Origin of the sequence: Paraglaciecola sp. L1A13 (assembly GCF_009796745.1) — a bacterium.
Taxonomy (GTDB): Bacteria; Pseudomonadota; Gammaproteobacteria; order Enterobacterales; family Alteromonadaceae; genus Paraglaciecola.
The window spans coordinates 403701-461371 of sequence record NZ_CP047024.1 but is presented as its reverse complement, the minus strand read 5'-3'; the positions used below and the strand labels follow the sequence as shown (position 1 = coordinate 461371).

General features: G+C 43.2%; 42 protein-coding genes (2 of these 42 cut by a window edge). 17 read left to right on the top strand and 25 right to left on the bottom strand.

Features of this window, described 5'->3' with window-relative positions; all coding sequences use genetic code 11:
* On the top strand, positions 1-106 hold the 3' portion of the coding sequence (locus GQR89_RS21670) for a hypothetical protein (protein ID WP_158768482.1). 59 nt of this gene lie to the left of the window's left edge; the window shows 106 of its 165 coding nt (coding positions 60-165); the start codon falls outside the window, past its left edge; the stop codon is at positions 104-106.
* A gap of 168 nt (positions 107-274) precedes the next feature.
* Here GQR89_RS21670 and GQR89_RS01855 read toward each other — a convergent pair whose 3' ends face one another.
* A complete protein-coding gene (locus GQR89_RS01855) occupies positions 275-1033 on the bottom strand; it encodes an MBL fold metallo-hydrolase (protein WP_158768481.1) in 759 nt (252 codons plus the stop codon).
* Positions 1034-1353: 320 nt separating this feature from the next.
* On the opposite strand from GQR89_RS01855, the gene yjjX reads away from it, so the two are divergent.
* Complete coding sequence (gene yjjX / locus GQR89_RS01850; protein ID WP_158768480.1) at positions 1354-1923, top strand: inosine/xanthosine triphosphatase; 570 nt, start codon at positions 1354-1356, stop codon at positions 1921-1923.
* Between the two features lie 15 nt (positions 1924-1938).
* On the opposite strand, the gene pdsS is transcribed toward yjjX, so the two are convergent.
* Complete coding sequence (pdsS, locus tag GQR89_RS01845) at positions 1939-4155, bottom strand: proteobacterial dedicated sortase system histidine kinase (protein ID WP_158768479.1); 2217 nt, start codon at positions 4153-4155, stop codon at positions 1939-1941.
* A 6-nt stretch (positions 4156-4161) separates the two neighbouring features.
* The gene (pdsR, locus tag GQR89_RS01840; RefSeq protein ID WP_158768478.1) at positions 4162-4863 is read right to left on the bottom strand and encodes a proteobacterial dedicated sortase system response regulator; all 702 of its coding nucleotides are present in this window, start codon (positions 4861-4863) and stop codon (positions 4162-4164) included.
* Between the two features lie 187 nt (positions 4864-5050).
* On the opposite strand from pdsR, the gene pdsO reads away from it, so the two are divergent.
* From pdsO to GQR89_RS01825, 3 genes are read left to right on the top strand one after another with little or no spacing between them, the layout of a single operon-like run.
* Positions 5051-5818 carry a sortase-associated OmpA-like protein PdsO gene (gene pdsO / locus GQR89_RS01835; protein ID WP_158768477.1) on the top strand — a complete coding sequence of 256 codons (768 nt, stop codon included), beginning with the start codon at positions 5051-5053 and terminating at the stop codon, positions 5816-5818.
* A gap of 27 nt (positions 5819-5845) precedes the next feature.
* A complete protein-coding gene (locus tag GQR89_RS01830) occupies positions 5846-8119 on the top strand; it encodes a marine proteobacterial sortase target protein (protein WP_158768476.1) in 2274 nt (757 codons plus the stop codon).
* Entirely contained in the window at positions 8092-8778 is a 687-nt protein-coding gene (locus GQR89_RS01825; RefSeq protein ID WP_255455664.1) for a class GN sortase, read from the top strand. The genes GQR89_RS01830 and GQR89_RS01825 overlap by 28 nt, the downstream gene beginning before the upstream one ends.
* A 969-nt stretch (positions 8779-9747) precedes the next feature.
* On the opposite strand, the gene GQR89_RS01820 is transcribed toward GQR89_RS01825, so the two are convergent.
* The 7 genes from GQR89_RS01820 to GQR89_RS01790 form a co-directional block, all read right to left on the bottom strand.
* Complete coding sequence (locus tag GQR89_RS01820; RefSeq protein ID WP_199271362.1) at positions 9748-10803, bottom strand: two-component system response regulator; 1056 nt, start codon at positions 10801-10803, stop codon at positions 9748-9750.
* 40 nt (positions 10804-10843) lie between these two features.
* Complete coding sequence (locus tag GQR89_RS01815) at positions 10844-11212, bottom strand: response regulator (RefSeq protein ID WP_158768473.1); 369 nt, start codon at positions 11210-11212, stop codon at positions 10844-10846.
* Positions 11213-11632 carry a PleD family two-component system response regulator gene (locus tag GQR89_RS01810; RefSeq protein ID WP_158768472.1) on the bottom strand — a complete coding sequence of 140 codons (420 nt, stop codon included), beginning with the start codon at positions 11630-11632 and terminating at the stop codon, positions 11213-11215.
* Positions 11633-11803: 171 nt separating this feature from the next.
* Positions 11804-13342 carry a hybrid sensor histidine kinase/response regulator gene (locus tag GQR89_RS01805; protein ID WP_158768471.1) on the bottom strand — a complete coding sequence of 513 codons (1539 nt, stop codon included), beginning with the start codon at positions 13340-13342 and terminating at the stop codon, positions 11804-11806.
* 573 nt (positions 13343-13915) lie between these two features.
* The gene (locus tag GQR89_RS01800) at positions 13916-14368 is read right to left on the bottom strand and encodes a response regulator (protein WP_158768470.1); all 453 of its coding nucleotides are present in this window, start codon (positions 14366-14368) and stop codon (positions 13916-13918) included.
* Positions 14369-14574: 206 nt separating this feature from the next.
* Entirely contained in the window at positions 14575-16920 is a 2346-nt protein-coding gene (locus GQR89_RS01795) for an ATP-binding protein (protein WP_158768469.1), read from the bottom strand.
* A complete protein-coding gene (locus GQR89_RS01790; protein WP_158768468.1) occupies positions 16917-17522 on the bottom strand; it encodes a biliverdin-producing heme oxygenase in 606 nt (201 codons plus the stop codon). Before GQR89_RS01790 ends, GQR89_RS01795 begins: the two co-directional genes overlap by 4 nt.
* A gap of 566 nt (positions 17523-18088) precedes the next feature.
* Between GQR89_RS01790 and GQR89_RS01785 the strand changes: the two genes are divergently transcribed.
* Together GQR89_RS01785 and trxC are read left to right on the top strand one after the other, a co-directional pair.
* Complete coding sequence (locus GQR89_RS01785; protein ID WP_158768467.1) at positions 18089-18943, top strand: ion transporter; 855 nt, start codon at positions 18089-18091, stop codon at positions 18941-18943.
* Between the two features lie 4 nt (positions 18944-18947).
* Complete coding sequence (trxC, locus tag GQR89_RS01780) at positions 18948-19376, top strand: thioredoxin TrxC (protein WP_158768466.1); 429 nt, start codon at positions 18948-18950, stop codon at positions 19374-19376.
* Positions 19377-19529: 153 nt separating this feature from the next.
* Here trxC and prsT read toward each other — a convergent pair whose 3' ends face one another.
* Positions 19530-22271: an XrtA/PEP-CTERM system TPR-repeat protein PrsT gene (gene prsT, locus GQR89_RS01775; protein WP_158772102.1), complete on the bottom strand. Its 2742-nt coding sequence runs from the start codon at positions 22269-22271 to the stop codon at positions 19530-19532.
* A 552-nt stretch (positions 22272-22823) separates the two neighbouring features.
* Between prsT and GQR89_RS01770 the strand changes: the two genes are divergently transcribed.
* Together GQR89_RS01770 and cysG are read left to right on the top strand one after the other, a co-directional pair.
* Complete coding sequence (locus tag GQR89_RS01770; RefSeq protein ID WP_158768465.1) at positions 22824-24569, top strand: DEAD/DEAH box helicase; 1746 nt, start codon at positions 22824-22826, stop codon at positions 24567-24569.
* Positions 24570-24854: 285 nt separating this feature from the next.
* On the top strand, positions 24855-26243 hold the full coding sequence (gene cysG / locus GQR89_RS01765) for a siroheme synthase CysG (protein WP_158768464.1): 1389 nt from the start codon (positions 24855-24857) through the stop codon (positions 26241-26243).
* Positions 26244-26261: 18 nt separating this feature from the next.
* On the opposite strand, the gene GQR89_RS01760 is transcribed toward cysG, so the two are convergent.
* The 4 genes from GQR89_RS01760 to GQR89_RS01745 all read right to left on the bottom strand — a co-directional run bounded on the left by GQR89_RS01760 (position 26262) and on the right by GQR89_RS01745 (position 31033).
* Positions 26262-26939 carry a hypothetical protein gene (locus GQR89_RS01760; RefSeq protein ID WP_158768463.1) on the bottom strand — a complete coding sequence of 226 codons (678 nt, stop codon included), beginning with the start codon at positions 26937-26939 and terminating at the stop codon, positions 26262-26264.
* A gap of 106 nt (positions 26940-27045) precedes the next feature.
* Entirely contained in the window at positions 27046-27792 is a 747-nt protein-coding gene (locus GQR89_RS01755; RefSeq protein WP_158768462.1) for a ferredoxin--NADP reductase, read from the bottom strand.
* A gap of 208 nt (positions 27793-28000) precedes the next feature.
* Positions 28001-30352, bottom strand: a complete 2352-nt coding sequence (locus GQR89_RS01750) for a TonB-dependent receptor (RefSeq protein WP_158768461.1) — start codon at positions 30350-30352, stop codon at positions 28001-28003.
* A gap of 264 nt (positions 30353-30616) precedes the next feature.
* A complete protein-coding gene (locus tag GQR89_RS01745; protein ID WP_158768460.1) occupies positions 30617-31033 on the bottom strand; it encodes a hypothetical protein in 417 nt (138 codons plus the stop codon).
* A gap of 309 nt (positions 31034-31342) precedes the next feature.
* Between GQR89_RS01745 and GQR89_RS01740 the strand changes: the two genes are divergently transcribed.
* Positions 31343-31978 (top strand): HAD family hydrolase, encoded by a 636-nt coding sequence (locus GQR89_RS01740; protein WP_158768459.1) that lies wholly within the window; start codon positions 31343-31345, stop codon positions 31976-31978.
* A gap of 1 nt (position 31979) precedes the next feature.
* Here the strand turns inward: GQR89_RS01740 and GQR89_RS01735 are convergent, their stop codons facing one another.
* Together GQR89_RS01735 and GQR89_RS01730 are read right to left on the bottom strand one after the other, a co-directional pair.
* Positions 31980-33113 (bottom strand): aminotransferase class V-fold PLP-dependent enzyme, encoded by a 1134-nt coding sequence (locus tag GQR89_RS01735; RefSeq protein WP_158768458.1) that lies wholly within the window; start codon positions 33111-33113, stop codon positions 31980-31982.
* On the bottom strand, positions 33103-33930 hold the full coding sequence (locus tag GQR89_RS01730) for a tryptophan 2,3-dioxygenase family protein (RefSeq protein WP_158768457.1): 828 nt from the start codon (positions 33928-33930) through the stop codon (positions 33103-33105). Before GQR89_RS01730 ends, GQR89_RS01735 begins: the two co-directional genes overlap by 11 nt.
* 136 nt (positions 33931-34066) lie before the next feature.
* Here GQR89_RS01730 and GQR89_RS01725 point away from each other — a divergent pair, with 136 nt between their 5' ends.
* Entirely contained in the window at positions 34067-34534 is a 468-nt protein-coding gene (locus GQR89_RS01725) for an Lrp/AsnC family transcriptional regulator (protein ID WP_158768456.1), read from the top strand.
* 27 nt (positions 34535-34561) lie between these two features.
* Here the strand turns inward: GQR89_RS01725 and GQR89_RS01720 are convergent, their stop codons facing one another.
* From GQR89_RS01720 to GQR89_RS01700, 5 genes are all read right to left on the bottom strand, one after another.
* On the bottom strand, positions 34562-35434 hold the full coding sequence (locus GQR89_RS01720) for a RimK family alpha-L-glutamate ligase (protein ID WP_158768455.1): 873 nt from the start codon (positions 35432-35434) through the stop codon (positions 34562-34564).
* A 119-nt stretch (positions 35435-35553) separates the two neighbouring features.
* Complete coding sequence (gene yggU / locus GQR89_RS01715; RefSeq protein ID WP_158772101.1) at positions 35554-35841, bottom strand: DUF167 family protein YggU; 288 nt, start codon at positions 35839-35841, stop codon at positions 35554-35556.
* A 38-nt stretch (positions 35842-35879) separates the two neighbouring features.
* Positions 35880-36098 (bottom strand): hypothetical protein, encoded by a 219-nt coding sequence (locus tag GQR89_RS01710; protein WP_158768454.1) that lies wholly within the window; start codon positions 36096-36098, stop codon positions 35880-35882.
* A 113-nt stretch (positions 36099-36211) separates the two neighbouring features.
* A complete protein-coding gene (locus GQR89_RS01705; RefSeq protein ID WP_233269051.1) occupies positions 36212-36751 on the bottom strand; it encodes a DsrE family protein in 540 nt (179 codons plus the stop codon).
* Positions 36752-36809: 58 nt separating this feature from the next.
* Positions 36810-38384 carry a M28 family metallopeptidase gene (locus GQR89_RS01700; RefSeq protein ID WP_233269142.1) on the bottom strand — a complete coding sequence of 525 codons (1575 nt, stop codon included), beginning with the start codon at positions 38382-38384 and terminating at the stop codon, positions 36810-36812.
* A 350-nt stretch (positions 38385-38734) separates the two neighbouring features.
* Here GQR89_RS01700 and GQR89_RS01695 point away from each other — a divergent pair, with 350 nt between their 5' ends.
* From GQR89_RS01695 to GQR89_RS01675, 5 genes are all read left to right on the top strand, one after another.
* Positions 38735-39898: an efflux RND transporter periplasmic adaptor subunit gene (locus GQR89_RS01695; RefSeq protein WP_233269050.1), complete on the top strand. Its 1164-nt coding sequence runs from the start codon at positions 38735-38737 to the stop codon at positions 39896-39898.
* 8 nt (positions 39899-39906) lie between these two features.
* The gene (locus GQR89_RS01690; RefSeq protein ID WP_158768452.1) at positions 39907-43116 is read left to right on the top strand and encodes an efflux RND transporter permease subunit; all 3210 of its coding nucleotides are present in this window, start codon (positions 39907-39909) and stop codon (positions 43114-43116) included.
* A gap of 319 nt (positions 43117-43435) precedes the next feature.
* Positions 43436-46816 carry a winged helix-turn-helix domain-containing protein gene (locus GQR89_RS01685; RefSeq protein ID WP_158768451.1) on the top strand — a complete coding sequence of 1127 codons (3381 nt, stop codon included), beginning with the start codon at positions 43436-43438 and terminating at the stop codon, positions 46814-46816.
* Positions 46817-46850: 34 nt separating this feature from the next.
* Positions 46851-47246: a DP-EP family protein gene (locus GQR89_RS01680; RefSeq protein WP_158768450.1), complete on the top strand. Its 396-nt coding sequence runs from the start codon at positions 46851-46853 to the stop codon at positions 47244-47246.
* A 292-nt stretch (positions 47247-47538) separates the two neighbouring features.
* A complete protein-coding gene (locus tag GQR89_RS01675) occupies positions 47539-48618 on the top strand; it encodes a PLP-dependent cysteine synthase family protein (RefSeq protein ID WP_158768449.1) in 1080 nt (359 codons plus the stop codon).
* Positions 48619-48816: 198 nt separating this feature from the next.
* Here GQR89_RS01675 and GQR89_RS01670 read toward each other — a convergent pair whose 3' ends face one another.
* On the bottom strand, positions 48817-50988 hold the full coding sequence (locus tag GQR89_RS01670) for a hypothetical protein (protein WP_158768448.1): 2172 nt from the start codon (positions 50986-50988) through the stop codon (positions 48817-48819).
* 565 nt (positions 50989-51553) lie between these two features.
* Between GQR89_RS01670 and GQR89_RS01665 the strand changes: the two genes are divergently transcribed.
* The gene (locus GQR89_RS01665; protein ID WP_158768447.1) at positions 51554-51751 is read left to right on the top strand and encodes a hypothetical protein; all 198 of its coding nucleotides are present in this window, start codon (positions 51554-51556) and stop codon (positions 51749-51751) included.
* A gap of 178 nt (positions 51752-51929) precedes the next feature.
* Here GQR89_RS01665 and GQR89_RS01660 read toward each other — a convergent pair whose 3' ends face one another.
* Together GQR89_RS01660 and GQR89_RS01655 are read right to left on the bottom strand one after the other, a co-directional pair.
* On the bottom strand, positions 51930-54899 hold the full coding sequence (locus GQR89_RS01660) for an amidohydrolase family protein (protein ID WP_158768446.1): 2970 nt from the start codon (positions 54897-54899) through the stop codon (positions 51930-51932).
* Positions 54900-54961: 62 nt separating this feature from the next.
* Positions 54962-57671: the 3' portion of a TonB-dependent receptor gene (locus GQR89_RS01655; RefSeq protein WP_158768445.1), read on the bottom strand. 674 nt of this gene lie beyond the right edge of the window; only the last 2710 of its 3384 coding nucleotides appear in the window; its start codon lies off the right edge, out of view — the gene reads right to left on this strand; the stop codon is at positions 54962-54964.

Genomic DNA, 57671 nt, shown 5'->3' with positions numbered 1-57671 from the left:
CGAGCTCGAATTTTTACTCGAAGCTGATTGGCAGGACAAAAATGCTCAGGCTAGGTTAGAACAAGAAAGTAAAAACCTGCGCTTAGGGCAGCTTGAAACACAGTAAACAAGGGATTTTGTGCAAGTCGGTGATTTTTCATTTTAAGACCAAATACTCGATACCCGCTTTTTATTAGGCAATACCGGTATTACCAGCGGCTATTTGCGAGTCTAACGTTAAGCCCGAAACCTAAATGCGTTTTGGGCTTTTTATAACGTGACTTGAATCAAATGACTATCTCGCCTTCTTAATTTTCAACGCACGTTTAACCTTGCCTTTAACGAAACGCCAAGGTGTTTGCGGCCCCTTAGGCACACATAAGCGTAAATGCGCATAGTCTTCATCGTTAAGCTGTACTTCGCCGCCATGGGCAAGTAATAACGAATGGGGCTGAATATCGATTAGCCGCTCAACTGAATGACCATACAGTTCTGGGAAAAAAACCGGAAAGGGTGGGATAAAGCGTTTTTTTACTTTGACCACTAAATCCGCCACATACATTCGCCGACTCGGCATATGCATAATAGATAAGTCTCGGTCAGTATGCCCTGGCGTTTCAAAAACACACCACTCATCAAACCCAGGGATAACTTGCTTGTCGGTTAATTTTATATCGGGTTTTAGCGTTTTAGCGTACCACAAACTTTTACGTTTACGCCCCAGCCGCCCTGCGACCCAACGTGCCAGCGTAATATCCGTTAAGTACATTAACCAACCACTGACGCCTTTGTACCAAGAATGCTCTGCATCTGCAGATACAATTTCACATCCAGTTAAGCGTCGCAATTCATGCGCAGCGCCTGCATGATCAGGATGCATATGGGTCACCATCACGGTTTTTAAATCAGTAAAAGGACGATTCAGCTCATCGATAATAAATGCTTTTAGGGTATCTACATCCGCACGAGTACATCCATCAAGTAGCATCAGGCCATTTGGATACTCAACCAAATAAATAGACTGAATATAGCCTGGTAAGTGATGTAACTTCATAAATACAACCGCTCTTATTAACTAATTTTTATCCCACTGCACCATACGTTGCCAAAGCACTACAGCATACTTTTTGTTTTAAATAGTTAACCCAAAAAAATCAATATAAGGATGTAACTTTCATACCTGCAGGGGTATTTAGCTTGATAATGTTTTCTTACTCTTTGTATCGCTCGCACTTTATCCACCATAAATTAATAAGAGGTTGCTATGCAAAAATCGTTTTAGCACAATGTTGCTCGCAATTGTTTGCCTATAGCGCGCAACAATATCGTATCGTTAATAAAACCCCATCAACCTGAAATTCCAAGGAACGTACTGTGACCAAATCTGAAACACCCACCTCATTATATGTCGTCGTGGGCTCTCAAAACCCTGTAAAGGTTAACGCAGCGAAAAATGCTATTGCTATGCTCTACCCAGAACGCAATGTGATTTGTCAGGGTATGCACGCCCCGTCTAACGTGGCAGAACAACCCATGACAAGTGAAGAAACCCGTATTGGGGCAGTTAACCGAGTCAAATTTTGTCAGGAAAATGCCGAAGCGGATTTTTACATAGCTATGGAAGGCGGTGTGGATAAGTTCGAATATGGGCCAGCTACATTTGCTTATATCGTTATAGCAAACCATGAACGCCAATCAATTGGGCGCGGCGCGATTATGCCCATTCCTGAATCTGTTTATCAGGCATTAGCTGATGGGCAAGAATTAGGGCCATTAATGGACAAACTCTTTAACACGCAAAATATCAAACAAAAAGGTGGAGCAATTGGCTTACTGACCAATGGCAATGCGACCCGAGAAGGTAATTATACTCACGCGATAGTGCTGGCTATGGCACCTTTTTTACATCCAGAGTTATATCCTGTTAAGTTTCAGAGCAACTAAGCTAATTGATATCCCCTAGAAGGTAAGGGATACGCGCACACCAAGATGTTCGCCGTCTGCAGTTAATCGATTTTCAATTTGAATATCTGCACCATGAAACTGGGCAATAACTTTAGCCATATATAATCCTAGGCCAAGATGGGGTTGAGTAGAGCCATGCTCACTTCGCACTGAAACCATTGAATCGAAGAGCTTGTCTTGCATATCTTGTGGTAGAGCTGGACCGTCGTTATCGATCGTGAGTAAATGATGATTGCCACTTTGCCCGAAGGTAACCTTTATGACTGTATGGGTTGGGCTAAATTCCAGCGCATTAGCGATTATTTTATCCAGCATTTGTCCAAATAGGTCTGCCGACCCGGAAAGCATGGTGCCTTCATGTTGATTATTAAAGGTAAATTCATGGCTGGAATACGTCATACGATAACCCGCCACATACCCTTCTAGCAGTGCAGTTATATCAAACTCCTCCCGCTCACTGCTTTGAATTGCCTGTTCGAGGCGTGTTGCCTCACTCATATTGTTTAAGATCGTACTTAAGCGTTTTATACCCAGTTGTGCACGGTCAATATATTGTGCATCTTCTGGGCTTTGCTCACTAAGCTGTAAATTTTCTAGAGAGGATTTAACGATCGCCACTGGCGTGCGTAATTCATGAGACAAGCGAGCCGACATGTTCTGTAAATAGGCGTTATATTGTCCCAACTTTCCCAATACTATGTTAAACGTGGTGGCCAAGTCGCCGATTTCATCGCGCGCATTGGCATTGGGGATCGTTGCCACTATCTTGCCGTTACTATCGATTGCCGCTTCTGTTTGGTTTCTTAGCTTACGAATACGAAATGACATACGTGACGCAAACAAAAATAAGGCTAATGTGCCTAGCCCCATCACTGCTAAAATCACATGAAAAAGTTTTTCTAGCGCGCGGTTTCTCAGCGTGCGTATACCATTTGTTGTTTGCTCAACAACCACCGCACCCATTACATTTTCATCTATATAGATAGGATGAGCAGCAGATAGTATCACCGCTTTATTGTCTGGACTTAAACGCCACAACGAAGCAGGTGTACCCGCCAACGCATCATTAATATCTTGGCCCTGAAGCGCATAAGCATCTTGCAAGTCGTCGATAAATTCCGCTGGCGGCTTAGTTAAAATTTGGTAGTAAATAGGCAGTAGCCAATCACGTTCTATTTTTTGCCACCAGTCAGTATCATTTGGGCTTTCAGCCGTGTAAGCCGTGGCGCTCAACCCCACAGATTTATGAATACTTCCCGAGCGTGCTAACACCCGTTTATGTTTATCAATCACCCACACCCGCGCGTTGGAATACTTAAGGCCTTTGATAATTTTTTCAATTTCTGGTGATGGCACCAATACAGTGCCAAGGGCATCAACTTTGTTCGGATTAGCAGTGCCAATGCGATAACGCATGCTGCGCGTAACGGGATCATCCACGTCGGTAATGGCAAAGGCAATTTTACTGCTCATCATCCCGAGCGGGAAACGTAGTTCAATATTATAGCCTTGCTCGGTGTTCAGCCAGCGTCCTTGAATTTGAGTTTCTAGCGCCACTGGTCGCATAGAGTCCAACGGCTCTGATAGTAAATAGGCATTCACCCAACCGGCTTCCTGTGGCGCAACCACATAGCGTTTAAAGCTGTCGTCTGGCGCTGTCATCGCTATTTGTAGGTAATCATTACGATCAACCCGTAAACTGTCTTTATTACGCAGCAGCACCGCCTCGTCGGTTACTTCAAACATGGCGTACAAATACATACCGAACTGCCCGACCATATGCCTAAAGTGAAAACTGTCAGGCTGATATTCAACGTCGAAATTCAATAAATGAGCTTGCCCATACTCGATACTCAAGTGTTGATAGTCGAGCCAGTCATCCAAATTACCGTCCAGACGAATGGGATCGTGAATTTTATGAGCGTATAGATCAGTACCAGGTTTCACATCGGTTAAGTAAGCACTTTGTGTATCGAACAAAGAAGGACGTTCGTGAAGCGCGGTTGCCACTGCTCTCGCAGTGCCGACCATAGTTTGCTCTTGCCCTATGCGCAGGTAACTTTCTAGTTCCCACACGAATTGATACCCCAGCCAGGGAATAGCAAATAGAAAAAGTGATAGAGCCAGCAACTTTACGCGGATCCCGAAACGCAGACGAAATGGTCGTCTAGTTGAAGGTTTATTTACTGGCTGACTGAATGAGCTTGGCATAGAGGGTTATTTTTCAATTCCATTTTTCCAGCGATAACCCATACCATAAACTGTTTCGATACGATCAAATTCGCTGTCCACTTGCTGAAATTTCTTACGAATACGCTTGATATGAGAGGTAATAGTGCTGTCATCAACCACCATTTTAGATTCATCCATCAATTGTTGGCGACTCTTTACATGTCCAGCATATTTAGCGATGGCATGCAGCATCCAAAACTCGGTCACTGTTAGTTCTATATCCTGCTCTTTCCAACTAACCGTCATGCGTTTGCTGTCAATACTCAACGCACCTGTTTGAATAACGTCTTCGGATAATTGAGGCTGATTCAACAAAGCCACTCGGCGAAACAAGGCTGCGATACGCGCCAGCAAATGCGGTAGGCTGATATCTTTGGTTAAGTAATCGTCCGCCCCCATTCGTAGACCACAAATAATGTCGTAGTCGTTATCTCGCGCGGTAAAAAAGATGATTGGCAATGTTTTAGATAAACTGCGCAACTGCTGACATACCATAAAACCGCCGTCTATTTCCCCCTGCAAACCAATATCTATGATCGCCAAATCAGGTAAGCGCTGAGCAAAGCCTTGCTCTGCTTGTTGCCTATTGGGGTAACAAATGACTTCGTAACCTTGTTTTTTCAGCGCTCCAGCGTAATTCTCTCGAATAGCGAGGTCATCTTCTACTAGCGCAATACGTTGAGACATAACTACTCTCGTTGAAATTTGTGCGCTCACTATATCCTAAAATACCGGCTGTTTTGACGTACAACAGCAAATTCCATTTTTTCGCCACAATTGCCCCACAGATTGCCATTTTTCACCCACTAATTAGCCTCAAAGTCCCTGTGTAATAGCGCTAATACATAACTGTTCACACAATCTGGAGTATGCCATGAAATATGCAGCCATCGCGTTAACCCTATCGCTTATTATCAACCACGCAATTACGCCATTAGCTTTGGCTGACACAAATGCAGCGCGCACGTTGAAAAAGCAAAACACTCAGAATGACGCTCTGGGTTTTGGCTCAGGGGCATTATTTGGCACGGCCATCGCTGGCCCCGTAGGCGGTGTGGTAGGCGCTATATTCGGTTTATTTATTTCCAATGATGTTAATAACGATAAAGCGCTTGTTCGTGCAGAATCTGCTCTGGCAAACAAAGATCAACAATTACTCGCACTGCAGTCGGCTAATAACCTTATGCACCAGCAAAACATGACCCAATTAGCCAGCTTAAAAGCAATACGTGCTGATGGCGCGGGGATAGTTGAAAGTAACGTGAGTACGACACCTATTGAAACCAGCATACAATTTCGCACTGGATCTTATCTAGTAGAACCCCATTACCAGCGCCAATTAAATTTGTTCGCCCAAGTACTGCGCCAGTCACCCGAATTACAGGCTACGTTAACGGGTTACGCTGATAAACGTGGCAATTCAAATTTCAATCAAGCGCTTTCACAACAACGCGCTATCAGCGTAAAAAAGTATCTTACTAAGCAAAACGTAAACCCTACACAACTGCGCACCGAATCGTTTGGTGAGACCCAAGGACTGGATACCAAACATGATCAAGAAGAATTATTTTTCGCTCGTAAAGTGACGGTTTCAATCAGTAACACCCCGTCAGTATCAATTATGGCCCGGGCAACTCACTAACATAGCCAAATCAAACGGAGAACAGGAATGTCCCTTTTACTCAAACTTAGCGGCTTATTGCTGGTGATTTGCACAATAGGTGTATTGCACAGTGCCGCGTCACAGTACTTGATTCAACCAGAGCTCAATGGAGACATTATGCATAAAGAACAGCAAAGCCCAGTCAAATACCGCCAAGTAGTCGCGGATAAACAAATACCGCAAAACGTATATGTTGATAGCATCAATGATGTAGCACAAGGCAGCCTATTTTATACCCGCCAGCAGCCACCAATTGAACAGAATAATACGCAAAGCGAAACCGGCGTTCTTGAACACAAGCGCAGTTATCAATTGAGTCCCCTATTAAGTACAGATGTAAAAATTCGTGTGACTGGCATGATTGCTCGCACTCAGGTCACGCAGCGTTTTCATAACCCAAGTCAGGATTGGGTTAATGGTATCTATGCCTTTCCGCTACCAGAAAATGCTGCGGTAGATCATCTCAGCATTACCATAGGTGAGCGCGTAATCAACGGGATAATCATGCCTAAAGAACAAGCTAAAGCGCATTTTGAAAAAGCCCAAAGCCAAGGCAGAAAAGCGAGCTTAATAGAGCAACGCCGACCCAACCTTTTCACAAATTCGATAGCCAATATTGGCCCACTTGAATCCCTGAGTATCACCATTGAATATCAGCAAGTCGTGAGCTTAGATGAGCAAACGTTTAGTTTGCGTTTCCCTATGACGATAACTCCTCGCTATTCGCCCACTACCCGCCATCCCCACACAAAAGGCATCGTGGCAAGTGTGAACGAACAAGGCTGGGCTTCGAGTACTGCCGTCTTAAGCCAACAAATAAAACCTGTTGCTGAAACCACTAATCCCATTAGTATAAGCGTGGATCTAGACAGCGGTTTTTTACTCAATGCTAATGATATTGTCAGTGAGCACCACAAGGTAACCATATCGCCAAAAAATAAAGCCTCGAGCCACGATAAAATGCAGGACTTCCACATCAGTTTTGCTCAGCAGCAACCGGCTAATCAGGATTTCAGTTTGACGTGGCGTCCCGCTGCAAGTGATTTACCCAGCGCCGCACATTTCAGTGAAATTCAAGGTGGGTATCGTTACGGCCTCGTAATGTTGACACCTCCGTTGCAAGACACGCCTAACAAACAACCCATGCCAAGAAACGTTATTCTTTTGCTCGACACATCAGGCTCCATGGCGGGCGAGTCAATCGTACAAGCTAAACAAGCGGTCGCTTTTGCCCTCACCCAGCTACATGCCGACGATAAGGTGAATATTATTGAGTTTAACGACCAACCAAGACCCCTTTGGGATCGCGCAATGCCAGCCAATGCCGCTAATATTCAGCGCGCTAAAAACTGGGTATCTGGTTTAATTGCCGATGGCGGAACGGAAATGGCTCCTGCTTTAACGCTCGCTTTGCACAACAAAACTGCAACGAATAACGAGGGCACTTCACCTGTCAACTCGACGCTGCGCCAAGTCGTTTTTATCACCGATGGCAGTGTCAGCAACGAAGATGCGTTGATGAACCTTATCGAAAACGAGCTAGACAACAGCCGCTTATTTACCATTGGTATAGGCTCAGCGCCCAATAGCTACTTTATGACCCAAGCAGCACAAGCTGGTCGCGGCACGTTCACTTACATTGGCGATGTAAATCAAGTTCAGCAAAAAATGCGTGAACTATTTAATAAGCTAACGACACCTGTGATGCAAGACATTCATATCGACTTTGTCAGAGAAACAGAGTTCTATCCGAATGTTATTCCCGATTTATATGCTGCCCAGCCAGTCGTTATTCACTATCGGGTACCCGTGCTTCACAGCAAAAATGGCACGGCCGTGCAACAATCCGACAATGCTATCAAAGTAACGGGACGGCAATCGGCACTGCCATGGTCAGTACGTATGCCACTTAGCCCCACACCTCAACGTACAGGGTTAGGCGTGGCGTGGGCAAGACAGAAAATAACCCAACTAAGCAATACTTTACGTCGAGAACAGAATCAAGAGATGCGTCAAATATGGCAAAAAAGCATCACAGATCTTGCGCTGGAACACCATATCGTTAGCCAGTTCACTAGCTTAATTGCAATTGATGAGCAAATATCCAGACCCAAAAATGAAAACAGCAAAAACAAACCTATTCAGCATAACTTACCAGCAGGCTCCACGATGATGGCAGGAAACCTGCCGCAAACGGCCAGTAATATGCCATTGCACATAACCCTAGGACTATTGCTTATAGGGGTCGCGTTGTGCGCCCGTTCAAAACAGGTAGTATAAAAAGACGACAGCCAGCCCGCAGGTTTCGCATAAAAAGTGCGCATCTTCAGGCTGTTGCGCTTATCTGCTTAATCAGTGGCGGATTGTTTTTTTCTCATGGCATATATATGTGGGCCAAAGCACAATTAGCTCAAGTATTAATTGCCCAGGCTTGGCAAAATGCTTTGCAGGTCACCGCGCTTGCAGCGAGTAAACCTCGAATAACGTCAAACGCTGTTAAGCAAAGTCAAAACATTAAACCATGGCCTTGGGCAGACACCTACCCTGTGGCTAAATTACAATTCGCCCAGCAATCATTATATGTATTGGCTGGGGCGTCAGGACGTACAATGGCATTTGGTCCAGGGCATATGAGCCCAACGCCATTGCCGTTCGAAGGCGGTAATAGTGTTATAACGGGCCACAGAGACACCCACTTTTCGTCACTGCAATACCTTAATAATGGGGATTTAATAGAGGTAGAAACGCTTACGGGCAAAGGGCAATATAGGGTGACAGAAACATTTATTGTGGATCAGAGTCAAACCCAAATCATCGAATCACAAAACCAAGACCAACTCACCCTGATCACCTGTTATCCATTTAATTCAATATTACCGCAGCCAACCTTACGTTTTGTGGTTAGCGCACAGCGCGTGTTCAATGTGTCCAGTAGCTAATTGATAATCTAAACAATAACGGTCGTTTGCCAGATGTTTTTCCAGGTTTTTCGTTACATTGATTGGTGGCGTGGTAAGCCCATAAGACTCTGTATTTATTAGTTGTAAATTACTAGTGTAGTTTATGCTTTAAAATACAATGGAAATGTAAACGTTATAATATCCCAAAACAAAAATTATGTTTGTGTAGTGGTCATGTAATATTGTGCGACGCACTGCAAGGTCGAATAATTACTCTAATGGGGTGTATTTATACGCATTACTCGGCTCAAACTTTTTTGGAGAATAGGAATATTAGAACCAGCAACCTCACATTATCGGCAAATTGTTGAAATCGTGTACCTTTATGAGGGCATTGACGATGATATGGTTTGCTAAAGTCCCCGACTGACCACTTTAGCTCTGCTTGGTCTAGCTTATTTGGCCTCCCATTCAACAGACGTAAAAACATTGATTGATACTTTCTTTCACACAGATGAGTATACTCGCACCGCTCGATGATTTTTATTTATAGACATTTAATAAATTGTTATTGATCATTAAGTTACTTAGACCCAATGATAAAACTAACTTTCAGTTTGATCACAACATATTAAACGACCATTGCCCAGTATTTTGAGGTATAAGCGGTTGTAAGTCGATAATCAGACTAAGTTGCCAACCTTGCTTATTCAGGATAAATGAATTCACTCTCTTAGCCGTTCAAATATTTTGAATTGGGAGACGTGTCAATACACCCACTACTGTGACTTCGCTATCCGCAGTGTTGCCGAGAATTAACAGTCTAATTATGCCAATAAACCACCTAACAGCCCCGATATCGCAGATTCAATACTTTAAATCTGTAGCGTCGCTAAGCAAATCAACAAAAAATCTATATATTTCGAGAAATAAACAACAAATATGGAGCGAAAACACCTTCGTTATCCACATTCTTTGCTATCAAATTTATCTTCTTCAGATTAAAGGTTAGTCATCTTTATACTTTTCATATATGCCTTCAAAATATTCGGGGTGGGCAGCAAAAGCAGCGAGTACTTTAGGATCGAAATGTTCTGGCATTGTTCTCCCATCCCCGTTAATAATGATATCTACTGCTTTTTTGTGGCTGAAAGCGGGTTTGTAGGGACGCTTCGAGCGTAATGCATCATATACATCGCATATGGCCATGATGCGTGCAGATAAAGGGATAGCATCTCCTGATATACCTTTAGGGTAGCCGGTACCATCCCAGCGCTCATGATGATTCATCGCTATCTCGGCTCCCTTTTTGATAAGAGGAGAATCTCCCTTTTTAAGGATTGTTGCACCAATAACACTATGAGTCTGCATTATTTTCCATTCTTTGGGTGTAAAGGGTGATTTCTTAAACAAAATATCATCGGGTATACCTATTTTACCAACATCGTGCATGGTACTTGCAAAGTAAAGCTCTCTTATATCTCGTTTGCTAAGTCCAAGTAGTTTGGCTAGCATACGAGAATACTGAGCGATACGACGTACGTGAGCGCCAGTATCTTCATCTTTGTATTCAGCGGCGCGAATCAAGGTTATTAATGTGTCTTTGTAGGCAATTTCAAGCTCAGCAGTACGCTCGACCACCTTAGCTTCTAGAGTGTCATTGTACGTAGAGAGCAGATCGCTGTAGTCTTTAAGGCGCAGCATGTTTCGGACACGCAACGTAAGTTCGGCTCGATCCACAGGCTTGCTCAGAAAGTCCTCAGCTCCTGAATTTAGAGCTGCCAGCTTAGCCGTATTACTATCCAAAGCCGTGATCATAATGACTGGGATAGACTTAGTCTGTGGATTGTATTTAAGTTTACCCACAACCTTATTACCATTCATTCCTGGCATCATGACATCAAGTAATATTAAATCTGGTGGTTCAACTTCCACACGTTTCAACGCTTCTTCACCGCTGCTCACTGTGATTACGTTGTAACCTTCGTACTCGAGCATTACGGTTAACAGCTCTCGGTTTGGAGCTTCATCGTCAACAATAAGAATTTTAGCGGGGTTGTCCATATTCATATCCTGTCAGTAAAGTGCGGTCATAATGGCTAATTCAGCGTTTTATTAAATATTTTTCAACTACGCTCCATAATTTTTTATAGCGCAATGGTTTTGATATATAGCCATCACAACCTGCGGCTCGACAACGATCCTCGTCACCAGTCATGGCTAGCGCCGTAACAGCAATGATGGGGATTAATTGTGTAGCAGGGTCTTTTTTTAGCAACGAAGTCGCTTCTAAACCCGACATACCAGGCAGCTGAATATCCATCAGAATCAAGTCAGGAGTTTCAGATCGGGTCTTGTGCAGGCAACTATGCGCATCTTCCGCCTGAATGACCTTATGATTAGCCGCTTCCAACAATAACGTTGCAAGCTCCATATTATTTGGATTGTCTTCTACGATAAGTATGGTAGCCATTTATTTTTTCTGACGTCTATCTATTAATGGGCTTCTTTTACGCCTATCTTTCGGACCACTTCTTTGGCGCTTAATTTTCAACGCGCGCTGTACTTCGCGTCTGCAGGTCTGGCTATTGAATTCGGATTTTTCAATGATTTTGTAAATGTTACCATTGAGCATTTCCCTATCTTCACGACTGACCACCTTAGCGGTTACAATGATGATAGGAATCGAATCAGTTTCAGGATATTTCTGGAGTGCATTGACGACATCAAAGCCGCTAAGATCAGGCATCATTAAATCAAGCATGATTATCGCTGGCTTATGCTCCCGAGCAAGCTCAATGGCCTCTGCGCCGCCGTGAGCAGAAAGTGGTATTATTCCCATATGTTCCAGTTGGGTGGCAACGAGCTCCAAAGCAAGAGGGTCGTCGTCCACGACCAGTACCTTTAATCCTTTTAGAGCAACTAAGTTATTTTCTATAAAAGGATGTATGTCATCTTGTAGTTTGTTTTAGGGTGACTGGTTTTTCTAGCACGAGAGAAGCCCCTAGCGCCCAACCTTTGTTGGGACTTACGTCGAAAGCAATTATCACCATTGGCACATTTTTCAATGCAGGTATCTGTTTACACCGACTAAGAAACTCCCATCCGTCCATTCCAGGCACTGAATGTCTAAGGTGATTAAAGCAGGGGTTACTCGTTCCAACACCCGAAGTGCTTCCTCTGCACTTTGAACATGATGTACTGCAAAACCTTCCTCCTTCAGTGAGATATTTATTAATTCGGCAGATTTTTTGTCCGCCTCCACCAAAATAGCGAGAGGGATGGTTGTGTGCTCCTCGCCGATGTCATCATAGTTTTTCTCTGTGATTGTTGGCGGAAGCTCAGAGATGCTAATTTCATTCCCAAAACTCGCGTCACGCCAAGGTAGCCAGAACGTAAAACAGGATCCCAGCCCCGCTGCGCTGGCTACTGCTGCCGCACCACCGTGCAAGTGAACGAGATTTTGCACCATCATCAATCCTAGACCCGTGCCCTCATATTTTCGAGATAGACTGCTATCAATTTGGCTAAAAGGTTGAAAAAGCTTGTCGAGATCATCGCAGGATATACCGATACCGGTGTCATGCACGGCGATTTCCAAAAACTCCTCGAAATCACCCATTACATTTTCAGCTGCACCGATTTCACGGATTTTCCAAAGTTCATTTACTGCGACCAAATGAGCCTTTGAGCGGGGTACTCGACGAGCATTTAAAGTTACCTCTCCACCATCAGGTATAAACTTAACCGCATTTGATAAAAGGTTATAGATGATCTGCTTGAGTTTACGTCCATCACACTGCATCAAACCTAGCTCTGTTGGCATATTCTCTTTAAGAATTATTCCCTGCAACATGGCTTTCTCTTTTACCATAATGAGACTACCGCGTAGCAAACTGGCAGGTTCCAATATTTCTAGATCGAGGTTCATCTTACCTGCTTCTAACTTAGAAAGATCGAGTACATCGTTCACCAACGAAAGGAGATGTTGGCCACTCTCAAAAATATTGCCGATGTACTTTTTTTGCTGCTCTGTAATTTCGCCGATTAGACCATCCTGCAATACTTCAGAGAAACCTATAATGGCATTGAGGGGGGTGCGCAATTCATGTGACATACTTGCCAGAAATTCGGACTTTACTCGGTCAGCACGTTCTAACTCTCTAGCTAGTGCTTCAAGTTCTATTCGAGTGGTTTCTAAGCCGGCTTCAATTTCTTTACGTTGAGTAATGTCTTCGATAGCGAGTAGGATGACTCGCTTTTTACCTTTCGATTGCTCTATCTGTCGTGCATTTAACAGCATAGTACGACGACCTATGGTGGCGAAATCATGCTCAACCTCATAATCATCAAAACTGGTCTTCTCAGGTAAAATCGTTTCAAGCAACTCTCTCAGTTTGGGAATATCCCATTGTTTATTGCCCAAATGATAAATAAGCTGCCCAATGGTCTCTTTTGGCTTAACTTTAAAAATTTCATAAAAAGAGCGACTAGCGGTGACCACCCTTAAGTCCTGGTCGAGCGTAATTAAAGGCTCTCTTACCGTGTTGATGATACTTGCAGCATACTCTGCCAACTCTATTTTAGTACGCTTGGCATCCACTACGAATCTCCTGACAACACTGCAAAAAAAGTAAAATAAATTACCCTAAAAGTAGTTATAGTAGCAGGTAATTTATTACACGTTTCATCTAATTACAGCATCTTAGCCTTCGTTTCTGATTTGCAAGCTATAGTGGGTAGGAATAAATAGATATTGCTTGTGCTTCGCAAGCTATAGAGGGTGGGGATAAATAGATATTGCTTCTGCTTCACAATGAAAGTGCACTCGTCGATAAATAACGATTTTACTGCTGCAAAGGTAGTTATGCGCGAGGACTAATTATTTGATAATATTGAGGCTATTTGCCAGCTAACCTGCAATGTATAACCACGGGTTATCCTTGTTGTTTAGACCGATTTCTAAATCGCTGAGCATGGAATCATTGCGGCAGTTTAAGAAACCTCGTTGAAAAACTGCCCTAGCATTTTAAAAGTTACGGACAACAACAGTGTTGAGCTCTCTTCTTATAATGTTCAATCACTGGTAAATCTAAAATTGGTACATTAATATTCTTGAGCATAGAGATCTTTCCTAAACTCTGTAGCCACTTTCTACTCAGCTTCTCAAACCCGCCTAATCGTACTGAATTTTCGCTTGCAGCAACCAGAAACTGATTAAGTCTTTCATTAACGAGACTAAATCAATGTAGTTGTTAGGCTTGGTTAAATAAGCATTACACCCAATCATATGGCACTCTTTAATATCGACTTCAGAGTCCGAAGTAGTGAACATGATAACTGGAATGTGTTTCAACGTGGGATTTTGCTTAATCTCAGCCAAAGCCTCTCGGCCTGATTTTCGAGGCATATTTAAATCTAACAATATGATACTAGGAAGAATTTCGGCATTTTCTAAAAAGTGAATCAGTTCCTCACCATCATCTACAAAACGGAGCTTATCTAAAACAATTTCATTATCTGAAAACGCATCTTGAATTAACTCTTGGTCATCTGCGTCATCATCAGCAACCAAAATGTAACTAACCGCTCTGATCTTTTTGGAAATATAACTGGCATCTTTGTTCACAATAAACACAACCTTTTTGAGTTTAGGGTTTCAGTGACTCAACCGTCGAAGAACACCTAAAAATACCAATATTAATATATGCAAATGCACCGTATTTTTAATAAAAAATTACGGCACACCCAGTGCTTGCTAGAAGGAACTAAGTCAAAAACTAACCGCGGATATTACCACATAGCATATCGCTAAGATAAGAACAAAATGTAATGTTATTGTACTACTGATATTTTAACCGGCAACGTGACGAAAAACGAAGCGCCAGTGTCAGTGTCAGTTTTTGATTCGGCCCAAATTTTACCACTGTGACGATTAACAATTTTTTTGCAAATGGCGAGCCCAAGACCCGTCCCTGTATATTCAGATTTAGCATGCAGGCGCTCGAATAAATCAAATATTTTATGTTCGTGTTCTTTGTTGAATCCAACACCATTGTCATTAAATTCGACTGTCACAAACTCACTGTCTCGGCTTATTAGTCGAATAGTTAAAGATGGCTGCACATCAACTTTTGCGAACTTTATCGCATTGTGAATAATATTTTGCGCAACCCTATGAAGCTGATTTTTATCGCCAAACACCGTACCGATTTTATCTTTGAATATCTTTGCCTGTTTTTCAGAAACCAATACCTCTAAATCGTTAATGACAACGTCGAGTATATCGTCGAAATTTACCTCCTCAAATTCGTCATTCGAACGATGGATCCTTGAAAAACTTAATACGGCTTTTATAAGAGACTGCATACGTTCTGCTGAACTCATCATCTTTGAAAGATAAGCATGGCCCTTTTCACTTAAGGTCATTTCTGTTTGTTGAATACGCCCACCAAAGGACTGAATTTTGCGCAGCGGTTCCTGTAAGTCGTGAGACGCTACGAAGGCAAATCGCTCTAACTCTTGGTTTGATTCTTCAGACTTGGTTAATGCTTCTACCAGTTCATTTTGAATTTTTTGCTTATCTGCAATTTCTGTTTTCAGTTCTTCGGTACGCACATCGACCTTATGCTCTAGAGCCTCATTGAGCAATTCAAGCCGTTCAGATTTAGACAGGACGTAATTAACGATTGTGTCTCGAAACTTTAGCGCACTAGATAGCTCAATCGCTTCCCAGGCGAGAGATTGATTTTTAACGTTTTCACGCCATAATCTGAATGAGCTACGCGGCATTAAGCGGTGACTACCGTCATCTAAAAATTCGATGACCTTCTCTGGTTTACCGCCCCAATCTTTAGTCTGTTCTACTTCTTGACGAAACCAAATTAAAAACAAATTACTTACAGACGAGACTGATAAAATAAAGACACCACTGGATATATCGCTGATATCCAAAAAGTCGCTATTTTCTTTACCTAAATTTTTGCTGTAATAAATATTATCCTCAGCGAGTTTGTTGGATACGGCCCAATCAAATAACGCCTCAATTCTTAGTGGCGCAGGAGTCTTACCGAAGCACTCTATATTCTCTTCCAATCGCCAAGCCACACCAGATGCATTCATCATCTGCATAAGATTATCTGATTCTTCGCGTAGGCCGTCAGTGAAAAAAATGCGCTCTGCCATCTTGGCGGTGATCGAAGCGTTGAGTGACTTCACAGCCGAATCTCGGTGTTCAGCCTCGGCCTGGACTTTTAATGAAATTAAGTAGGACAGCATAAGCCCCATATACAGGGCTACTTCTCGGGTTTCAAATGGCACTATGTGAGTGGAGTAATGATGGCATGCAATCAATCCCCAAAGCTTGCCAGATACCACTATACTAATCGACATTGAGGCTCGAACCCCCATATTGCGCAAATACTGACAGTGAATAGGTGACACGCTACGTAAAACAACTTTACTCAGGTCAATCGGACGGTCGTTGGGATAAATCATAGATTGCTGAGCATCGACATTCGCCAGTAAACGAATAGGATTTTTTACGTACAACTCTCGTGCCTGCTTAGGAATATCAGACTCAGGGAAATGCTGTTTCAAAAAGGAATTAAGTTGGCTTTTTTTTGCTTCGGCAATAACTTCGCCATTGTAGTCAGCGTCGAATTTGTAAAGCATTACCCGATCAAATCCCGTTACTTTACGGATTTCGTTCACTGAATAAGCAAACACGCTGTTTAGATCTTGAGTATTTACCAAATCGTTTAACGACAAATTAATAAGATTTTTCACTGGATTGAATGAGCTAGCACCGACCGTTAGCTTTTGTTCTAACTCAACCAGTAAAAAGGCATCATTTAAGCTCAAAATTGCATTGAAGACATGCTCACCATGCTCGAGGCTTTTTGCTGTGACTTGTTGTGGATTAACGTCGTGAAAGCCTTTGCTAAAGTCTAACCCTGTTACCAGCCCAGCAAAATCGTTATCAAGCAGTTTAGTTAAGGATAAGCCAATTAGCTCATCGATAGGGCGAGCCATAAGGTCAGCAAGGTTTTGGCTGCAATACCGTAAGAACAAGGTTTCTGCTTCGAAAACCATCAAATAACCGTGAGGTTGAATAGAGCCAGGAATATGAATTGGTTCCTTGTGGCAATTGTCTAATGTCACATCAAACGGTTCGTTCATGTATTCAGCCCCTCTAAGCAATCATGGATAGACTGAAACGCAAGTTCAGCTCCTGCTTTTATCTCGTCATAGTCGTCAGGATTATGCTCGTAGTATTTTTGTAATACTGCCAAGAACTCGTGCCAATTGGTCATTCTTTTCATTCCGTAACTCGCAAAGAATTCTACACCGTGCTGGGCGTCTAACCACGAATGGCGCGTTAACCGAGCTTGGATGTGTTCACCGCCTAATGTGGCACCTTCAATGACGTAAAGTAATCCCATAGCCTGCGCTGATGACGATAAATTCAAAGTCACCTTGCTTAGGTGCTTGCCTTCGACCTGTTTGATAAGGGGCTTCAAATGGGCAATATCGTTTTCCAGCCAACGCAACTTGCTTCTATTAACATAGACCTTCTGGGATACAGGATAATTGTTGACGGCTTGTTCCATCTCCTTATAAGCATTGTGCATGCACAATAAAACTTGATAGTAAGTCTGTGCATTCAAGTCACGATGAAACAAAATTCTCGATAATTTCCCTTCAACTTCCCTGTGTAAGCCAGCAGTGCTCGTCTTAAGAAAAAGCCCGATCGACATTGGCTTAATATTGCTATTGGTCATACTAGAATTTACTTTATTACCTGTTCACTGAATTAAAAATATGGGGCAGAGTTACTGTCTTTTTGTTGTGTTGTGTTGTGTTGTGTCGTTTCTTTCATTTCTTATCGAGCTGCCCCTTTTCGGGCGCTTAATATGACGAACACTAATAATTTAAATTTATAACTTGCTCATCACCCTCGACTATTTTTTGCTTAGTTAGACCTTTCATCTTACTTAACATTTTGACATCAAAATTTCCCTTAAACAACCAGAGGTAGGCTGTAAATCTTGGCAGTACTGTTGCGATTGACGCAGTATACAAGCGTTGGAGTGAACACCATTGAAAAACCTTATCTGAGTCTTTAATTTGCAAATTAGGCCATTTGTAAGCCGCAATATTTTATTATGTACTCGAGCTATAAAAAGGCGTGTAATAAACGCTTGAACATGAGTCTAGCCAACAATGTTTGCTGTGGTCCCAGAGCGTCATTCTGACTGTTATTACACATCTGTATACCAATCCTGGATTGACAGCATCGTAGAATCCAATATTCTATCGGCGATTTTTTAGCAAACTTCGTGAGTCCATGAACGCTTTATCCTTGCAGGCCCAATTTATTCGTATTCGCTCGAACAAACTGTTCGAGATTTTTGTGATTTCGGTGATCGTGTTTTCCGCTCTATTGGTTGGTGCGAAAACCTATGAAATGTCACCTACGATGCATAATATCACTCAGTTTCTCGACTGGTTCATCAGTGCGTTTTTTCTCACTGAAATCACCATTCGTTTTTTAGCCGAAGAACGTAAACGAAACTTCTTTAAAAACTTCTGGAATATATTCGACACATTGATTGTGATCGTCAGCCTGATCCCAGCAGAAGATGCAGATTTAGCGGTTATTGCCCGTCTAGTCAGAGTGTTCCGGGTATTACGGATGATTTCTATTATTCCGGAACTGCGTATATTGTTAGTATCGTTGGTCAAAGCGTTGCCTCAGCTTGGCTACGTAATGTTATTGATGTTTATAATTTTTTATATTTACGCAGCGGTCGGCAGTACTCTATTCGGAACGATTAACCCAACGCTTTGGGGTGATATCACAATATCGTTATTAACCCTGTTTAGAGTTATGACCTTCGAAGACTGGACGGACGTCATGTACGAAACCATGGAAGTTTATCCACTTAGCTGGATTTTCTACCTGACGTTTATATTCTTTACTGCATTTGCGTTTTTAAACATGGTGATAGGTATCGTGGTTAACGTTATGGAGCAAGAGAACGAACTGGCTCGTAAAGAAAAAGCAGCACTTGAAGCGGCTGAGCATGAACAAGAACATGAGGAAGAACCAACCCTTAGCGATATACTGATCCACATTAAAGGGTTGCAGCGACAAGTCGAACAATTATCATCACATACCACTAAGCAAAGTAGAGATTAAAATTATGCATATCGTATGTCCTCAATGCTATGCCATTAACAATATACCTGATAGTAAAGATCACACTGATGCGAAGTGCGGTAAGTGTCAGCATAAGCTACATACGTATCAGCCTTGTCAATTAACACAAGGGCAATTTTATCGCTACATTGAGCGCAATCATCTACCTGTTTTAGTGGATTTTTGGGCCAGCTGGTGTGGTCCGTGTAAAGTAATGGCGCCGGTTTTTGCCAAATTAGCAGGCCAAACTGAAGGCATTTTATTCGCTCAGCTAAACACCGAGCAAGCACAGCAGATCAGCACCGACGCAGGTATTCGCAGCATTCCCACTTTGATCCTATTCCATCAAGGCAAAGAAATAGACCGTGTATCTGGCGCGTTATCCGAGCCGCAATTGAAACAATGGATTATGCAAGCCATGCAGAAATGCTAAACATCTGAGCTGTAAAGCAAGAATACACAACAAAAAGCCCTTAAATAGTCTTATTTAAGGGCTTTTTTATAGTGCCAAAAACGCTACGCTTTTAAGTATCTTCTATCAAAAAACACTGACAATCGCAGTTGTCGCCTTGTTATGCTCGTTAGCTTACTCAGCATATTTCGTTTTTAACTGCGCCAGACGTTTAATACCTGCTTCGGTTTTCATTTCACGTTGGCTAAGTTTGCGCTTTCCTAGCATCGTTTTATCCGCGAGGAATAATGCCTCAACATAGTTGAGATAGATTTCTTCATCGCGCATATCATCATTTACTACCGCCTCGTATTGTTTAACGGCTTTGTCGTAGTCTTTTCTCGCAACCAATACCTGAGCGAATGTGTCTACGGCAGCAGCATTATCTGGGCGCTGCTTAACGGCATTTTCAGCATACTCCTGGGCTTTATCCAACTGACCGTTTTGTAGAAACAAATATGCCAAATTATTGAGCGCTACGAAGTTATTCGGGTTTTGTTGCAGTAAGGTTTGATAGCTGGCGACAGCTTGACTGTCTCCACTGCTTATTTGACGTTCTGCCAACATCATCAATGCAGCGCCATCGTTAGGTGCGCTTTTTAAGTGTTGTTGTATAGCCGTTAACGCTTCATCCTTTTTATTAAGACGCTCTAACGTAAACACCCATAACACTAAGTTACGCCCATTAGGTAAACCTATATAAGCGGCATGAGCATTAGGCTCAGCTTGGTCAAATTGCCCATCTACAATTTGTAAGCGTGCCAAAAAGCCTTTTACAATAGGCATAGACTTGAGTTCTTCAGGAATAGCATCGTAGGCTTTTCGAGCGGCATCCATGTCTTTGTTCATCAACAAAAAATGGGTTTGCAGTAACTGCATTTGTGTATCGTTACGTACAGCTAAGAAACCGTTGGTCAGTTCAACGCCCTCGGCGTACTTTGCGGTATTGTCTAGCAATAACAACTTACCCACCACAGCTTGTTTATCGTTAGGCGCTTTGCTTAACCACAGGTCGTAATGCGCTTGCGCGCCAGCCACATCGCCTGAGCGAATAAGCGCCTGACCTTTACCTTGCCAATAAGCCGGCGGTAGTGACGCTTCTTGGTCAAATTGGGTGAATTGCTCTAATGCTAGGTCGTATTTCCCTTCTAGTAATAGGATCCGTGCGTACAACATACTCACTTCTTGGTTATCAGGAGCCTTGTCTCGTGCGCTCTTAATGCGCGCAATACCCTTATCAGCGTCACCTTGCTGTTTGTTCACTAAGTAAGCAGTCGCTAAAGCAGGGGTATAATTAGGATAACGTTTAATTAATTCGGCCAACGCATTTTGCGCACCGGTGTAATCTTTTTCAGCGATATATATATTGGCTAACCCTAGCGCAGCGCCTTGATGTTCAGGCGTAATGCGCAATACGTGCTGAAATTCTACCTTGGCTTTCTCAAACTCTTGTTGTTTGGAGTAGATTTCACCCGCGAGTAAATAAGCACTCAGGTCGTTGGCATCTTCGTCTTTCCATTGCTGGGCTAACTCTAACGCTTTGTCGAATTGTTTGGTCGTCACGTACGCAGTAGCAAGTGTCTTCTTAGCGCTTTCCAGTTCTGGTGATTTCTCTAATGCCTCTTCTAAATCCACAATACCGTCAAGATTATTGAGCGACAGTTTGAGTAAACCCAAACGGGTTAAATCTTCTGCAGTAGTACTAATACTCGATGACTTATCCACTAACTGTTGGGCTTCTTTGACATTTCCTTGGCGTAACAGCTCATAGCTCGCTTTTGAAAATAACTGGGCATCTTGCTCACTAACATCTTCAATGCGTCCAAGTACATCACTAGCTTCCGTCGTCAAACCAAGTTGTAACTGGCTTGCCGCCAGTAAACGCAACCCTGGGTGATTATCGGGCAAACTACTCGCCACTAATGAAAGGTGACGTTGGGCAGATTCAAAATCTTTTTGTTGATAGGCAGCGTAACCGGCAATTAAACGTAGAGCAGGGTCATTGATACCGTTTTGTATCCCCAGTTCTGCATACTTCTGCGCCTCTGGATAATCTTTTTCAGCTATACGAGCGGCCGCTTTAAGTTGATTCAGTAAACCGTTTTTTGCGTTTACCGTTAATAATTTATCGACATATGGCTCTGCTTTAGCCGTTTCACCTAAATCAACCCATAGTTTTGCCAACACGAATGTGGTTTGTATGTCGTCTGGATATAACGATACATAGTGATCAAATTCCTGAGCAGCTGCTTTCGGATCGCCCACACTTAAATGTAACTGTGCGGCCAATTTAAGTACTTCTGGATGATCGGGGCTGTCATCTTTAACTTCGCTAATACTTTGCAAAGCAAGCGGATAGTCTTTGTCTAGTATTTCACCATAAACCCTGCTGAGGGCTTTAAAGACTGAATCAGTTTCAAGCTGTTGTTGGTCAGCGATAATAGCGCGAGCGTCATCAGGTTTATTTAAACGCACCAAGGAAACAATTTTGAAATATCCAATTTCCGCTTTGTCGTCAACACTCAAGTTAACGTTTTGGTCTTCCATTTCACTTATTGCTGCATAAGCACCGGTACGCTGATACGCACGAGTAAGTAATGGCAAAACTTTAGCGCCGTCATAACCGTATTCTAACGCCCTATTCAATTCTTTTTCAGCGCTCTCAAATTGTTTTTCGGCGATATACAATTTGCCTAACTCAAAGCGCGCTTCAGGTGATTTAGGTGCCATTTGCACCGCTGTTTTCAACGAGATAATAGCTGACGCATTATCATTATTAGCGATAAATTCTTGCGCTGCTTGAATATGTTCTTCACTGGTTTGCTGACCACAACTGATCAACATCCCTAGTGATAGTGCGATAATCGTTTTTCTCATATTTTTCATCTTCCCTATCCTATGTTCTGCGCTTAGCCGTCATCAACTGAGTTTAGCCCTCTAATTTAGGCAACTGTTGGCAAAATATACTAAAACGTACCGACTATTTTAGCCGAAAAAAATGGCGCTGTTGCAATCCATCTTACTCGAACAATCGAGTCAGATAAAAGGCTAATTGCTATCGATTTTTGCTTGTTTTTGTCGCCCTAAATTGAGCAAGTCTTTTCATTAAATTTCAAGCCGGTGATTTTTTTGTCCTACAAATGCATTGTCATGTAAATAGCTAAAAGCAAACTCGCATGGGTTTGCGTAAATTTTCATGGCAACTTGTTGCATTTTTAAAGGTTATTTTTCATTACATTAACGCATTGATAACAACTTAACGAGAGATCTCAAATTAATACAGATAAGTTCAAATAAAACACGGCCTAACGTGGTGTATAGAGGTGATTTCTCATATAATACTTTTTTTGTGTATCCACGCTGGTTTCGTTTTAGAATTTGACTGTGAAATCTAAGTTAATCCTGCGTGTTTCTAACTAGGGATAATTAATGACTGACACTGTCGAATTGACTTTTAAAGACCTCAACCTACCTGCCGAACTTCTTCAAGCTTTAGAAAAAGTAGGTTACGAAAAACCCACACCAATCCAAGCTGAATGTATTCCGCTTATTATGCAAGGTCACGACCTTCTAGGTACAGCGCAAACAGGTACAGGTAAAACAGCAGCATTTGCTTTGCCAATGCTAGCTAATATTGACCCAAACAACAGCAACACCCAATTATTGGTTTTAGCGCCAACTCGCGAACTAGCGATTCAGGTAGCTGAAGCTTTCCAAGTGTACGCTAGCTTCTCGCGTAAAATTAACGTATTGCCTATCTATGGTGGCTCTTCATACGACAACCAAATTCGTCAACTAAGACGTGGTGCTCAAGTCGTAGTAGGTACGCCTGGTCGTGTTATTGACCATATCAAAAAAGGTACGCTTAAATTAGATAACTTGAAGTTCTTAGTACTTGATGAAGCCGATGAAATGTTACGTATGGGCTTTATCGATGACGTTGAATGGATTTTAAGCCACGCTCCTGACAAGCGCCAAACCGCTTTGTTCTCAGCGACTATGCCTGATCCAATCCGCAAAATAACTAAACGTTATTTGAACGATCCGAAGCAAGTTAAAATCGAATCTAAAGTCACTACTGCTAGCACTATTACCCAGCGCTATTGTCAGGTTGCCGGTCATCATAAACTTGAAGCTCTTACCCGTATAATGGAAGTGGAGCAGTTCGATGGCGTGATTATATTTGTGCGCACCAAAACTGCGACAATGGAATTGGCAGAAAAATTGTCAGCCCGCGGATATGCTGTTGAGCCACTAAACGGTGATATTCCACAGAATTCTCGTGAACGTACCGTTGAACGTTTGAAAAATGGCAAAATTGATATTCTGGTTGCCACTGATGTTGTTGCCCGTGGACTTGATGTTGAGCGTGTAAGCCACGTTATTAACTATGACGTTCCATACGATACTGAATCTTATGTTCACCGTATCGGCCGTACTGGTCGTGCTGGTCGTAAGGGTGATGCAATATTGTTTATTTCACACCGTGAAAAACGCATGTTGTTTTCAATTGAACGCGCTACTCGCCAATCAATTGAGCCTATGCCTATCCCGTCAATTTCACAGTTAAATGAAACGCGCTTAAGCCGTTTCAAAAACAGTGTTATTGAAGCGATTAGTGACAGCAGTATTGAGACATTGATCCCGATCGTTGAGTCTATTCAAAAAGAAACAGAAGCATCACCAGAAGTGATAATGGCTGCATTAGCTAAAATCGCACAAGGTGACGAGCCTCTTATCCTTAAAGAAGGTGATCGCCCAGATTTAAACTCTGCGCCACCTCGTGGTGAAAGAAATGAACGTGGCGGCCGTGATGAGCGCGGCGGACGTGAACGTGGTGGACAACGTGGCGGTGAGCGCGGCGGTGAAAGACCTCAACGTGCGCGTAAGAGCAGCACTCCTGAAGAAGGTATGCAGCGCTACCGCATCGAAGTGGGTCATTCTCACGGTGCTAAGCCAGGTAATATTGTGGGTGCGATTGCTAACGAAGCGAATATCAGCAGCAAAAACATTGGCGCTATCGAAATTTACGATAACTTCAGTACTGTTGATTTACCAAAAAGCATGCCTCGTGCGACGCAGGAAACACTACAGAAAACCCGAGTTGCTGGTCAACGCTTGAATATGCGTGAGTGGTCAGATCAACCTCCACGTCGTAAAGCTAAACCTGAGTAAGGTTAACCAATAGCGCCGTCTTTATTTGCTAAGCACTTATAGACAACAAGGTGTAAAAATTTAGAAGAGGCCTAAGGGCCTCTTTTTTGTGCCTGCTATTTCATCTGCGCAGGCTCAATATACTAATCCTCTGGTAAAAGCGTCACTTAGCCCTGAGTAAATGCATTAAGTACTCAATATTAATAACTAAAAAGAATATACATTCAGCTTTCAATACTTTATTTAAATAACAAGAACACGCAAAATAGCCCATATACTTTGTGCAAAGAGCGTTAGCAGTCACCCATGCAATATTTCCCTATTTTCGTTGATACCACTGAACTTAACTGCCTCGTTGTTGGTGCTGGTGAAGTAGCTGCCCGTAAAGTTGAACTGTTACTGAAAACTTCAGCGACAATTATTGTTGTTGCACCTTGGGCATGTGACACAGTCAATCGCTTGGCTAATGAAGGGAAAATCACCTTGCACACTCGTGGCTACGAAGCCGACGATTTAGTCGCTAAGCAATTAGTATTTGTCGCGACTGACGATAGCGCGTTAAACGTAACGATTCATCAGCAAGCTAAAGCCCTCAATATTCTCGTTAATGTGGTAGATAACACCCCGCTTTGTCAGTTTATTACACCGTCCATTGTCGACCGTTCGCCCATTATTATCGCCATGAGCAGCGGTGGCGTAGCGCCTGTATTACTGCGTTATTTACGCCAGAAGCTAGAATCCGTTATTCCCCAAAAAGTGAGTTTACTCGGACAATTTTCTGAAAAATTCCGTGATGCTGTCAAAGCCCGATTCGATTCTGTCACCAAGCGCCGATATTTTTGGGAGGACGTGCTTGATGGCGATGTTGCAGAACAAGTATTACAAGGCAATCAAAGTAAAGCAGAGCAAATGATGCACGAAAAACTTGCCCTAGATGAGCACGACTCAGGCAAAGGTGAAGTGTATTTAGTTGGCGCAGGGCCTGGTGATCCTGACTTGTTGACCTTTCGTGCGCTACGTTTAATGCAAAAAGCTGACGTGGTCGTTTATGACCGCCTCGTATCAAAAGAAATACTTGAGCTGGTGCGCCGTGATGCAGAGAAAATTTATGTAGGCAAAGCACGCAGCTTGCACACAGTGCCCCAAGATGAAATCAATCAATTATTAGCTGACTTGGCCTTAGCCGGTAACCGCGTAGTACGTTTAAAAGGTGGGGACCCGTTTATTTTTGGCCGCGGCGGTGAAGAAATAGAAACCTTGGTTGAAAAAGGCGTTAGCTTTCAAGTTGTACCCGGTATTACAGCAGCGAGTGGAGCAGCAAGTTATGCTGGCATTCCACTCACCCACAGAGATCATGCTAAATCAGTGGTTTTTGCCACAGGGCACTTACGTGATAACAGTATCGATTTAAATTGGCCAATGCTGGCTCAGCCCGAACAAACCACCGTATTCTATATGGGCCTGACTGGCCTGCCAGTGATATGTGAAAAGCTCATTGAGCACGGCTTACCTGATACCACCGAAATAGCCTTGGTTCAGTCAGCGACGACCCCAGAGCAAAAAGTAGTGACTGGTAATTTACGCGATATTCAGCAAAGAGTTACTGAAGCAGGTATTAAGCCACCAGCGCTTATTATCGTCGGCTCAGTGGTCAGTCTGCGGGATAAACTGAACTGGTTTAAGCAAAACGCATAACCTGTGCTAGCTAAAACCTTAAACTTTTTTAGCTAGAAAAATAGTGTGCTTGCTGCCTTTGCCGGGGCGAGCACGAACAACACGGGTATCTACTTTAAAACCTATTTTTTTAAGACGCACTTCAAACAAATAGTCTGGTCCAGCCGACCAAATCGCCAACATTGCTTGGTCTTTCATGACTTGATAAATTTCTTTTAAACCCGCCTCTGAATAAATCCAATTATTATCAGAGTGGGTTAATCCTTCAGGACCGTTATCCACGTCCAATAAAATAGCATCATAGGTAGGTTTTTGTGTATTAAGCAGCATCTTCACATCGCCCACACATACTGTCGTTCTTGGGTCTTGCAACGGATTGCCTGCACAATTACCCAACGGGCCTTGATTCCATTTCACTACTTCTGGTATTAGCTCAGCCACTGTGACTTGGGACGTTTCATCAACGGCTTTTAACGCTGACGATAGTGTGTACCCCATACCCAGACCACCGACCAATACGTGAGCATTTTTACGGTTTTTAAGATGAGAACATCCCAACTCTGAAAGGACTTTTTCCGAATTATAAACGCGGCTATTCATTAACTCGCCACGTATACCGGATAAGCGAATAGAAAATTCTTTATCTCGCTGAGAAAACTTCAGCTCGCCGCCATTGTTAGGAATAGCAGCAGTATCAAGAAGGGTCCAAGGGATCATATAACGTGCCTAATGGGATAAGGGGCTTTTTATGGGGGCGCATATTAGCACAATTAGCCAAGGGCGCCTTAGCTTATAGACAACCCAGCCTAAGCGGCCTGTTTATCTACCAATAGCGCTCTTGCGTAATTTGTCCCGGTGAACGACGCAGATGCTTTTTCAGCCCCATGTCTTTTAACACTAACATTGCTTCTTCAATCATCTGTGGATTTCCGCATAGCATCACCTGACTTTGGGTCGCATTAAGCACCTGGCCTGCTTGTTCAGTAATATCGCCAGCGCGCAATAAGTCGGGAATACGCCCTTGTAATGCGCCGTTAACTTTCTCGCGACTTACAATTGGCACATAATTAAATTGTGTGGGGTAGTCATGTACGCATTTAGCAATAAATTTTCCGTATGCTAAATCGTTTGCATAACGTGCAGCATAAACCAAAATAACCTGCTCATAGCGCTGCCAAATTTCACTTCCTGCCAGTATAGATAAGAACGGCCCTACCCCAGTTCCGGTAGCAATAAGCCAAATATCATGACTATCAGGGACTTCACTTAAGATTAAAAAACCGGTGGCTGGAGCCATCACTTTTAACGCGTCCCCTTCACGTAACTCATGCAGTTTAGGCGACAACACACCTTCTGCAACTGGTACAGCCATAATTTCAAGTTCGCTGTTTTGTGGATGACTAACCAATGAATAAGGCCGAGACACGACGTTACCGTTTTGCTCTAGTCCTACTTTGGTAAATTGCCCTGGGGTATATTGAGGAAATTCATCACATTGAAAACGAAGACTAAACAGATGATCGTTCCAATCTATACGCTGGGTCACTTTTGCATCTAACCACTGGGCCATACAACCTCCAATTAACAAACTGAATCATTATGCTTTGAAGATTCATCATAACGAACTCGAGAATTATTTCATTCTTCGTCTTTGCATAAATCAAAAAAAGCCCCTTTAGCTACTAGGGGCTTTCTCAAGTTTTCTACTCAATAACTGATCAGGTACGCTATTAAATGATATAAGGCATACTTGGCGTACACTTATCTAAGCGTATCGCTTAGTCACCGAAATTCATCGTAAACTCAACACCATAAAAACGTGGTGGACCGGCTACAAACGTCGGATTTCCAAACCCGCCTCCGGTATTACCTGCATCAACTAAATACTCTTTATCCAGTAAATTACTGGCAAACAGACTAACAGACCAATTCTCGTCACTCCCTGCGATGCCAATACGTGCACTCACAAGACTGACGGCATCTTCGCTGATATCTAGGCCTGAAATAGGCGCATTGGCTGGTTCAAAGAACACATCTGAGCGATAGCTGTACAAAAGCGAACTGGTCAGGTTGTAATCTTGCGCTAGTTCGGTTGAATAAAACATACCGATACTGGCGGTCCATTCAGGCTGTAATCTAAAGCGATTGCCCGCCAAGTTACCATTGGTGCTGTCATCATCGATGGTGGCATCAAGATAGGCAAAATTGGCGAATACTTCGAAATCGGCTCCTAATAACGCACGGACCTCTGCTTCAACGCCCAAGTTTGTTGCTGACCCAGCATCCGCAGCAAAAGCAACTCCGTCATCATCAAGCAAAGTGACCTGAAAGTTTGAATAGTCCTGATAGAAAACTGAGGCATTGTAGTTAACTGATTTATCAAAAGCCTGACCTTTAATGCCTGCTTCATAGTTCCAGATGATCTCTGCTGGTATTTCGCTGACTGACTCTTCACCTAGACCGTCTTCACCACGAACTGATGTCACGCTGAGCACATCTGAGCGACGACCTTTTGATATAGTTGCGTACATATTGATTTTTTCATTAAACACATACAATAGATTGAAACGCGGTAACCAGTCGTCATAGTCCGCTTGTGCACGGAATATTTCACCATTGGTGTTAACCGTAAATAGCTCACTCCCCGTTAACACGCTCGCAGGGGCATTAGAGCGGTAACCACTGCTTTTATCCTCACGCACGTAGCGCAATCCTGTCGTCAGCTCTAATACGTCATTCAATGCGTAGGTAACATCTACAAAAGCGGAATAAGCGTCGGTATCGCCGTAATTTTCAAATTCAAAACTATAAGGCAGTAACTCAAAGGCCCCTTGTGTCAAGGTGGGGGTTAGAATCGGTACTGAACCATCACTAGCAACACAAGGCTGACCAAGGTCCGAAAACGCCCCTAAACAATTTAGAAAAATTGACTCTTCGGTGCTAAAGGGTACGGCCTGACTGCCGTCTTCGGTAAAATAGCTCACACCCGCAATAGTGGTTAACTTGTCACCTTGGTGAATTAATCTAAATTCTTGGCTGAATTGATCGCCATTGGCATCTTCGGCAAATTCTAGAAACCATGCTTGAGTACCATCAGCATCAAACACTTCTAACGAATCAAAGCTACGGCCCGCTGTGATTGAAGTAAATGTGAGTGCGCTATTGATATCCCAATTGACTGTGAGGTTTAAGTCTTCAACTGTACGTTCTACGCCTAAGTCTTGGCGACCAAAAACGTCTTCAGATTCAGGACTGCCCGCCATTTCAACAAATGTGAATGGGCTGGTATTTCCGCCAGTAGGCGCGTACAAGCCATTTTTAAATGAGGTGCCTGTGTCATCATTTTTTTCATAGGTGTAAACCAAATCAACCGTGACATCTTCATTAGGTGTGAAACGAAGTGATGGGCGAAACGAAGTACGTTCGATGCCATGCATGTCTTCTTGGTCAAAACCATCTGGGTTTTGCGAACCCGCTTCACCCGCAATATTACGGATGAAACCATCGCGCTGGCGATAACTAAACGCCAGACGGCCTTGCACTTGGCTATTGCCGCCTGTTACAAAGCCGTTTAAGGCTTCAGCGGAATAATTACCCAAACTGCCTTTTAACTGGGCGCTAAATTCTTCTTGGGGCTTACGGGTAATTACACTTAATGCCCCGACAGACGCTGCGGTACCGAACAACGTCGCTTGTGGTCCCTTAACTACCTCAACACGCTCAATATCAAACAACTCAAAATAAGAGCCCCGAGAGCGAGAAACATCTGCGCCGTTATAATAAATAGACACACGCGGTGCCGCTTGTGATGAGCCGCTATCAGAGGTAATACCACGAATGACAAATCCCGGATTGTTCGGGCTTTGCTCTTGAATAACTAAACCAGGGGTAATTTCTGACAAGGTATCTAGCTCAGCAACACCCAAACGCTCTAAGAAGGCGCCGTCGTAGGCACTGATGCTAACAGGTACGTCCTGAATAGACTGATCGCGCTTCTGGGCTGTGACCGTAATTTCTTCAATTTGATTGTTATTTCGTTGCTCTGCTGCAAAGGCATGAGTGCCCATAACTGCGGCAACCAACAAAGACAATTTACTGAGGGTAAAAATAGATGGTTTTAGGGTTTTCATGTGTGTTCCATTTATGAGTGTCTGCGAATAAAGCGCTGCAAAGGTACTCAGTAAATGCGAAACCTAGATGACTGTTTCATGACAAATATATGACGCTGTCATTTGGGCCAACTATTTAAAAACATTACATTTTTTCAATCTATTAGACATTATAACCATGACTAATAAAAGCAAAAAGCCGACGGTTCTAAACCAGTCGGCTAATTTTCAAAACACGGTATAGACCTAGTCGGCTTTCATTACCAACCTATTCGCTAACCTATACTATTTACCCAAAGTAAATTTAGTGTCTTGGTCACGCATATAATACAAGGCAAAACATGCTGCCCACATTGGCCATGCTGCGAAGAACAATAAGTTGCTGAAAGCATCAATATATAGTGCGAAAGCAGATAACGTAGAGCCACCGTGCATCAAAAAGATAAGCCCGTAAGTAAAACGCTTTTTAATACCGGCAACAAATGCCAACACGAGTAAAAGCTGCAATGCCCCCATGATATAAGCGATTGTTTCACCCAATCCAGGAATTGAGTAGAACTTCTCGAAAATAGCGATGCTATGACCTGGGTTCACAAATTTGTCTAATGTCCAAACAAACATGACAATGAACACCCCAAGACGCAGGGCTAATAAAGACCACTGCAGACGGGTACGTACATCACTAGATATCGCTTCACTCATTTTGATTCCTTGATTATGACTATTTTGCAGTTTAAAAAATTAAACTGGCCGTTAAATCGGCTTTATTAAATAAAAAGCACCACGTCAACTTTTACGTTCACGTTGGGCTATTATCACTACTTAATAGTAGATATATGACCAGACCGAAATACGCAGAATTTCTTACAGTGAAAGCGTAAGTTTTTAATGCGACGCGACCAATAGCAGAGTTGTATCGTTGAATGACATAACTGTGATAAAAATAAGGCTAGAATCGACTTAATAGCGTATGCAGTTGCATCGTTCCAACGACTTAAATGAAACGACTTTATGACATGCCACCCAATTACCAATATAAAAGGTTTTATCTTTGACTTAGACGGTACGCTTGTTACTTCCAAGCTTGACTTCAGCTACTTGCGTACCCTTTTGGGGTGTCCACTGGATCAGGACATCTTACATTTTATTGCCGGCTTACCATTCCCTGAGCAAGAACATGCCAATAAAATTGTTCAAGATTATGAGCTTGAAGATGCCCGCAATGGTTTATGGATCGATGGCGCTAAGCAACTTATTCATGCCTTACAGCAAAAGCAGCTGCCCGTAGCCATTGTGACGCGCAACAGTAAACAAGCCACAACATTGAAACTAGCGAGCAATCATATACTGTTCGACGTAGTATTAACCCGAGAAGACGCCCCACCAAAACCTGACCCTAGCGCATTATTGCGTATAGCCGAACGTTGGCAAATTCCGGCTACCCAATTGGCCTACGTGGGGGATTACTTATATGACATACACGCTGCAAAAAACGCCGGTATGTTAGCTTGCCTATATGCGCCAAACGAAGCCCCAAACTATGCACATGAGGCGGATTGGATATTCAATAATTTTGCGCAATTCAAAGATATTGTCAGCTCAGTTCGCGAGAACCACACAATGAATAAGGCAAATACACTCGACTGAGTTACAGACTGAGGAATATATCAGCGACCTTGCGCGCTTCTTGCTCGGTATTATATATATGCCACGATAATCTAATGCTATTTTCTCGACGGTCATAATAAACGTTAGACTGCGTTAATTTGTTAGCTAGGCGATCAAGTATGTTCTTTTCTAACGCCAAGCAAAGCGTGCCACCCGATTGTTCAAGATTAATCATTTTCGCTAAATGTGTAGCCGCGCTACCAAGCACAATACTCTGCAAATTTTTACTATGAGCGTAAATGTTTGATACACCTATTTTGCGTATCTGTTGAATCCCCACCATCGCGCTAGCATAGGGCAAAACACTAGGGGTGCCACCCCAAAAACGCTTAGCCCCTTTTGCATATGCAAAATGCTCAATATCAAACTCAAATGGATTTTCGTGAGAGAACCAACCTATATTCTTAGGCTGCAAATCATCTAAGTGTGATGGATTAACCCACATAAAGGCGGCTCCTGGACCGCCACATAACCACTTAACACATGAGCCCAGCACCACATCAGCCTGCCAGTCCTGCAGATCAATTGGAATAACCCCAGCAGACTGGGCGATATCAACGACAACGGGAACTTGCTTGGCGCGGCATAATTTGCTGATTTCAACAATATCCGACAATTCACCACTATTGGAATGCACATGAGTAATAACGGCTACCGCCACATCATCGGTCATGTGTGCTTGCCATGCGTCTAAGTCATTGGGGGCAATGTCTTTATCGATTAATTTAAGCTCAAAGCCATACTCTGCTAGCCCTTGTACAGCAAAACCAAGAGACGGAAATGCTGTTGCATGCATCAAAACCGTGCGTTTTGGTTTATTAGGTAGTGGTGGTAGTGACTGTAAATACTGGCTTAGCCCGCTCGAAACACTTAACTGCGGGCAAAAATCGACATCACTTGCGTTAAAAATCATCCCTAATTCGTGACAAAATTGGTCAATAATGCCTAACCACTCAGGCCAAGCGTCGCCGCCTTTTTGTTGCCAAGGCGCAAAATACTTCTGAGCAACAACACTGCTGGTTTGTACCGGTAAGCAGCCTACCGAATGACTGAGCAAATACATGCCTTTGGGCACAGAAAAAAAAGCACCTTCACTCTGTATATTACTGTGCATCTTGGCTCGCGACTCGATGAAATGGACAGCCTGACGAGGCACTCACATTGTTGTCTGCACCACTAATAGAGTCACGCACCTCACCATAAACTTGCCCCCAACTATTGGTCATGCTGCTACGAATATCCCACAATTGCGGAAAGAAACGATGCTTAGCGCCGTTTTCCAATATGGTCACTGCCCGCCCCTTTAAAGACTTAGCTTCAAGCCCTATAGAACGCTGAATTAAAAACAGATGTAAGCTGCGAAATTTTTGTAACTGCTCGTCAAATTCTGCTAGGCACTCAGCCAACATATAGCTTTCATCATGGCTATATTGGCTATCATAGATTTGTTCGATAGATTTATTTCGCCCTGCCAAATACTGGTCTTCAAAGACCTGCCAAATGTCTTGTGGCATTTTTAACAAAGTGCGAAAACCCGGTGACTCTTGACCGCTACCATTACCGAGTTGCAATCTAATTTGCTGATACTCCTTAGGTGACATGGTCTCTAGTAAATCGAGTTGCTGGCTCATCATGCGTTGAATAAACGAGACCCGCTTCATTAATGACACCACTCGCAGCGTATTTTCTTGCTGCATATATTCCAACACATCAACTAAGGTGTAGATCATAAGCTTCATCCACAACTCCTCCACTTGGTGCACAATTTGAAACTGTAACTCGTCACCATTACATAACTCAGTTAACGGCTTCTGTGCACTTAGCAGTTGCTGACAGTTTAAGTAACTGCCGTAATCAAGAATCTCAGGGTTATCAAGTAACGCATGGTATTTTTGGCGAAAGGTCGATTCAGTCTGATTCGGTATTTTCATTAGTCACACTCAGTTTGAATATTGCACGTTTTCACGCTGTTAATATCAACCATGCTAGAACACTCGCCTTTGAACATTGTTCTATTTATACTGATTAAATATGTATTTTTAGAACATCGTTCCGGAAAACAATTAAATGAAAAAACATACATTAGATATCAGTGCTAAAAAGATAGTCATGGCTTTAGAGCAAGACGCACGAATGTCGTTCGCGGCCCTCGGAGATACAATTGGTATGAGTAAAACCCCCTGCTGGAACAGAGTGCAGCAATTACAATTAGCTGGGGTCATAGAAGGCTACAGTGCGCAGCTTAATCCTAAAGCGTTGGGATTGACCATTCGCGCTTTGGTTCATGTGGTGGTCGACTTTGAGCATTATCAGGCGTTTGAGCAGGCAATTATTACCCATAAGGCAGTGCGCTCATGCCATGCTGTAACGGGTGATTCTGATTATGTTCTGGAAATACTCGCCAGCGATATCGAAGCATTTGACGAACTGCTTCGCGCTCAACTAAGCCGCCTGCCGGGCGTGCAACGCTTCAACACCGCCATTTCAACCCGCATGGTTAAAAATAATGGTCCTTATGCTGCTATGCTGGCGTAGCGTGCACACTGGCTTATAAGGTCTGGGCTAGTCGCCCCTACCAAAAGATTCTACAAATGCCTCGGCAAAACGTTTAGGGGATTGGGTATCCATGTTGAAATACAAACTAGGTTCAATAAGCTCAATCTCAATCACTACGTATTCGTCTTGATAACGTAATAAATCAATGCGCGCATACAAAGCATCATCTGGCATAGCGGCCATAGTATGACGCGCCTGAGTCAACATCTCTTCATCTGGGTCAACGGTTTGCATACTGCCACCATGTTCTTCTTGCACCCTAAAATCTCCCTGTTGTGGCGACTTTAAAATGGTATGGCTGTAATGCCCGTTAAAGTAAAATAATGAGTATTCGCCTTGGGTAACCACTGCTTCAATAAACGGTTGCACCATAAAAGCACGATCCGTAAAGACCGATTTTAAGTCCTTTGCTTGAGCAAGCAGTTGCTCGCGGTCAAGCATATAGGTGTGATCAGCATTAGCGCTTATCGTCGGTTTAACCACCAATCGCTCACAACCGAAATGCTCAAACCCTGCACTGACTGCAGACAAGTCAAAAGTGTCCAGCCACAGAGTCGGTACAATACTTATCCCCTGACTGGCAATATCTTTTAAATATTCTTTGCTTATATTCCACGTCAGTAATCGCAAGCTATTTGCGAGTATCGCCGTAGACTCGTCGATACGCCTGAGGCATTGCATAAATGCTCTAGCATGTTGTTGATAATCCCAAGTACTGCGCACAACGACTACGTCGTATGTGTTCCAATCCACGTTTTTGCTATGCCAAGAAACAGTCTCGACTAGCCAACCGACTTGCTTCAAAGGCTCATACAGCAACTCATCATAAACAAAGTAACCTTCAAGGTTATCGGTGGATAAAAAAGCACAACGTTTCATAGAATAATTGACCTTAGCGTAAAGAATAGGCTCTTATCGTGGTGGCTTGATACCTACCATCAAGGACACCGATAAGACTCAAAAAATATTTCTAGCTACATAAAAAAGCTCAGCCGCCATTAAAGTAATACCTGAATAACGTTAGGGATTATACTTGGCTCACTAACACTCACGGTTTTATGTCGGTTTAGCTGTCCTTTGGTAATCGTGACCTTAGACTTTGCCACCGCGCATTGTTTGGCTATATATTTGATTAGATGGGCATTAGCTTTGCCATCGATGGGCGGCGCCGTAATCGCAACTTTAAGTTCATCTCCATGCAAACCTATAATTTCATCCCGAGAGGCTTTAGGTTGCAAATATACGCGTAGCTGTAAGCTACCATTTGTTAGTGCCGCTGCCTTAATTACGGAATTTGACGTGCTGTTAGATGCGAGTGAATTTGTCACTGTGTATCCTTAGGATGACGCTTAGAATTAGCATTTATATGACGGCGATAGCGTCTCTGTTCACGTTTGGTTTGTTGGCGTTTACGGTCTTTTATTACCGCATATACGATACCAAGCAGCATACCCAAAAATGCCACAATCAACGCAATACCAATCCACTGGCAGAGCACTGGATATGCACAAGGTAAACCGATTTGAATGGCTGAATCTTCCATTTGTACACTTTAACATGCAAATTAAGAACGAAAATAGACAAGGGTCAAGATTATGCTCGCATACTGCGAGCATATAAGAGTGTTATGACATCAATAACCGATGCATGGCAAGTCTAGAAGGGATTTTGACTGTATCCCTGTGCAGCAAAAATAGCGTGGGCAGTCATCGCCGATAGCGCCATATCTACTCCTTCAATCATGTCTTGATTAGTAATTTCATTAAAAGCCGCAGATTGCCCACACAAGACAAACTTAACGTTATTTTTAAGAAGCTTAGAAATCAGTTCACTGTTAGGGTTTTCTTTATCGTATTTAGCGTTATACGCCCTGGCGTTTAACATCTCATTACTGGCGCTGCCATGCACAACTATCGCTAAATGAATATCTTTGGCTGGCACACCATTCGCCACATGCATATTAAGAAAGCGCGCCACGGTGTCAAAGCTGCGATTAAGTGCACCATCTTTCCCTGCTTGGCTGACATCAAATACCACTTTGAGGACGGCGCCTTTCTCAAGCTTCATATCCTGCTGCACAGGCGCATGTTTACCATAACCAAAAATAACCGGACCATCAGCAAACTCAGCCGCCATGCTTTTCCCCCCAACACTGCTAAGCAGTAACATGAGTGTCAATATCGTCAATTTTTTCATTTTATCTCCTTCGCTATTTATATTTCATTGGTTGTATTTAATAGGTATTAGTCAATTGCTAATGCGCTAAATCGGCCTCTCGACTGGTTTTAAAGTCAGAGTCCATTTTCCACTTAGGCCAGTCTCTTGAATTAGCGAGTGTTTCAGTAATATCGACCATTAACTCAATATCTTGCTCCACACCACCTAAGGACCAGTCGGCCGAAAAGTCATCTTCAGCCTTGTGATATCGATGTGCGATATAATCAGGGTCCGTATCGCCCAAACTCATAAACAACAAACTCGGCACACCGCGTTTCGCCATTGAGAAATGATCAGACCGGAAAAATAAACCATTTTGTGGACGCGGATCTAACTTCACCTGACGATGTTGCACCTTAGCAGCCTGCACTAGGTAATCTTCCATTTCAGATAAACCATCGCCGTATTGTAAAATATAATCCACTTTATCTAACACGTTCATGCCATCAATATTGACCAGTGCCACCATGTTTTTGGTGGGGATAATTTCCCCTTTCGAAAACTGCTCCGAGCCAATTAAGCCTGTTTCTTCAGCCGTGAAATTAATAAATAAAATAGAACGCTCAAATGGCGTCACTTTATGTTTCGCCATTAAAATACGTGCCATCTCTAATGTGCCACCAACGCCAGAGGCATTATCTACGGCTCCGTTATAAATAATGTCACCATCTGGCGTGTGTTTCGTACCAAAATGATCCCAATGAGCGCCTACCAACACATATTCATCAGGGTACTTACTGCCTTCTATTTTCGCCACAACATTGTGTGACGTTGCTCGGCTAATGGTATTCACAAGGGTTAGGTTGGCACTTTGCTGCAAAGTAGTAGGGGTAAAATCGGCTTGCAGTGCTTGCTTTTTAAGTTGCTGATAATCAAGACCTGATTGCTTGAATATTTGCTCGGTCGCGGCCAATTGCAACCAGCCCATAATAGGTAACTTCGATTTATTTTGCTGACCGTCTACCAATGTGTATTTGCTGCCAGTATTCGAGCTTTCTACCACGCTCCAAGGATAAGCTGCCGCTGCGGTTTCATGCACAATTAACACGGCTTTTGCACCTTGACGAGCAGCTTCTTCGTATTTGTAAGTCCAACGACCGTAGTAGGTCATTGCGTTACCTGTAAATAATTTAGCATCTTGCGTAGCAAATCCTGGGTCGTTGACCAACACTATTACTGTTTTGCCTGAGACATCGATATCAGCGTAGTCATTCCATTGATATTCTGGCGCATTAATACCGTAACCAACAAAAACTAAGGCAGAATCATTGAGTGTTATTTGCGAGTTGATTTGCTCGGTACGGGCGGTGAAATCACTACCTGATGCAAAAGATAAATCACCAATTTTCAATGTCATATCTTGGTTGGGGGTAATTTTCGCCATCGGAACGGCTTGAAAGTATCGCCCTAACGGCGAGGATTGCCCATTATTCGGATTAGCGCCTAGTAATCCCATGGCTTGATATTGCTCAGCCAAATAATTAATTGTCAGTTGCTCTCCTTCGGTCAAAGGCCCCCGCCCTTGAAAAGCGTCCGATGCCAACACTTCAATATGCTTGGCGACATTAGGCAAGTCGACTATAGATATTTTTTGCTCTGCATTCGCGTGCATGCCGCTTAACACCAAGGTAAGCAACACAACTGCTTTAACATTATTGTAAAATTGACAAGGTACTTTGGAACTAAACATAATATGGGTCTCGGTATGAAATTAGGAACTCGTTATGAACACTTACTTAGTTTCGCATACTTAAGACGCTAATTTCACTCAATTTTACGCTTAGTTTCGAGTCTAATTGGCGACAAAAAACCAATAAGAGAATAGGAAAAACAGCTGTAAATCGATATACTCATGACTGTTTACAATTGGCAGCACTCACTGAGTGATACGTTCGATTACTATCTGCGTATAACAACCAAATATAATAATAATTAAACACACAAATAAGGTTTTCCCCCCCAATGAACAATAGATGGATGAAAGTTCTATTCCCCGCTCTTGCTCTTGTCGCCGGTTTTGGCACCATGACATTGATTGAAGTTAGTGCATCAGAAGATGAGAATAAAGAGATAGTCGATACGCGCCCGACCGTTACGGTGGAAGCCGCTCATGCTGAAGACTATCAAGTGGTTATTGCCAACTACGGTGAAGTACAACCCCTTGAGCGCACTATGATTTCATCGCAAGTATCTGGTGAAGTCGTCAGTTGGCATCCTAATTTTGTTGCTGGTGGCTTAGTCTTGCACGGTAGCACCCTGTTTAGTATTGAGAAAGACACGTATGAAGCTGCTCTTCTACAAGCCCAAGCCAACGTTAGCTTAGCCCAAGCACAACTAATAGAAGAAAAAGCCCGGGCCGATGTAGCCAAGCAAGAAGCCAAAGGCATTCCTAACAGTCAAGTGTCTGATTTATATTTACGGAAACCGCAGTTACTTAGTGCTGAAGCAAACTTAAAGTCAGCTCAAGCAGGTTTGAAAATAGCGCAGCGCGACTTAGACAACTGTGCGGTCATAGCGCCATACGATGCCCTAGTCGTTAGCCGTAATATCGGCGTTGGCCAATTTATAGTTCAAGGCACCACAGTAGGTGAAATTTATAGCGTTGAAGCAGCAGAAGTTATCTTTCCTATCGCTGGTTTTGATCGTGAGTTTTTACCTGACAATTTAGCCGATAAAGAAGCACAAATTACCACTAACGGTTATAACCCCGTTAAGCGCACAGGCCTTATTTCTCGAGATTTAGGTGTGGTAGACCAAGCCACTCGCATGAGTCAACTTGTAGTGCGTGTTAATGACCCTTACAGTTTAAAAAGTAATTTGCCAGCCCTTAAATTTGGTAATTACGTACAAGTGAGTTTTTCTGGTCGCACCCTTGACCACATCTATCGCTTACCCCAAGCATTGGTGAATAACCAAACTGTGTGGGTGATGGACAAAGACAGTAAGTTGCAGCCCAAAAAAGTCGAAATCTTACGTGAAGAAGGTGAATTTTTACTGATCAGTAAAGGCATATCCGACAACGATAGCATCGTCACCACACTACCCGAGTATCCGCAAACGGGTATGGAAGTGAAAGTGAATAATGTCACGGCCGCTGATGAGTCAATCGCTCAGCAAGCCAAGTAGGAGCCTGTATGTCAACTGAAGATGAAACACCACGCCCTCACGTACCACACGAAGAACCGATCCTACACAACGGTAAAGCGGATAAGCAAACAGGCCTAATCGCTTTTTTCGCTAACAATTCCGTGGCCGCTAATTTGATGATGATTTTTATCATCATCATGGGCCTGTTTAGTTACTTCACTATTCAACGCCAAATGTTTCCGAACATTGAAATTAACTATATCAATATCAGTGCCGTCTACCGTGGTGCCTCTCCCCAAGAAATAGAAGAAAGTATTCTGATCAAAATTGAGGAGTCGTTAAAAGACATTACTGAAATTAAAAAGGCCACATCAAGAGCCTTTCGCGGTACAGGACGGGTCACTCTCGAGATCCAAAAAGATAAAAAACTGACCGACGTACTCGATAAGGTCAAAGCACGTGTCGACAGTATCGCCACATTCCCAGCGGAAATGGAACCACCGGATATCTCGCAAGTCGAGTTCCAACAAGACGTCATTGAAATGTCTTTAGTAGGTGATTTGCCGATTACACAGCTCAAGCCTATAGCCAAGAAAATAGAAGACGAGCTATTACAATTGTCTAATATTTCTTTGGTCAGTGTCGATGCCCCAGAAGACGAAATATCCGTTGAAATCAAACCTGATATTTTGCGTAAGTACAATTTAACCCTCAGTGATGTTTCTCAAGCTATTCGTAACTATTCGGCTAATATTTCTGCCGGTGAACTACGTACCGATTCAGGCATAGTGGCCGTTCGCGTTGAGAACCAATTGTATAATGGGGATGAGTTTCGCCATATTCCTATTAAAATTAGCGATACAGGCGGCAAAGTATTATTAGGTGACGTAGCGACCATTCAAGACGGATTTGTTGAAGGTCAGCGTTACTACAAATATTCAGGCGTGAACGCTATTTACATGTCGGTTAAGGCCACGAAAGACCAAAGCACCATTCCGGTCTCAAAAACAGTGAAAGACTACATTGAGATGCGCAATAAAACCCTGCCATCTGGTCTTCAGCTCAAGATACTCGTGGACATGACCTATTACCTTAACGCGCGCCTAGACATGATGCTCACAAATCTTATTCAAGGAGCGGTTTTGGTTGCCTTGATGCTGACTATATTCCTGCGCTTTAGGTTAGCCTTCTGGGTTATGCTCGGTCTGCCAGTGTGCTTCTTAGGTGCCATCATGATGATGCCCATATTTGGTGTGACCATTAATATTTTGTCTCTGTTTGCATTTATTATGGTGCTAGGGATCGTGGTGGACGACGCCATTGTCATCGGCGAGAGTGCTTACAGTGAAATAGAAGAGTCAGGCGGCGGCGCAGAAAGCGTTATCCGCGGTGCCAAACGGGTAGCCACTCCTGCTACTTTTGGGGTTCTGACCACGATTGCGGTGTTCGCTCCGGCATTATTTTCAACCGGCCCAGAAGGACAGTTTTTCTATGTTATCGCCTGCGTGGTGATCCTGTGCCTCGTATTTAGCCTAATTGAATCAAAACTGATTTTGCCGGCGCATTTAGCGCACATGAAATTCACTCCTATTAAAGAACACAGTTGGCGTGCTCGTTTTAATAAGCGCTTCTTCGGCTTTGTAAACGGCAAGTACAAGCGTTTTGTCCAAAAATGTACCGAATGGCGCTGGTTTGTCTTTTGTATTTTTATCGCGGTATTAATGATCAGTTGGGGCTTGGTGTCAGCCAACTACGTACGCATGATCCCCTCCCCTAAAGTGCCCCATGATTTCCCGGGTATCACTTTTGAGATGAACGAGAACGTGTCCGATGAAGCGGTCATCAATGCACTCATTACCATTGAAAGTATGGTCCTTGACGTAGACAAACAAATAGTCGACGAATACGGCAACACTATGATGCGCGATATCATGGTATTCAACCGCGGGCGCACAGAGGGCCGAGTACAAGTACCGTTAGTAGATGAAGATGATCGTCATTTTGATGCATTTGAACTCGCCAGACGTTGGCGTGAACAGCTGCCCGATATTCCAGGTATGAAATCCATTACTATCATCGATGACATCAACGGTGGCGGTAATGACGATGGTGAATTTGGCTTTATGCTATTCGGCAGTGATATTAATACCCTTAATGCTGCTGGGCGAGAATTTATCTCCATGTTGCAGCAAACCGATGGCCTGTTTGATATCAGCTCTACTATCGACCCGGCCAGTAAAGAAATTCAAATGGACTTACTACCCGTGGCTTATGATTTAGGCTTAAATTTAGCCGAAATTGCACGCCAAGTTGGCGCCAGTTTCTACGGTGGTGAAGCCCAACGAGTTATTCGTGGTGGCGACGAAGTGCGCGTGATGGTGCGATACCCCAAAGTCACCCGTGAACGCTTTGCAGAACTAAAATACGCTGTGATTACAACCCCAACAGGTAAAGAGGTCATGCTTGGGGACGTCGTTAGCTTAACGGAGAAACCGGGTATTAACTATATTCGCCGAGAAGGGGGATACCGTAGCGTATATGTGTTCGGTTCAATTGACGAAGAAGAAGTCGAACCAAATGCGGTTATCGAAAAAGTTGAAAAAGAATTACTCCCTCAACTTAAAGATAAATTCCCCGGGGTAAAAACCGAACTTGGTGGCACCATCGAAGAACAACAGGCGCAGCAAAGTCAGCAAATGATGTTCTTGGTTGCGGGCTTGATTATGGTTTATATCCTACTCGCCGCGCCGCTTAAGAGCTATGGCCAACCACTGATTATTATGTCGGTCATTCCCTTTAGTTTGACGGGTGCGATTTGGGGTCACTTCATTTTTGATATCGATTTAAGCATGATGTCGACCTTTGGCATTATCGCCGCCGCAGGGGTGGTGATAAATGACAGTCTGGTAATGACAGACTTCGTCAACCAACAACGCGCGATGGGTGTGCGCCTCAAGGACTCGGTTATCAATGCCGGTTGTGCACGCTTTCGGGCGATCACACTGACGTCGATTACCACCTTTGCTGGTGTCTTACCCATCATGTTCGAAACCAGCTTACAAGCAAAGTTCGTCATTCCGATGGCGGTAGCATTAGGCTTTTCCGTTATGTATGCCACGCTAGTAACACTGATCTTAGTGCCCTGCTTGTATTTAATACTGGAAGATATCAAAGCCCTATTTAGCGGAATATTTGCCGCAATCGGTCGTCTGTTTAATCGCAAGAATAACAAGCAGCAGACGACTCACCTAAACTAATAGCGAGCCGTTCCCTGTATACGCTCACGTTTATACTGGGAAGCCTGTAATAAGAAAGCGTCTTAATGACGCTTTTTTTATTCCCTTCCAACGAGATTTAAATAAATCCCAAGCCTGACCGATACACTTAACGGCATAGACTTTAGTAGATGATAGCAAGGCTAAATTAACGTATATTATTTCACCACATGCTGATGTGGTCAGCATAACGGTTATTATCAAGCATTTATAATTATAGCGTCATACTTTCAGGCATTAGCCTTGAGTGCTCCATTTCTGATTTCAGTTCATGCGCTGAATGAGTGGGTAAAATAAGAACGTGAACGAAAAAAAGATAACAAATATATTTTATATTGGGGATTGGCAAGTTACCCCTACGACCAACTGTGTCCGCTCGGGCGATACCGTCAAGCAACTAGAACCCAAAGCGATGGACGTTCTACTGTTACTTTGCCAACAACGGCATGAGTATGGCGCCGAGCAAGTGCTCAGTGCTGATGATATTGCCGACAAGTGTTGGGGAAACGACATTGGTGATAACCCAGTACATAAAGCCATTACCCAGTTGCGTAAAGCTTTTAACGACAAACCCAGTGCCCCAAAATATATAGAAACCATTCGTAAACGGGGCTACCGTATAGTCGCCGAGCTAGACTTCCCCAATGCAGAGGCCACAAACTCAGAAAAACCAAGTATTAACGACTGGCAAGGTGGCTCACCTTTTCCAGGGCTGAGCGCTTTTGAGCCCGATGAAAGCAAAGTATTTTTCGGTCGCAATGAGCAGATCACCACGTTGCTCACTCGGGTGTCGACTTTGATTTGCGCGAAACAAGCCTTTTGCTTGATCCTTGGCCCAAGCGGCAGTGGTAAATCGTCCCTAGTAAACGCAGGGATTTTGCCCCGCCTGACCCATAAAAATGGCTACGATGGCCTCGGCGTAGTCAGCTTTACCAGCTTAGATTTTGCCGATGTCAGTCAGTCTCGATTGTTTATTGATTTAGCCTCTTCGATACTGGACTGGGACGCAAACGATATACCCGTGTTTGACGGTTTAAGCGCAGAGGCGCTGGCTAACATGCTGCAAAAAGACTGTTGTGAAGTAATAGCAATGTGTGAAAGGGCTTTGGGCTCTATAAAAGAGCAGTCGGGCGCCTCAACTTTTCAATATGCAAAACCTCAGTTCTTTTTATTTATTGACCGTTTAGAAGTCTTACTTTCATCCCCGGCCTTCGAGGATGATGAGCGCAAAATTTTCCTCAATACCATTGATACGTTAGCCACATCGGGCTGTATTTTAATATTCAGCGCCTGTCGTAATGACTTCTACCCGTTAGTCGTCAAATATCCAACCTTAATGGCGGGTAAAGAGCGAGGTGCACATTTCGATTTACTTCCCCCGACACCTAGCGAGTTAAGCCAAATGATCCGCTTGCCCGCACAGGCTGCAAATTTAAGCTGGACGATTGAACCCAATAGCACATCTCCCCTTGACGAAGTGTTATGTTATGAAGCGGCCAATCATCCAGATGCCTTGCCGATGTTGCAGTACACCTTGCAAGAGCTATACGAGCAACGCAGCGTTGATAACGAAATGCTGTATTCGGTTTATCGTAAGTTGGGCGGTATAGAGGGTGCAATCGGCAAAAAAGCGGAAGAAATTTATCTGCAGTTATCCACTGAACAACAGGCTCAACTGGAATTTCTACTGTCATTGCTTGTCACGCTTAACCCAGACGGCGAAACCATCACTAGCCGCGCTGCGCGCTGGTCTCAACTCGACGACAATCCATTAAAACATTCTAGCCAACATCAATTCGTACAGGCCATGGTAGAAAGTCGCTTGTTCGTATCGCACCTGCAAAATGGTGAGCCTTGCTTTAGCTTGGCACATGAAGCATTACTACGAAAATGGGCCAGAGCAGCGAAATGGATAAGCGACCATAGAGAAGGCTTGCAAATCAAAAGCCGTTTGCAGCAGTTAGCAGGCCGTTGGCAATTTGAGGATAAAAACAAAGCCTACTTGCTCGCTGAAGGTAAACCGTTACAAGAAGCATTAAGCTTACAACGCAGCCTAGTATTTACCCTTGAAGAGAATGAGCGCGGACTGATAAAGGCATCGCAAAAAAGCGGTAACATTAAACGTTGGTTAAAGCGCACCACAGTGACGTTACTATGTGTACTCACCTTCACGGCTCTTTTTATGAGCGTTAAAAGCCAACAAGCAGAAAGCCTAGCCCAGCAAAAACGCCTCGAAGCCGAGAGCCTATTAGGCTTTATGGTAGGGGAGTTTGCCGACAAACTGCGCAGTGTAAAACGTATGGATTTACTCGATGGGATTAGCAATAAAGCCTTGGAGTATTTTAGCCAACAAGATGAAGAGGTCGAGGCGTCTTTGTTCCCGTCTTTAACCAGCACAGAGCAAAATTTTAAAACCCGCTCTCAGCATGCACAGACCCTTGCTGCAATGGGAGAAGTGGCCTATTCGCGCAATAAAAATGATGAAGCCAAGCAGGCCTTTGCTTCAGCCCAAACGATTCTAGACAAGCTATATAAAATACAACCCGAGAACAGCGAGCTATTAAAGGCCCTAGGCGCGAACGCATTTTGGTTAGGGCAATTGGCAATGGATAGAGCTGAATTTACTTCGGCAAAGCCGCATTTCGAGGAATATCTGTCTTTTAGCAAATTGATGAATCAGCTAAAACCCAATAGTGATGACGCTAAACTTGAGCTTTCTTATGCTTATCTAGCAATGGGTGCCGTTACCAACAAGCTCCAAACTTTAAGTGAAGCCAAAGTTGCATTTGAAAAGGCATTATCGCTTCAATATCAACTGGTTGATGGTATTTCTGATACTGATATATCTCATTTAAAGGTTGCTAATACTCTCGAATGGCTAGCTGAAACAGAAGAGCAATTAGGCAGCCTACAACAAGCGGTGCACACACGTGAAAAAGTACAAAACATTATTGCTAACTTACTAATTACTCACAGCGATAACGCTAACTTAATCGAAAGCCTTGCATACTCTTACCTAAATAATGCCAATGTGTTGTATTATTTAGGTCAGTATAATGCGGCGAATCGCTCGGCTTTATCGGCCAAAGCTAATTTAGATACTCTGTTACTGCAAGACCCGTCGAATGAAATATGGCAACTTGACTTGTTGAGTGCCCATGCGATAAATCTATATCTATCTGCCTTGACTCACAGTGCGCCGTCAAACCAAAGCATAGCATTGGTCGATTTCGAAAGAATATTAGCAAGAGCAAGAATATATTACACATCCATTACCATTATTATTAAAGGCTATCAACTTAACGGTAATTGGGCGTTAGCCGAGCGTGCGATCACGTTGGCAACGTCAAAACTAGAACAGTTATTAAGTGAACAACCTGCAAACCAGTTACTGTCGACAGCATTAAGTCATGTTTATTTGTTAGCGGCGAAACAAGATGAGCATACACAGAACCAGGAAGGTGCTGCATCTACCACCAATGCCACTAGCAATGCCAAATCCAACAAACGCATAGCCTGTCAGCAGGCCGCCAACTTGTTGCGCCCCATTGTAACGGATAACAGCAGCTACGAGGTATTACTGCCCTATGTACAAGCCCATGACTGCTTACAGCAGCAGGATAAAGTTAGGCCGTTCGTTGATAAATTAGCGCTGATGCAAATAAAAAATTATAGTTTTTAGCTCACCATAACGTTCAACCAAAAAGGAAGGAAAAATGTTCCCACAGATAAAAAAAATAAAATCCCGAGTATTAGCGAGTCAAGGATGCGAGCCCGTAGTGCAGTTTTACGATAGCGAGCAAAAAAGCTGGGATGAAGAGATTGTGCTCGATTTTAACCGCTCTGGCATGGCGATTTTCACCCTAGATACCGATGACAGCGCAGACCCTTATATCTTCTTCGGGGCACTGCAAAAAACCGAAGATGGCTGCAACCCAGATACTAATTGGGATTTTATGATAAATGGCGCCGGTAACATTATTTGCTTTAATAATGATTGCCAAAGCGCTCAAGATATCTCTGTTAGGCTGACCTTAATTCAGCGCGGTGACGATGAGTTTGCCAACGCCATTATCAGTGCCGATCCCATGATCAAAAACCGCCCAAGCTAATTTTATAAGGTGAAACCTACTACACATTAGCTTGGCTATATTCACTGACTACTGATGAATAAAACGCCTAGCTCTTTGTCAATGATCTATATAAGCGCTCTGCATGAGCGATTACATAGTAGATCTGCAACGGCGTTTGTGTATTGGCTCAATTTAAGATGTCACTACGCCAGTGCATTTAGTCTAAGTATTACCTTCACTAGGCAGAATTGTTGAAATATCTTTGTCGACGCATTCACTCAGTGGGGTCTTTGGGCTATCGTAGTGCAAAAGCAACGGCCAGATTACAGTCATGAACCTTCCAACTGAAAAGAAAAAGTGGTTAGCCGCGGCATTAACCATTATTAATGCTGATTTTAATCGCTCATCCGACACTCATTTAATCAAAGTCGACTTACCCTGTTTTGTTGACGTGTCGCTGTACCTCAAGGATGAATCCACCCACCCTACAGGAAGCCTCAAGCATCGCTTAGCGCGTTCGCTATTTTTATATGGTTTGTGCAACGGGCTAATTCATCAAAATACCACCATTGTTGAGTCTTCATCTGGCAGTACTGCCATTTCTGAAGCGTATTTTGCGCGTTTACTTGGCTTACGTTTTATTGCGGTGGTACCCAAAAGCACGGCGAGTGAGAAGATAAAACAAATTGAATTTTATGGCGGCGAGTGTTTTAAAGTTGAACCACAAGATCTGTACGCCAAGGCTCAGCAACTCGCCGACGAACTAAATGGCCACTACATGGACCAATTTACGTACGCAGAGCGAGCAACCGATTGGCGAGGCAATAGCAATATCGCTGAAAGTATTTTTGCCCAAATGGCGCTGGAATCCCATCAAATACCTAGCTGGATTGTAGTGAGTGCCGGCACCGGTGGCACCTCTGCCACCATAGGCCGCTATTTGCGTTATAACCCTGCATTGCATCTCAAAACCCAGCTAGCCGTAGTCGACCCAGACAATTCAGTGTTTTTCGATTACTACCGAGACCGTAATAGCGAAATCACCAACAAAAAAGGCTCACGCATCGAAGGTATAGGCCGTCCCCGCGTTGAACCCTCATTCTTACCCGACGTGGTTGATCATATGATTCAGGTACCGGATGCGGCGTCTATCGCGACCATTCGTTGGCTTGAGAAAATTCTTGGCCGAAAATGCGGTGGCTCAACCGGCACCAATGTTTATGGCGCCCTGCAACTTATCGCCCAGATGATAAAAAATAAGCAACAAGGCAGCGTAGTCAGCATGATCTGTGATTCTGGTGAACGCTACCTAAACAGCTATTACAACGATGAGTGGGTCACGCAGCAACAATTAGTATTAGCGCCTTATACTCAGCAACTAGAAAATTTTATGCTAACGGGGGAAATGTAGTACTTATAAGGGCGCTGGTGGTTCTGTCTAACGGCTATTAGCTTCCCCCTACCCTCATACGATGGTAACTCACAGTAACGACCGAAATTTTTATATGGCGGTTAGGGTAAAACAAGCAGTTAAAAAATGGCCCCTAGCAATTTTATTGATAGAGGCCATTTTTATTCGCACTACCGCTGAGGGCGATGACGCATTCGTTTATACTTCGTCACCGTCGTCGTTTAACGATACGACTTTGGTTTTGCTAATTTTATGGCGGTAAATTTCACGCAAGTATTTAATTGATTTTTTCACACTTTCCCGGGTCAAACGAATGTCATTGATCGAGACAAACTTGTCTTTCTCACGAATAAGTTCACGGTACTTTTTCTCGTACATGGGCTTGATAGCGTACCAGTTGGTATCGAGAATTTTCGCTGGGTTTTCGAACTCTTCTAGCATCAGGTCCAGCGCGGCTTCATCAAACACTTCGGCGCGAATAAATTCAAGCATAGCTTGATCAAGTTTTTCATCGAAACGGTAATTGTCTCGCGCGAAGCAGCGCTTGATATAGGCCACAATCAAGGTTAAAAAGTCATCACTCAAACAGGGGCTTTTTGCAATTAGCGTGGTCAGCGATATATTCGCCGAAGCACCAATAACCAATGCATAGCGTTTTAGCGTCGTGTTAGGGAATAACGCATTAAGGTGTGATTTTAAGCGATTTAAATCCATGTATGAAAGCTTGTAATCTTTTGGCAGTGAGATGATGGACACCACTGACGAGCAATTTTTAAAGAAATGCAGATCCTTTAAGTGCTTTGCATCATAACCACTTTTTAGATATTCACTTAATCGTTCTCTGTAGCGAGACGACTCAATGGGTAACAGACTTATTCCTTCGATGGCTTGTGTGATTTTATTGAAATGAGGTAAATCGATTGAGCGGAAGAACAAGTCATCGATATCTAAGTCATTCCCGCCCCTATCAAGAATTTTAATTCTATCTAGGTTCGAAACGTTTTCGACCGGTACGACCGACTCAGCATAAGCCAAAGCAACAGGCCCAGCTAAGCTCATAAACAAATCGTTGGCATCTAAGCGAATCGTTTCCCCTATATCAATGCCTGCACGGCGAAAATAATTTTCGTCATAATCAGTTGTGACCGCTTGTGCCGTTAGAATGTTGAATATTTGCTGAGAAATATACTGATTGGCGTGCTTTTCCATGGCGTTAACGTCTATATGCTGAATACCGCTGTCGTCAGTTTCTTCCGCATAACGCATAATATCGTTAGAGATCAGCATCATGGCATTCCAAGGGCGAATACGGTGCATGGCGCTAGCATCACTGCTGTCTTCTTTATCGAAGTTATAGGAGAAATCCCACTCTTCAGCCATATACTTACATAACAAACGACCTGCGTTGATATGTAAAGCTTCTGACATTTCAACACCATGGTCAGAAATATTGGGCAATATACAAATGCCACTGGTGAAAATCGGCTCAAAAACAAAAGAATGCCCGCGATTATCTTCGGTTTCACTGAGTACTCTGGTCTCAAATGTTTTGCTCATATAAGCGTACTGCTGAGCCAGACCAAATTCAGATGCCATACCTGAGCCAGTGCCGCCCCCCGCACTAAAGATATAAAAGTACAACCGAGATTGATTCGCTTTAATACCACATGAATCAATAAGATATGAGTGGATATTCTTCCACTCTTTGTTGGCAAAACGCTGGGTGTCTTTGTTGAGGATAATTCTGGCTAAGTACTGACCGAGAATAGGCGCATTACCTGCCCCACCAGCATGTACCTCAGACAAATCCATGATTTTCATCTTGGTGTATTCTTGTAGAAAACTGGCCTTTTCACCCTTGTTTGAAAAGCGTACGCGGCCCTCAATATCTTTATCAAGATCGCCCAACATGACCAAGGGTTCGATCAAAAATACCGGCTTTACATCTTGACCGCTCGACAAGTGTAAACCGCGCTTTATCCAGCGCATCGGACGATATTCTTGCTCTCGGGATTGGCGCTCTTCGTTTTCAAATTCATTCAGGTAAAAATTACGAGCGTTATACACCAGTGATGCCACATCAAGCGCGATATTAGAACCACAACGCCCTAAGCCAATTAAGCAAACTGACGGGAAGTTCTGTTGCTTACCCGCCTCAAGTTCATTATCAGGATTGTCTATGGGGAATACACTACTGCGAAGGGCATCAATGTTCGCTAGAATCTTTTCTAAATCTTGTTCAGTGAAGTACATATAACGTTCATTAGCGAAGGAAGTACTTGTTGAAGACGTAACGGCCTTGTCTATTTCAGTACTTTGCGGAGAGATTTCTTCAATTGTCGGCTCATCCTTCTCTATATTTGCGGTCATAGCGCACTTCCTGTTTCGGCAAGACTGGTCAGCCTTTGATTTAATTAGAATAAAAAGATTTTAAGTCGTTCTCTATATTTAAGTAGTCTGTCCATACTCAAATTGCAAGGCTACAGCAGATCCAATTATCTAACTGAAACAATACCTTATCACTACATTCGAGTGGCAGCTAAGGCTTCAATGTACCTTGACTCAACCTGCACTTAGTTATCCAATTTCATAACTAGGTATAAATTTCGCGTGTTCAAGCATTTAGCCTACCGAAAATAAAGTCATTAACCTGCCAAAGTTAACTCTTTCAGCCCATTAACTTTGCGCTAAATATCCTTATCAAAATAGCATTTATCATCAATATCCTAGTTATTCGATTTCAATAAATACAAAAAAACTTATTTTTTAATTATGAAAACCCCAATAAATTCATAACGTTAAAATCAGAAGGTTAGCGGAAGGTAATAAAGCAAGCATCTGTATAAAGTATTATCGTCGATTAACGCATCACTAACACATTGGGTCATCGGTAGGTAACAACAAACACCCTACCTTCGGCACAAAAGGAGCTAACATGAAAACGTTTCTACTATTACACATCGCTTTACTTTGCACTTTGGGTTACGTCAGCCAGAGCATCTTTTTCGATACCTTAGGGGATGTGGTGTTTACCATAGCCAGCGTAATATGCGTACCGATTGTCAGTGCCTATGCATTGAAATGCTATTTCAGCTTTTCCTCAATGCGTCACCGTAATCATAGAACTCTCTAAGCACATACCTATTGAGTCGTTATTGGTAGTCATAGCTAGAGAACTGCCTGATGTTGACATAAAGACGTTATCTTTACGCCAATGTATTTATGTCAACAAAAACTGCCCTCACGTTGAAATGAAGGCTGTTTACAGAAAAACAATTTGTGCGTCATGCACTCTTTGCGATTACCAAACGTTAATTAAAAACGTCGATGGGAACTTGCTTGTCCAATAACTGAGATTGTGACAAGAGATGTCCGTTGATCATCGTCATATTTATCTTCGTCGTATTGGCAATATTGTCTAAAGGACTGGCTTTCAAAAATACTATATCTGCTAGTTTCCCCGCTTCCAATGTCCCGGCATTTAGACCGAGCGTTTTTGCTGGCACTGCAGTAGCTGAGCGCAATGCTTGAAACGGCGTTAATCCAGCTTCAGAGACATAAAAGTCTATTTCCGCGTGCAGGTTTAGCGCCATCACTAAGTCTGTACCTGCTGTAACCGTTGTGCCTTTATCAAATAGCGCTTTTAAAGTAGTGGCCATTTTCTTGAGGGATGCTTGATACTCAGCAGGAAACTCCCGAGGATGCTTGATTCCATCTTGTGCCCAACTGGGATATAGGCTTAAACGCGGATCATTAACCAACTCAGGATTTCTAACTAGATAACCGTTAATCGCACCAAAAATAGTCGGTGTAATCACCTTATCGATGAGCTGTGTGGCATCATCAAATGCATGACCATGGATGTGTTTTAAGCTATATCCTCTACGGCTTGTCGCGCCTAAGTGCTCGATATTATCTACGCCAATAGCTGACGATGGATATACTTCATGTGAGGATACCGGTACTCCCATATCATGATGAGCGAAACCCACTACTTTTTTCTGCTGAGCATCAGGTAACCGTACGTAGCTTTTTAGGTGGTCATATTTTAACGCTTTTGCCCTAGCCAACTCCTTTTCTAAATGAGCGGGACCAGCGATCGCAATACCCATTTTGTAATACACGCGTTGCCATTCCATCAAATGTCCAGTAGTAAAGACTCTAGGCCCTACCCTAACACCCGCCTCACTGGCTTCTCTGTCTTCTACACCATGATAAGGTTGATTACCTAGGTCACGCACCGTAGTAACACCATAAGCTAACCAAGCTCGGTGTGCTGACTGACCCAAATCTTTTTGCGGATGCACATGACTTTCTATCATGCCAGGCATAGCAATAGAGTCTGATGCGTCAAAAAATTTGACGTTTTTATGATTGATAGGATCATGAGGAATAATTTCAGTAATGATATTTCCGTCAATAATAATATCCTTATCTTCTTGTATCTGGTCAGTCACACCATCAAATACCCCGCCCACATGGACGACCAAACGTTCTTTTGGCATATCAACGTTGTAGAGTAACGGCGTGGTCACATCTTGAATTTGACCGCTTCTGATATTAACGGTTTTAAGTTTATCTTCTGATTGAAATAATAAGGTTTCTGAATCGCCTCCCCAACTGGGTGAATGCGCAATTTCATTAGTTATACTTCTTGGCGGACCTAAAGGCTCCCCTTTTAGAGATACAGGCCAAACGTGCAACGTACCACCATAGATAGCTGCCATACTCTTCCCATCTGGTGACCAAACAGGCCCCGCCCCTCCTCGGGTATCAATGGATAAGTTAGGCACCGGCGAATACCATTGTGCCTCTTGAGAACCATCAGCTGCTACGACATAGACCTGATTAGTGCCTTCGCGAAAACTGTGCGAAAAAGACAAGGTACCCGCAATAGCAATACGTTGGCTATCCGCAGACCACGTTGGCCGACCGGGTTGTTTTAATGTCGGTGTAAGCTCAGTCACTTCGCCGCTATCAACATTCACAACTGCGAGACCTGCGACTCCCCACATTCCATCAACGTTCAGATAAGCGATACGTTTACCATCCGGTGACCAAACAGCTTCTAGGGGCTGTGTTGTAATATTTGTTAACTGGCGTTCCTTACCCGTGGCAACCTCACGGATCCATAACTGCATCATATCGCCGCCTTGATCCGATGAATATACCAAAAACTTGCCGTCGGGCGACCAAGCAGGATCCGCTTGCATATAGTGATTCTGAGTTAGATTTTTCGGCTCTTGCCCTATTGTCATTAGGTATAAATTACCTAAGGCCACAAATGCTACCTGTTTACCATCAGGTGAAAGTGACGGGCGCATAATACCGACGGCTTCTTTTTTCTCTACTGTGCTAAAATCACGTACCGTTCTCTCATAGTCTTCTTTAGCAGAAACCAGTTGAGCGCTAAATGGGATAGTATCAATTGTTTTACTTTTCAGAGCACCATGTTTAATTTCGCCTTCTGCGACATAATAAAACTGTCCATTGTCAGTCCAACTGGCTTGAAAAGGAAAAACATCATCTTCACCGCTAATGATCTTACCATCGACTAAAAGCTGTAATTTCTCTCCATCACTTCGACCGTAAGCTAACACACCCGATGGGCTCCAAGACGGTTGGCTAATAATTGTCTCGTCAGATAAAATAATACGTTCACTTTTAGACGTTATATCAGTGCTCCAAAGGCCATACTGATTATCCCGCATGCTTGTGTAGGTTACTTCTTTGCCATTAGCGGTCCATGTTGGCATCCGATTTTCGTACTCGTCGTCGGTGATTGCGGTTAGGTCTCCAGTAGCAATATCTAATGTCCAGATGTCGTAGCTTGCATAACTGCCTTTGCGATCTGAAGAGAAGGCCAGTTTGCTGCCGTCGGGAGAAAATACCGGCTCCCTGTCGTCAAAGGGTCCCCATGTTAATTGCTGACGATTACTGCCATCTGGCGCGATCGACCAAATATCGTACCCTCCATCAATAAACGCAAAATACACCAGTGTTTTACCATCCGGAGACCACGTTGGCTGATGAGCGTCGTCAAACACGTCAGTTATCTTAGTTGCTTTTCCACCTTTACTCGGTAAAACCCAGAGACTGCCCTGTAAATCGATGGCTAACCATTCGCCATCAGGCGATACGGCTACGGACATTGCCGTGCCTTGATCAACGGTAATATTTTTATATGTAAAAACAGGCTTACTTGTTTCGTTTGCCACAACACTGTTGATATTGCCCAAGAATAGCCCGGCTAATACCACTTTAGAGATAATTTGTTTCATTTGATGCTCTATTTTAAAATGCAGAAAAGTGCTTACTGTTAACCAGTAAGCACTGAAAAAGCTTAAAATTTCTTTTCAATACTCGCGTAAAAATAACGAGAATAAGGTAAATACAAGCTAGCTAAATAATTGCCCGATGCGTTTAAGGGAGGCTCTTTATCAAAGAGATTTCTCACTCCTACCTCGGCGATAATGCCACCTAAAATCGATTCATCGAATTGATACTGAGCCGATGTATTCCAAGTTGTTACAGAAGGAACTTCAAAATCTAGACCACTGGCATATTTACCGTCGAGCACACTCCCTGTGTACTGAGCAGATAAACGATAAACAAAGTCTTCATAGCGCCAAATAAATCTGCTGCTCGCTTTCCATTCGGGCTTCGCTCCGTTTTGGCCGACTTCATCAGCCGTACCGATAACGATATAGCTATCAAGTAGACCGGCATCTTGAGCAGCTTTCGCATTTTGCATTTCTTGCGTTAAAGCTTGTTTGAAGTTCAATAACTTAGATGCAGCAAAATTAAACGAAAATGAGCCATATTGCGTTTTCGTCGAACTCCAATCCACACTAAAGTCTAATCCGCGCGCCTCTAGAGAATTAAGGTTAGAGTAATCAGTTTGGACGTATTGGATTTCACCAACGGGCTCTAAACCTGTACCAGCAAATCGAGCAATATCATCGCTGCTGGGATCAGCTCTAAACACTCTTGAATCTGAGGAATCTTGAATAGTACGAAGATATAAGTCATTTATGATGACATCGAGAGTGGGCGTCACACCTATTTGATCTTCGATTTGAATGCGCCACGCGTCGACTGTTAGCTTCACGCTTCCCCAGTCATCTGGCAAAAACTGCGGCGTGAATACCGCGCCAATCGAGACGTTTTCGGATGTTTCAGGCTTCAGTTGGTCATTACCTTTCATATGCCACGTTACCGCATAAGAATCCGTACATTCAGCATAGCTGTTTATTTGCTCAGATCTCAACGCAGCCTCACAATAGATATAATCAGGGAAAGTAAGGTAACGAGCCATCTCGCCAGCATTTAGTACTTCAAGATTAGGCGCTTTAAACCCCTCTGACCAAGAGCCTCTAAACATAAGGTCATCTGTTACTGTCCACGCTAATGCAACTTTAGGTGTAGAGATGTCGCCTACATCACTGTAACTTTCATAACGTGCCGCTAACTGCATATCTAACGACTGTATTAGTGGGATATTAAAATCTTCTGCGATAAGCGGCACAGCAAACTCTAAATAAGCAGTTTTAACATTTCGGCTTCCATATGAGTCTGGCGTAGGGCTACTGCCAGCCAAGTCACTGTCATAAACGGTACCTGTATACCAGTCAGTATAAGGAGCCGAGCCATCGACGAGTGGGTCTCGGTCATCTTTGAGTGACTCATACCGCACCTCAATACCGGCAGCAAAACCAACCTCGCCTGCAGGTAAATTAAAGATATCAGACTTATTAACCTTAAAATCCCAAGAAGCTAACTCTGAAGTACTTTCTCGTTTTGTCCATGCGGTAAAGGAATCGATAATATCCTGTGAATTAACCGTGTCATCCCCATAACTAGTGGAAGTAAGGGAACCTCCAGCAAAGGGATTATATGCGTCAGCGGTAGTACCAGAGAGTGCATCTACAATTTTCGACACACTGTAGCCTTCAGACTTGTCTATCGATTTACCTTGGGAGTACAACACCGCCGATTCCCATTCAAAATCGTTATTAGTCCAACCTTTCAAACCGACTAAGAATCGCGTCTGCATGTTGTCTACATCCACCCCTCTGACACCCCCATCGGCAAATCTATAATTACGCAATTGCACCGCAGTCCCTTCTTCAGAGACATTATTTAGATTAACAAGGCGATTAGGGTTAGTCGTGCCGTCCGCTAAATACATTGCTCCTAGAGGATTATAATAAGCATCAGCAGGAATATAGACGGGTTGATTAACCGAGAACAATCCAGATCCGGTGACGTATTCGGTTTTTGCTTTATATAGCGATAACTCTCCGAATAGCTCTAAATCAGCCATCAATTGATAAGTAAAATTGGTAAAGATGTTCATACGATCGACTTTGGGAGTCAGGTAGGTATTTTCTTTTGATGCATCATATTTATAATCATCAGACGCAGAGCCTGAAGCAAAACAAACACCACCTGAAGATTCAGTAGCGCAATTCTGTGAGTCACTCAATTCAGTGTGAAAGTAGCCTGCTGTACTGCTGATGGCATTACCATTTTGAAAAATCTGACCGTTTGGAGAGACAAAATTTCCCCACGGAGTATAGGTGCTTCGCAGGTCAAGAGCGGCGGTTCCTTCAAGATCAGTACCGTTTAAAAATCCTCTATGGTCACTGGTTGCCGTATACCATTGATCAGAAGTATATTGCGGTTCTCTATGAGACAAATTGTACATCATAGAAACATTGCCTCTACCGCTATCAAAATCCGTCCCCCAATAGCCCGTTAAGTCGGTATCTGAGCGATTAGTACCGGGGGCGGCGCCGTATTTCAGTTTTATGCCAGCGCCGTTAATCTCCTTATTGGTCACTATATTGACTACACCCGCAATGGCGTCAGAGCCATAAATTGCCGCAGCGCCATCTAACAACACTTCAACTCGGTCAAGGCCGTACATAGGAATGGCATTTGTATTGAAAGTAGTTGTAGACATACTGTTATCTACTGTTGATGTAGTTGGGTGAATAACCGAACGGCGACCATTAATTAACAATAATGTGTTAGAAGCACCTAAGTTT

What these genes read in the sequence shown, in the direction of transcription:
- GQR89_RS01855 (WP_158768481.1), bottom strand. Translation starts at nt 1,033, where the DNA reads ATGAAGTTACATCACTTACCAGGCTATATTCAGTCTATTTATTTGGTT.
- pdsS (WP_158768479.1), bottom strand. Translation starts at nt 4,155, where the DNA reads ATGCCAAGCTCATTCAGTCAGCCAGTAAATAAACCTTCAACTAGACGA.
- pdsR (WP_158768478.1), bottom strand. Translation starts at nt 4,863, where the DNA reads ATGTCTCAACGTATTGCGCTAGTAGAAGATGACCTCGCTATTCGAGAG.
- pdsO (WP_158768477.1), top strand. Translation starts at nt 5,051, where the DNA reads ATGAAATATGCAGCCATCGCGTTAACCCTATCGCTTATTATCAACCAC.
- GQR89_RS01830 (WP_158768476.1), top strand. Translation starts at nt 5,846, where the DNA reads ATGTCCCTTTTACTCAAACTTAGCGGCTTATTGCTGGTGATTTGCACA.
- GQR89_RS01820 (WP_199271362.1), bottom strand. Translation starts at nt 10,803, where the DNA reads ATGGACAACCCCGCTAAAATTCTTATTGTTGACGATGAAGCTCCAAAC.
- GQR89_RS01815 (WP_158768473.1), bottom strand. Translation starts at nt 11,212, where the DNA reads ATGGCTACCATACTTATCGTAGAAGACAATCCAAATAATATGGAGCTT.
- GQR89_RS01795 (WP_158768469.1), bottom strand. Translation starts at nt 16,920, where the DNA reads ATGAACGAACCGTTTGATGTGACATTAGACAATTGCCACAAGGAACCA.
- GQR89_RS01790 (WP_158768468.1), bottom strand. Translation starts at nt 17,522, where the DNA reads ATGACCAATAGCAATATTAAGCCAATGTCGATCGGGCTTTTTCTTAAG.
- GQR89_RS01785 (WP_158768467.1), top strand. Translation starts at nt 18,089, where the DNA reads ATGAACGCTTTATCCTTGCAGGCCCAATTTATTCGTATTCGCTCGAAC.
- trxC (WP_158768466.1), top strand. Translation starts at nt 18,948, where the DNA reads ATGCATATCGTATGTCCTCAATGCTATGCCATTAACAATATACCTGAT.
- prsT (WP_158772102.1), bottom strand. Translation starts at nt 22,271, where the DNA reads ATGAGAAAAACGATTATCGCACTATCACTAGGGATGTTGATCAGTTGT.
- GQR89_RS01770 (WP_158768465.1), top strand. Translation starts at nt 22,824, where the DNA reads ATGACTGACACTGTCGAATTGACTTTTAAAGACCTCAACCTACCTGCC.
- cysG (WP_158768464.1), top strand. Translation starts at nt 24,855, where the DNA reads ATGCAATATTTCCCTATTTTCGTTGATACCACTGAACTTAACTGCCTC.
- GQR89_RS01760 (WP_158768463.1), bottom strand. Translation starts at nt 26,939, where the DNA reads ATGATCCCTTGGACCCTTCTTGATACTGCTGCTATTCCTAACAATGGC.
- GQR89_RS01755 (WP_158768462.1), bottom strand. Translation starts at nt 27,792, where the DNA reads ATGGCCCAGTGGTTAGATGCAAAAGTGACCCAGCGTATAGATTGGAAC.
- GQR89_RS01750 (WP_158768461.1), bottom strand. Translation starts at nt 30,352, where the DNA reads ATGAAAACCCTAAAACCATCTATTTTTACCCTCAGTAAATTGTCTTTG.
- GQR89_RS01745 (WP_158768460.1), bottom strand. Translation starts at nt 31,033, where the DNA reads ATGAGTGAAGCGATATCTAGTGATGTACGTACCCGTCTGCAGTGGTCT.
- GQR89_RS01740 (WP_158768459.1), top strand. Translation starts at nt 31,343, where the DNA reads ATGACATGCCACCCAATTACCAATATAAAAGGTTTTATCTTTGACTTA.
- GQR89_RS01735 (WP_158768458.1), bottom strand. Translation starts at nt 33,113, where the DNA reads ATGCACAGTAATATACAGAGTGAAGGTGCTTTTTTTTCTGTGCCCAAA.
- GQR89_RS01730 (WP_158768457.1), bottom strand. Translation starts at nt 33,930, where the DNA reads ATGAAAATACCGAATCAGACTGAATCGACCTTTCGCCAAAAATACCAT.
- GQR89_RS01725 (WP_158768456.1), top strand. Translation starts at nt 34,067, where the DNA reads ATGAAAAAACATACATTAGATATCAGTGCTAAAAAGATAGTCATGGCT.
- GQR89_RS01720 (WP_158768455.1), bottom strand. Translation starts at nt 35,434, where the DNA reads ATGAAACGTTGTGCTTTTTTATCCACCGATAACCTTGAAGGTTACTTT.
- GQR89_RS01710 (WP_158768454.1), bottom strand. Translation starts at nt 36,098, where the DNA reads ATGGAAGATTCAGCCATTCAAATCGGTTTACCTTGTGCATATCCAGTG.
- GQR89_RS01705 (WP_233269051.1), bottom strand. Translation starts at nt 36,751, where the DNA reads ATGAAAAAATTGACGATATTGACACTCATGTTACTGCTTAGCAGTGTT.
- GQR89_RS01700 (WP_233269142.1), bottom strand. Translation starts at nt 38,384, where the DNA reads ATGCACGCGAATGCAGAGCAAAAAATATCTATAGTCGACTTGCCTAAT.
- GQR89_RS01695 (WP_233269050.1), top strand. Translation starts at nt 38,735, where the DNA reads ATGAACAATAGATGGATGAAAGTTCTATTCCCCGCTCTTGCTCTTGTC.
- GQR89_RS01690 (WP_158768452.1), top strand. Translation starts at nt 39,907, where the DNA reads ATGTCAACTGAAGATGAAACACCACGCCCTCACGTACCACACGAAGAA.
- GQR89_RS01680 (WP_158768450.1), top strand. Translation starts at nt 46,851, where the DNA reads ATGTTCCCACAGATAAAAAAAATAAAATCCCGAGTATTAGCGAGTCAA.
- GQR89_RS01675 (WP_158768449.1), top strand. Translation starts at nt 47,539, where the DNA reads ATGAACCTTCCAACTGAAAAGAAAAAGTGGTTAGCCGCGGCATTAACC.
- GQR89_RS01670 (WP_158768448.1), bottom strand. Translation starts at nt 50,988, where the DNA reads ATGACCGCAAATATAGAGAAGGATGAGCCGACAATTGAAGAAATCTCT.
- GQR89_RS01665 (WP_158768447.1), top strand. Translation starts at nt 51,554, where the DNA reads ATGAAAACGTTTCTACTATTACACATCGCTTTACTTTGCACTTTGGGT.
- GQR89_RS01660 (WP_158768446.1), bottom strand. Translation starts at nt 54,899, where the DNA reads ATGAAACAAATTATCTCTAAAGTGGTATTAGCCGGGCTATTCTTGGGC.